Below are 57,671 nucleotides of genomic sequence, written 5' to 3' on the forward strand. Positions count from 1 at the left end.
CCAATTAATAAATTTCCTACTTTCTTTTTTTTGAGTATCTCGGATGTTTCACCATCTACTGCAATAAGTTTTACTAAAGCAGTTGGGTTTGTTGGGTCCCGAAAGCTGACATCTAAATAGGGTAGTATACCTTTCTTTAGAATTTTGGTTCCAAGTAATTGAACGCCATATTTGAAATAGCGGATATTCCCAGTTACATTTTTTTTTAGGGCATCACTTGTATCCCTTATGTTATATCCAGTTGCTGAATGTACTTCATTCTCGAATGAAGATTGTTCTCCGCTTGAACTTTTTACAAGTTCAAGCGTTTGTTGAAGTTTATTTTCTTCCGTAATATCATATCCAATGCTATAAGCTAATCTCGCTTCTCTTAATGGTTCTTGATCCCAACAGCCAGAAAGGAATGCACTAGTACATAATAAAAAAAGTAATTTAACTCTTTTTTTGAACATACTGCTCTCCTTTCTTATTTCTTATCACTGAATAAAGTAGAAATAAAAGAGGAAGGACAACGATGAAAATATAGGTGAACTTATCAGTGAAAGTTGCAATTACTTTTAATTCTTCGGGTGTATCGATAAATACGGCTACACTAAAGGCAATAATACCAACTATTGGAACAGCTTTTTTATGATTAGCAAGATTGAATATATGTCCAATTCCGATTGAAGCAGCACAATAATAACTAGCAATAGAAGCCACAACTGTTATCATCCATATTGGTATGAATAGTAAATCAGTACGGTCTATAATCCCGATATGTAAGGAGCGCAATAAGTAAGCAACTGGCTCTGGAATAAGCTCAATTTGCTTTGGACTAAATACGATAAAGCAAATCCAAACAGTGAAAGTATAAAAAAGGGTTACAAATCCATTAGCGATAGAAATTGCCTTTAGTTTTGCCACAGAACTCCCGTTTACTTTTGGGAAAGCGATAAGAATAATTTCAAAACCATACATAGCTGTAATGGTTTCCCTAGATGCTTGAATAATATTCCACCATCCGGCTTCTGTGATTGGAAAAATATAAGAAAAATCAGCTCGTGAAAACCCTAGTGCAATTAAAAGAGCCATGGGCAAAATGAGAATAGAGGCCATCACATAAAACCTTACAATTACTTTAAATGTATTATAGGCTACATAGCAGCAAGCTATTGTAAATAGTATGAGAATTGCAGACCAAGGGGTTGCTTGCAAAACCCATACTTTAATGACATTACAAGCGTTTAACATAACGGTCATACCAATAAGGGTAAAATAAAAAACATAAGCAAAACCTAATAGTTTTCCAAACTTATTACCAAATAGCATACAAACACTTTCATACATATCCGCATCAGGAAATCGTTTTAAGAAAAGCCACATAAGTAAAATGATAAGTTGAATTGCAAGACCAGCTATGAGAGCAGAAATCCATCCGCCGCCTTTCGCTATCGGATGAAGACGGTTAGGTAGAGAGAGTATACCGACCCCAATTTGGCATTGAATAACGAAAAAGGTAAATTGAACAAGTGAAATTTTACTTTGCGTGTTTGTCACCGTCCTCATCCTCTCTCGTTACATGTTGTCGTTGCATTTTTTTCGGTTTTGGATCATGTGGTCGTTCCCAAAACGACCACATTGGAAGTCTTACAAAAGAATCTTTCATATCTTTTATCCGCATCGGGGCAACAGGAGAAAGATATGGTGTATGAAATGAATGTAGTTGGCATAAGTGAACGAAAGTTATAATTAGACCAAATGAGATGCCTACATATCCGAATATAGCAGCAAGGAGCATTAACGGAAAACGAAGAATCCGAACTGCTGAACTCATATCATTTGATGGAACGAGAAAAGATGAGATTGCAGTTAAAGCTACAACGATAATCATTGTGTAAGAAACGAGTCCGGCTTTTACAATCGCATCACCAATTACTAAACCACCTACAATACCGATTGTTTGTCCAACTCGGCTTGGCAAGCGAATACCAGCTTCCCGTAATAATTCAAAGATTAATTCCATTAAGAGAGCTTCAAAAATAGGAGGAAGAGGCACTTTTTCTAAAGAAGCTTTAATTGTGTAAACGAGTTCAAGTGGCAACACATCAGGATGAAAAGCGACGGTTGCGATATATATAGCTGGTAAGAGAAAGGCAATCAAGAAACTAACTAAGCGAATCATTCGGACGAAAGAACCGACGATCCAGCGGTTATTATAATCGTCTGGTGATTGATAGAAAGCAAATAACGTAACAGGAACGATAAGTGCTGTTGGATCTCCATCAGATAAAATAGCAACTCGTCCTTCCATTAAATTTGCTGCGACTCTATCTGGACGCTCTGTATTTAACTGCTGTGGAAATGGTGAGAAAGACGTATCCTCTATAAATTCTTGTATATATCCTGGAGGCATAAGTGCATCTGTCTTAATCGTTTCTAACCTTCTTTTTACTTCTGTAACTAAATCGTCATTAGCTATGTTTTGCATATAAGCAATAGCTACTTTCGTGTGCATTTCTTCACCGAGTGTAAAATATTTAACAACTACATTTGGACTCTTAATGAGTTTACGAATAGAGGCTAAATTCGTTGCTAAATCTTCTACAAAACCAGTATGCGGTCCACGTACAATACCTTCATTATCAGGCTCTGTTATATCTCTCTTTAAAGATAGAGCCGTTTCAAAAATGCAAAAGCTTTCGACATGTTCATGAAAATATAAAGATTTACCTTGTAATAAAAGCTGCACACCATAATTTAAATTCGTTTCTTTTTTCATATTTAATGTAGAAAAAGCTTTATCTAAAGATAAATCCGACCGCGTTAATAATGGTTCAAGAACTAATTGATGAATTAGATTTGGATCTGCTAAAGATTCGATATATAAGATTATCCCTTTTCCGTTTTGAAAAGGGATATCTAATTTTTTTATATCATCAGAATGAGAAAGTTTATTTTCAATGTAATTAATGTTCTCAGGAAGTGATGGAAACATATGTTTTTGTTTTTTACTCTCTTGTTGTTCTTTTCTCTCTGTCATAATTTCCACCTCTTTTAAAGTGCAACTGTTTCTGTTAATTTTTGTCGTTTGTGAGAAATTTATGCTTGAATTATTTTTTTAAAAGAGAATTGAAAGTTACGTTATATTGTCTTTTGTGCATTATTCAATTTCATAGCAGTACTTCTCACATTTGTGTCGAATTAAGAAGATATATAGGAGGGATACATATGGAAATAGCTGTAGAACGTGTTTTTACGAAAGAGATCTTAAGAAGAGCGGCAAAGGCATTTCATGTAACAGTGGAAGAGAAGCCGCTTGGAGATTTTGAAAATTATATTTTTAAGGCGAAGGGAGATAATGATGAGGACTATGTATTACGTTTAACGCATTCTTCGCATCGCTCTAAAAAAGAAGTTGAAGCTGAACTAGATTTTTTACGATATGTTGCGGAGCATGGGGCAAAGGTAGCAGGACCTCTTAACTCAACTTCTCAAAATCTTGTAGAAGAAATTGGAGCGGAAGATAGCACTTTCTTTTTTGCTTCTTTATTTACATATGCAAAAGGTGAGCAAGTAAAAGGGGAAGGATCGCCTTATTGGGGAGATGATTATTTTGAAGCATGGGGAAAAGCGATTGGACAACTGCATCGCCTAACAATGAGCTATCCTAAAACAGACTATCGTGATACGTGGGAAGAAGACGAAAGTGGAATTGTTAATGAATTAGAAGATGATCAAGTGAAAAAGATTGCAGCGGTATTAATGGATGAGATTAAGGCCCTTCCAGTTGAAAGAGAAACGTTCGGTCTTATGCACGGTGATATCCATCCCGGTAATTTTCATTATGATGGTAAAGAGCTAACAATCTTTGATTTTGATGATGCGGCTTATAATTACTTTATACATGATTTAGCGATGGTTCTCTATTACTCTATTCTATTTACACCATGGACAGCGGAAGAGAAGACAGACTTTGCTCGTAAACAGCTACAAGTGTTACGAAAAGGCTATGAGCATGAGCACAGACTGGCGGATAGTTGGTATGAATCGTTACCGTTGTTTTTACGTCTACGTGATGTTGGTTTATACGGTACACTTCAAAAGAAGTTTAAGGGGAAAGGTATGCCAGATAACTTCCGAGAATTATCAGAAGAGCTATATGAAAGAATTATAAAAAGAGAAGCAATTGTGAATATATAATACATTTAGTTCGAAACAAAGTATATAAAACAAATATATACTTTGTTTTTTTATACAAAAATATGTTTACTTTATTAAAATAATATTGTCCTAGATTCAGTATACACTTATAATTTTATATATATTCTGAATATTCTTTATAAAGAAGGAGGGGGAATGTTGGAAGCTTTCGTGAATTGGTTAAATAATATTGTTTGGAGTCCAGCACTTGTTTATTTATGTTTAGGAGTAGGTTTATATTTTTCCATTCGAACGAGGTTTTTACAAGTAAGGCATGTAGGAGAAATGGTGAAGCTGACATTTCAAGGTGAAAAATCAGAGGCTGGTGTTTCTTCATTTCAAGCGTTAGCACTTTCGTTATCAGGACGCGTTGGGACGGGGAATATAGCTGGGGTAGCAACAGCGGTTGCCTTCGGTGGACCAGGAGCTGTATTTTGGATGTGGGCAGTGGCCTTTTTAGGAGCAGGATCAGCTTATATAGAATCTACATTAGCGCAAATATATAAGACGAAACATCAAGGACAGTTTCGTGGTGGACCTGCTTATTACATTGAAAAAGGTTTAGGTGTGAAATGGTATGCATTAGTATTCGTTGCAGCGACAATTCTTGCAACGGGGCTTTTACTGCCAGGTGTGCAGGCAAATAGTATTGCTGTAAGTTTAGAAACAGCTTTTGGAATTAACACCACCGTATCAGGGGCTTTATTAGTTGTTGTACTAGCTATTATCATCTTCGGTGGAGTAAAGCGAATTGTTAACGTTGCACAAGTTGTCGTACCGTTTATGGCAGTTGGTTATATTTTAGTAGCTTGCGTTATTGTTGCTATGAATATTGAAAAGTTGCCAGAAGCATTTATGCTAATTATAAGAAGTGCTTTTGCATTAGAAGCGGCTTTCGGTGGTATTATCGGTTTAGCAATTTCTTGGGGAGTAAAACGAGGTATTTATTCCAATGAAGCAGGGCAAGGAACTGGACCACATGCAGCAGCAGCAGCTGAAGTATCACATCCAGCTAAGCAAGGTTTAGTGCAAGCATTTTCCGTTTACATTGATACATTATTTGTTTGTTCAGCAACAGCATTTATGATGATTATTACAGGCATGTATAACGTATTTGATGCAAGCGGAAAAAACTTTATCGTTAATAAATTAAATGGCGCTCAGCCAGGACCAGGATATACACAGGCGGCGGTAGAATCTGTTTTTCCTGGATTTGGAAACGGTTTCGTTGCAATCTCGTTATTATTCTTCGCGTTTACAACAATTATGGCGTATTACTACATTGCAGAAACGAATATCGCGTACTTAAATCGTGATAAAGACCGTCCTTGGTTGTCTATTGTACTAAAATTTGTTTTTTTAGGAGCTGTATTCTACGGTTGTATTAAAACAGCAGCAACGGCGTGGGCTTTAGGTGATATCGGTGTAGGAATTATGGCATGGGTAAATATCATTGCGATTTTATTATTACAAAAACCTGCATTAGTCGCATTAAAGGATTATGAAAAACAGAAAAAAGAAGGAAAAGATCCAGTATTCGATCCGCAGCCATTAGGAATTAAAAATGCTGATTTTTGGGAGCATGAATACGGGAAAGATAAGAAAGAAGAAGTATCTTAATAGAATAGAAATGAAGAAGCAAAGGGGAAACCCTTTGCTTTTTTATGGACAAATTGAAGCTGAAAGTTATTTTTGGGACTATTTTTGAATATAAAAAGAATGTACATGCGTTGTTAGGGGAAGGGGGAGTATGTTGATAGAATTTCGTAATGTAAATAAATATTATGGTAATTTTCAAGTTTTGAAAAATATTAATGTGCAAGTGAAAAAAGGAGAAGTGGTAGTAGTTGTCGGGCCTTCAGGATCAGGAAAAAGTACATTGCTTCGATGTATAAATCAATTAGAGGCAATTACAGATGGAGGATTAATTGTACAAAATACAGAGGTACACAATAAAAAGACGGACATGAATGAATTGCGGCGAAATATTGGGATGGTCTTTCAACATTTTTATTTATACCCACATAAAACAGTTCTGCAAAATATTACACTAGCACCGATTAAAGTAAATAAAGTTTCCAAAGAAGAAGCAGAGAAAACAGCAATGTTTTATTTAGAGAAAGTAGGAATCCCGGAGAAGGCTAATGTATATCCACATCAATTATCCGGAGGACAACAGCAAAGAGTAGCAATTGCTAGAGGACTTGCGATGCAGCCGGAAATTATGCTGTTCGATGAGCCTACGTCTGCTCTTGATCCGGAGATGATCGGGGAAGTACTTGATGTTATGAAAACGCTAGCTAAAGAAGGGATGACAATGGTCGTTGTCACGCATGAAATGGGATTTGCGCGAGAAGTAGCAGATCGGATTTTATTTATGGATGATGGTCAAATTATTGAAGATACGACACCGGCGCAATTTTTTGCAAATCCTGAACAAGAAAGAGCTCGTTTATTTTTAAGTCGGGTGCTAAATCATTAGAGGAGGAATTCCATGCTTAAAATGAAAAAGTTATTTACTTTAATCGTATTTTCATGTTTATTCGTGCTTGTTGTTGCTGGATGCGGAAGTAAGAAAGATGAGGCAAAGGAAACAAATACGAAGCAAGGCGGGGCTGTTGAGCAAATTAAGAAACGAGGAAAATTAGTAGTCGGGGTGAAGAATGATACGAATTTATTTGGATTAAAAAATCCTTCAACAGGGCAAGTAGAAGGATTCGATGTTGATGTTGCGAAGGCACTTGCGAAAAAAATTCTTGGAGATGAAAAGAAGCTAGAGCTGAAAGAAGTAACGTCTAAAACACGTATTCCAATGCTGAAAAATGGTGATATTGATGCAATTATTGCGACAATGACAATTACGGAAGAGCGCAAAAAAGAAGTGGATTTCTCAGATGTATATTTTAAAGCCGGACAATCGTTACTTGTGAAAAAAGGAAGCAATATTAAGAGCATCGATGATATAAAACAAGGCGTTAAAGTATTAGCTGTAAAAGGATCAACATCTACAAATAACATTCGTCAAAAGTCACCAGAAGCGACTGTATTAGAATTTGAAAATTATAGTGAGGCATTTACAGCGTTAAAGGCAGGTAAAGGTGATGTGTTAACGACAGATAATGCAATCCTTTACGGAATGGCAAAACAAGATTCTAATTATGAAGTAGTAGGAAAAATTTTTACAGATGAACCGTACGGAATTGCAGTGCAAAAAGGTGCAGACGATTTAACGAAAGAGATTAATAACTTACTAAAAGATATGAAGGCGAGCGGGGAATACGATAAATTGTATGAAAAATGGATCGGTCAAAAACAAGAGAAGTAAAGTGAAACTTTATTTTTCTTGATAAATAGTAAAAGTGAGAGGATGAGAGTGCTCATCCTCTTCTTGTAAAGAAAGAGGGGAGAATATGTGCCTGATTTTTCTATATTAACGAATAACATTGATATGTATTTAGAAGGATTTAAATATACAGTTATGTCTAGTGTAATTGCATTGATAGGCAGTTTTATTTTAGGAGTAATTTTGGCAGTAATGCGCATCGCACCGATTCGTATTTTAAATTGGGTAGGTTCAGCTTTTGTAGAGTTTGTAAGAAATATTCCACTCGTATTAATTGCATTTATATTTTATTTCGCGTTACCTGTAATAGGAATTACTTTAAATGGTTTTGTAGCAGGAACAGTTACGCTTACCGTATATACAGCAGCGTTTATTGCGGAAGTTATTCGCGCTGGTATTCTATCAGTCGAGAAAGGTCAGATGGAAGCAGCACGTTCCTCAGGATTGACTTATACGCAAGCAATGTACCATGTCGTTTTACCTCAAGCTATGAAAATTGTAATTCCCCCTTTAGGAAACCAGTTTCTCAATTTAGTTAAAAACTCCTCAATACTTGGAATTATTGCTGGTGCTGATTTAATGTATCAAGGAGATTTAATTTCAACGAAGACGTTTGTTACGTTTGATGTATATATATTTGTCGGGATGTTTTATTTAATATTAACAATTCCGCTCAGTATGCTAGTGCGTTATTTAGAAAAACGCTTAGCAAAGGAGGCGGTGTAAATGGATTTTAAGGGAGCAATTACAGGGGATCATATTCTATTTTTATTAAAAGGATTACTTATAACGTTAGAGGTAGCGCTCGTAGCAATTGTACTTAGCTTTATTATTGGTAGTGTAATAGGGATATTGCGCTACATGAAAATACCTGTCGTCTCACAAGTATTAGGAATTATCGTTGAAGTAATTCGAAATTTACCACTACTTTTGATTATATTTTTCACGTATTTTGCACTACCAGAAGCAGGCTTGAAATTAGAAATTATAACAGCTGTAATTGTTGCTTTAACAATATTTGAAGCAGCAATGATATCTGAAATTGTTCGAAGTGGTCTATTATCGATTGAAAAAGGACAAATTGAGGCTGCAAGATCTTCAGGATTAACGTATGTGCAAGCGCTTTGGCATATCATTTTACCACAAGCATTAAGGAGAATGGTTCCACCGCTTGTCAGTCAATTTATTTCATTGCTGAAAGATACAGCATTAGCAGTTGTTATATCACTGCCAGAGCTTATGCATAATGCTCAAATTATTAGCGGACAAAATGTGAATTATATGATTCCAACGTTTATGGTAGTAGCTTGTATGTACTTTATCGTAAATTATAGTTTATCAATTTTATCCAGAAGATTAGAACTTCGTTAACCCTTACAATATATGTAAGGGTTTTTCCTTGTTTCTCCTTATTTTCCTCTAAATAGAATCTAAATCTAGCTATAATTAGATTTTTTATATTATTTTATCAGAAAAGTTTTAATTTTATATAGAAAATGTAATCGCTTTCGTGTATATTTTTATTATCAGAAAATTTTAACAAGATATAGGGGTATTTGTAGGGGGAGGATTTAGATGCAGCAACCAACGAATGAGAAATTACATCGTACGATGAAGAGTAGACATTTATTTATGATCGCACTTGGTGGTGTAATTGGAACTGGTTTTTTCTTAGGTTCGGGTTACACCATTAATCAGGCTGGACCAGGGGGGGCCATCCTTTCATATTTAGTAGGCGGATTTATTATGTATTTAACAATGCTTTGTCTTGGAGAGTTAACGGTAGCAATGCCGGTTTCGGGATCTTTCCAAAAGTATGCAACGAAGTTTATTGGACCAGGAACAGGCTTTATGATTGGTTGGTTATACTGGCTCGGCTGGGCAGTAACAGTGGGTCTAGAATTAACGTCAATAGGTTTAATGATGAAAAGATGGTTTCCAAATGTTGATGTTTGGGTATGGTGCCTTGTATTCGGCGTTATTCTATATGCGTCAAATGCTATCTCAGCGAAAAGCTACGCTGAATTAGAATTTTGGTTTTCTAGTATTAAAGTAATTACAATCCTTGCATTTGTTGTTCTTGGTGGTAGTGCATTATTAGGATTTATATCATATGACGGAAAAGAAGCAGCACCTCTTTTCTCTAACTTTGTAAGCGATGGTGGACTTTTCCCGAATGGACTAGCTGCCGTATTACTTACAATGATTACAGTTAACTTCTCGTTCCAAGGAACAGAGTTAATCGGGATTGCAGCGGGAGAAAGTGAAAATCCAGAAAAAACAATTCCACGTGCGATCCGTAATACAGTATGGCGCATTATGTTATTCTTCATTTTAACAATGACAATTTTAGTAGGATTAATTTCTTGGAAGGAAGCAGGCGTAATTGAAAGTCCATTCGTAGTTGTATTTGATAAAATCGGTATTCCATATGCAGCTGATATTATGAACTTTGTTATTATTACTGCGTTATTATCTGTAGCGAACTCTGGATTATATGCAGCGACACGTATATTATGGTCACTTGCAAATGAAGGAATGGCACCAACTTCTTTCAAGAAAGTAAATAAACGTGGTATTCCAATTACAGCGCTAGTCGTAACGATTGCGGTAGCTGGATTATCCCTATTCACAAGTTTCCTTGCAGAAGATACAGTATACATGTACTTATTATCGATAGCTGGTTTATCGGCTGTTTCAAGTTGGATCATTATTGCTCTATCGCAACTTCGCTTTAGAAGTCAGTATATAAAAGGCGGAGGAAAGTTAGAGGACTTAAAGTATAGAACACCACTATATCCGATTGTTCCAATTTTAGCTTTAATTACAAATAGCATCGTTGTTATTAGTTTAGCGTTTATTCCTGAACAAAGAATGGCGTTATACTGCGGTATTCCATTTATCATTTTCTGCTATATATATTATTATTATATGAGTAAGAAACAGCAGAAACCGATGAAAGTGGAGATGGACAAAACAAATGAAACTAACAATCAAACACGATGATATAAAGGCAGATTTATCGTACGCTCAATTAGCGATTGGAAAAGAAAACGGGTATTCACCGTTACAATTACTCGTTTCTTCTATCGCAGGATGTAGTGCAATTGTCTTTCGAACAATTTTAGAAAAGAAACGTATTACATACGATACGTTTACGATCGAAACTGAAATTGGTAGAAGTGAAGCTTTATCCAAACCAGTTGAAAGTGTTCATTTGCAATATAAAATTAAAGCGGAAAACATTACAGAAGAGCAGTTGGACAAAGCATTGCAGCTTGCAGTGAAAAATTGTACGATTGTTCAATCTGTAAAAGATAGTATAAAGGTTACGGAAACAATTGAACTAATAAAATGAAACATAAAAACGTGAGAGCCGTATTCTCACGTTTTTATGTTTTTAGAAAGAGGGGAAAGTGTAGTGGACTGTTTAGGTTGTAAATTAGCAAACGAAGAGGAAAAAATATATAAAGTATATGAAGATGATTATGTAACTTGCTTTTTAGATCATGCGCCTTTCTACCCAGGATATACTTTAATTGTGCCAAAGCAACATGTTGTAGAAGTAGAAGAATTAGATGACGTTGTAGCAAGATCAATTATGGATGCTTCTAAGCTGATTGCAAAAGCGATTAAGGCATTATATAAACCAGATGGAATTACAGTTTGTCAAAATGGTGGAGTATTTAACGAGTTAACACATTACCATATGCATGTCGTACCAAGATATAAAGAGCGTTCGTTTGCTGAGTTTTATACGGTGCAACCGGAGGAAAAGAAGAATCATAACTTTGAAGAGACAAAGAATTTGTTAAAAGAAGCGATAGAGCAAATACTGCATATTGAAAAGGTGTAAAAGAATTTTTCTTAGAGATACAGTCAGGAAAATTCTAATATTAAAAAGCCCAATTTCTCAGTTACAATAGAGAAATTGGGCTTTTGTTTATTCTATTATTAAATTTTATCTATAAAAAGATTTTGCAGTGTCACAAAGTACAGTGCTCATTCGTTATATAGAGTGAGAGGAGGAATTATATGAAAGTTACAAATAACGATTATGAAAAGATGGAAGAGCTATACGAGTTGTACGAACAAAAAATTTATTATGTAGCGTATTCTATTTTAAATAATATTCAACAGGCTGAAGATGCGGTTCAAGAGACGTTTATTACTCTTTATAAGAACTTGGAAAAGCTCCATAGCTTGAGCACTGAAGAGCTTAAACGCTATATTTTGAGGATCGCGAAAAACAAGGCGATTGATAGTTACCGGAAAAATAAACGACATGAAACATTTTTAGAAGAATATGAAAGAGAATCAATAGAAGCAGTAGATGAAAATATTGAAGAGTGGGAAAAACGTAAAATGTCTGAGGTTCAAATTGATACATTGCTAAAAGAGTTAAATGAATCTAACAGACAGGTGTTTAAGTACAAAGTCTTCTATAACTTAACGTATCAAGAAATTTCAAGTGTAATGGGGATTACGGAGGCTAATGTCCGCAAGCAGTTTGAACGCGCTCGAAAACGAGTCCAAAATATGATAGGAGGTATACAACATGACGAATTCAAAGAACTCCAAAGAAATATATGAACTTGCTGAAAAAATTGCTTTAGATGATTTTGATAAATCCGAAGAACAACATGAATTTTCACATACATATACGCGCAAAAAGAAACTGTTTATGGAGGAAATGAAGCTGAAGGACGAGCGACCACAGAAAAAGAGTAAAAGACATCGTATGTTAATCGCTGCTGCCTGCTTATTGATTGGTATGCCGACAACCGTTTTTGGTGCAGTAAAAGTCTATAATATGATTGTTCAAAAACAAAATTATGAAGTAAATGTGTCGGTAACAAATAAGGACACGAAAAAGGCTGATAAGTGGTATAAGCTGAAAATTGATAAATTACCAGAAAATATGGAAGCAATTGATGACTCTGCTATGAAATATTCATTTAAAGATAACGACGCAAATGGAGGCTTTTCATTTAGTCTTTGGAGAGTAGGGGAAAATGCGGACTTTCAAACTTTATATTCAAAAAGCTACGAAGAAAAAGAGATAGGTGGCAAGAAAGCAGTAATTGTTCATAAAGAAACTGGAAACAACAATGTAATGTTTGATAGGAAGGTCTTTCTCTTTTTTGAGAAAGAAGGGATTATGTTAGAAAGTTTTATTGGATCAGATATAAATGAAGAACAAATGATAGATGTCTTAGGGAATATTTCACTTGAGCCCACGTCAAAAGAAAAGGCATCACATATATCAAATTATGATAAAAAGTATTTTAGCCAAGCAGATGAACCTAAAAAATCTAAAGTGATTCCTTTGAAAAAAGATAGCAAACGACTATTTCATATAGGGCAAAAGGTTCCAGTAACGATATCTATGGATAACAGCCAAATTGAATATGTGATAGAAAAAGTTGAAGTTTTTGATTCGATTAAAGATTTTAAACAAGAGAACTTTAATGAACTTGGCCTAGGGATATTAAGCAAGAAGAAGGCTTTAGATCAGACGGGAAAACTGCTATCGTACAGACGGGATGTATATAAATTAGGGAATGGTAAAGATTCAATTGATACATTAGTAGATTCGCAATTAGTTAATGTTAAATTTGTCTACTTGACAACAACAGTGAGAAATATTGGTAAACAGGCGACAGAAGAAATCTATATGCATCCATCCATAAAGCAGCTTAAATTTGAAGGGAATGCATGGAAATACGCTAAAGAAGAGGGAATGGATGCAACGCGTATTATGACGGGAGAAGTTGATTATTTAGAGCCTCACGGAGATGGGAAAAGCTTCTACAATATTGGCAGTATCCTACCTGGCCAAACGATGAAAGTTAATTTAGGTTATTTTGTGGATGAGGATAAACTAGATTCAATTTTCCTTGATGCTTTCCGTTACAGTGGTTTTAGTGGAACTGAGAATATGAATTCGAAAAATCGTTGGTGGTTTGACATTCGTCAATAATAAAACAATAGGAACAACGGGACGAAAAAAGCTGCTTATATTTAGCAGCTTTTTTCGTCTTCATACATATGTAAAACTTCTTTCGCACGCATAAGTAAACCATCTATCAATTCTTTCGGTTCTAAAATTCGTGCATCTTTTCCAAGTCTATAAAATAAAGGGGTAATAAAGTTGATTTCGCCTTTATCAATTGTTGAATGTATATATCCTGTCCCGTCTTCGTTTATTACCACGAATTCTTCAAGGTAAGGAACACTTTTACATTGGCGCACGCCTTCTGTCGTTAGTAAAACATGTAATTGGGTAGGAATGTGCACTACGTTAGAGCTAGAGGTAAACCATTCTTCTAAATTCATGAACGTACTTTCATTTTTTTCTGTTGATAATATAGAAAGAATACGATCAACACGATACAGTAATACTTTTTTTCTCCTGAAGTCATAGGATGGTAAGTACCATAGCCCATCATGAGCGTATACACCGATAGGATGAACATGTTTTGTTTTTATCCCCGATTTAGATTCGTATTGAAAGTGTAAATTTTTATTTTCAATAGCCGCACTTAACACTGCGTTTAATAGAGGTGTATCAATTGTTCTCTTCGGATTCCAAAAAGCGATATAAGAACGTATTTTATTAACTTTCACTTTCGCATCATGTTGTAGAGAGCTATACAGTTTATGCGTAACGGAATTGATTTCTGTGTTAAAAGGTAAGTCTCGATAGTAACTTAAAGATTGAAAAGCAAAAAAGATGGATACCGCTTCTTCTTCAGTAAATAAAATAGGGGGAATGACTTTATTCGTTAATACTTTATATCCTCCATTACGACCTTGTTCTGCATAAATAGGTAATCCCATATCACTTAAATCTAAAATGTATCTGTGGACAGTACGAACGGAAATATTAAATTCATCAGCTATTTCTTGAGCTGTAAATGCTTTTTTTGCAGAAGCAAATATAAGAATATCTAATAAGCGTTTAGCTTTTGACAAATGTATCACCTTTTTTCTTTTTAAACATGACATAAATTGTCGTGTTTTATTGTTAGTATATTGTTTACAGCATAATGTTATCAAGATGAGATGTAAGGAGGAAAAAATATGTCACGTGAAATAGTTTTATTTATAGCCGCTAGCTTGGATGGATATATTGCGAAAGAAGATGATGATTTACAGTGGTTAATGGAAACCGAAGGAGAGGGAGATAACGGTTATACAGAAATGTACGAAACGATTGATACAATAATTATGGGAAAAAGAACGTACGATTATGTAGTAGAGCATATGGAAACATTCCCGTATTTAGATAAAAAATGTTATGTTTTTTCTAACTCACAAAAAGGTTCAAATGAACACGTGGATTTTGTAAATGAAGAGGTAGTGGAGTTTACGAAAAGGTTGAAAGAGCAAGAAGGATCTAAAATATGGATGGTCGGTGGAGGGAGTCTACTGAGAGAGTTCTTTAAGAATAATTTAATTGATGAATATGTTGTTACAATTACACCGCATATATTAGGTTCTGGAGTTCCGTTATTTCAAGACAAGAATCCAGAAATTAATTTAACTTTAACGGATACGAAACGTTTTGGGCAATTTGTAAATTTATATTATAAAGTAAAATGATAAAGTGAAACTTTAATCAGTGGGGGTTTTGTTCATCTCCCACTGATTATTAGTTGAACCAATCGGGCTTTTACGGGCAGTTGATCCCCCACCTAACTTCTTTGCTTCCGCTGAATTTTGATGTAGGGGTCTTACTGCCCGTTAATGCGGGATAAAAAAACACGACTATTGATGATAGTCGTGTTTCTTTATGGATGGTAATGAAACTATAAAGCAAGACCCGTAATCGACTTCGCTCGTTACAGTAATATTTCCGCCGTGTAGTTCTACAATTTCCTTCACGATAGAGAGTCCTAAACCAGTTCCGCCTGTAGATCGTGATCTTGCTTTATCGACACGGTAAAAGCGGTCAAAAATGTGAGGGAGGTCTTCAGGTGGAATACCTTCGCCTTCATCTTCAATTGTAATGGAGATACGTTTATGTTCGTCTGTAATAGAAATGTTTATATGAGAATGTTCTTTTGAATGTCTATAAGCGTTATTTAAAATGTTCACTATCACTTGTTCGAATCGCTGTTCATCTAAGTTTACTAGCAATGTAGGAGAACAAGAGAAAGAAACTTTAATGTATCTTTCTTTATACATGGCGTTTACTTTTTCAGCTATGCGAGTAAGGAAGGTGTGTAAATGCACTTCCTTTACTTGAATAGAAAAGCTATGTTGTTCTATTTGTGCAAGTGAAAATAAATCTTGAACTAAGTTTGTAATGTAATCAGACTCGTCTTTTATAATTGATAAATATCGCAAACGTTGTTCAGGAGGGGTGCTTTCTTTTAAAGCAATGTCAGCATAACCTCGTACGTATGTTAACGGTGTTCGTAATTCGTGAGCAACACTTGCTAGAAATTCACTTCGCTCTGTTTTCATATAATGTAAATCATTTGCGAGCGTTTGAATAGATGATGCTAGTTCACCAATTTCATCATTTCGAGTAGTCGTTAATGAAACGGACAAATCGCCTTTACTCATTTTTTCAGTTGCATGTTTCATGTGTAACAATGGCTTTGTTAATAAACGTGATAATAGGAAAATTGTGATGACTGTGAGTAGAAACGTGATGGCACCAGCAATAATGAATTGTTTCGTTAATCCATTAACCAACTTTTCAATTGATTCTGTTCCAAGAAACATGTACACATAGCCTTCATGTTTTCCATCGACTACAATAGGGCTAACTGTACATATATAATTAGATGTTTTCCAATGATTTTCTATAATCGCTCCATTATGGTCTGTTCGAGTTTGCATTTTACTAATATGATCGTTTATAGTCGTGTTTATTTCGTTAGATTTAGCTAGTATTTCTTTATTTGTATTTGTAATAACGACAGTTGTTTCAGCTTCAGATTCCATTAGTGCTACGTGAGAGATTGTTTGCTTATCATAATATTTTTCAAGTACATCACGATGACTGTTTCCACGTTTTAATAAAGCAGTCATTTCTTCATTTACTCTAGTGTTTACGAGACTATAATAGAGCAATACAAATAGAACACTTTCAATTAAAAGTGTGACAATTAAAAAATAAAATCCGAATTGAATAGAGATTCGTTTCATCACTTTGCTCCTTAATGTTCGGTATCAATCCATCGATAACCTACTCCATACACGGTTTTTAAATGATGATCAATAGGGAAATTTGCTTTTCGCAATTTATCACGCAAATTACGAATATGTGAATCGACTGTGCGATCTTCTGTATTTGTGTTTAATCCCCAAATTCGTTCAATGAGCTGATCACGGCTTAATACATAATTCACATGGCGTAAAAATAACCCGAGTAAAGAGAATTCGATCGGTGTGAGAAGAAGTTCTTCATTATGTACAGAAGCGAAGTGTTTTGTTTCATCCCATACAATACCGTGATATTGGATTTGTTTATGTTCATTTGTACGTCTTAAAACGGCTTCGATTCTTGCGAAAAGTTCTTCTTCATGGAAAGGTTTCGTTACGTAATCATCCGCTCCGAGTTTTAATCCTTGGATGACATCTACTGTTTGATCACGAGCGGTAACCATAATAATAGGAACGTTACTAAATGAACGGATTCTTTTGCACGTTTCCCATCCGTCCATCTTTGGCATCATAATATCGAGTAAAACAAATTTAAAGTTTCGATTTTCTATATGTAAAATAGCTTCTTCTCCGGAAGTCGCACATACGCAGTTATATCCAATTGGAGTAAGATAAAGCGTTAATAATTCAAGCATTCTCGGTTCATCGTCTACGAGCAGTATATCAATCATAGAGAGCCCTCCATATTTATAATCGTTACTTAAAGTGTAATGCAAAATCATGAAGAAATGGTGCAGATTATGATGTGTCTGCATAATTTCTTCAGAATTGCTTGTTATTGTGGAGTTGAAATTACATTTTAGGTAATCATATTGGCTCAAAAATGATTAATACGGAGGCGGTATAGTGAAAAAAATGACCCGAATTTTTGGGATAACAATAATTACAGCAGTTGGTCTTGCTGCATGTGGGCAAACGAATACAGACCATAAAAATCATGAATCTACAAAAGAGAAGAAAACAGAGCAAAAGGAAATGAAAATGAATCAGGAAGTAACCGCGCCAAAAGAAATGAACGAAGGGGCATCGAATGATTTATTAACGACAAGTCTAAAAAATGTAACGAGGTTAAATACAAATGACCCCCTAAAAATGGCAGTGTTAACTTCGCAAACGATATGGCCAGCAACCCATAAAGAGAACCAGCCAGGTGCTGTTATTTTAGTACCAGCAAGCGAGTGGCAATTAGGTATTGCGAGTGCAGACCTTATTCATCATCCGAATAACGGGCCGATTTTATTTATAGAAAAAGAAAAGATACCGGAAATGACGTTAAAAGAAATAAAACGATTAAATCCAATCGGAACGAAAGATGGAACACAAATTATGGTGATGGGAGATGTAGGTACTAGCGCGCTTGAACAATTGAAAGGTTATAAAGTAAAACAAATAAAAGAAACGGACCCAGCTATATTTGCGAAGGATGTTGATAAGGAGTATGCCGATATAACAGGAAGCTACCCAAATAGTGTTATTATCGGTTCGTCTGCAGAAGAAGGACGTTTATATACAACACCCGCTGTAAATTGGATTTCTCATATGCCGGAACCACTACTCTATACAGAAAAGAATAAAGTGCCAGAAGCGACAATAGAGGCATTAAAAATGAGAAAAGATAAAGCAAATATATATGTATTAGGGCCAGAAAAAATTGTTTCAAAAGAAGTAGAAAAAGAGTTAAGCAAATACGGGAAAGTAACGCGTATTAGTGGAGAGACCCCTACAGAAAACTCGATTGCGTTCGCTAAATTTAAAGATGAAAAAACAAAATTTGGCTGGGGATTCACAAAACCTGGTCACGGTTTATCATTTGTTTCAAGCAAAACACCAGATTTAGCAGTTGCTGGAGCACCTTTTTCACATATGGGTAAACACGCACCTGTTGTCTTGTTAGAAGAAGGGAAAGCTTCACAACCAGTGTATGACTTCCTTGCTACTATTCAGCCGAAGTTTAAAGATGATCCAACACTTGGACCATATAATCATGGCTTCTTATTAGGAAGTACGAGTGATATTTCATTTGAAACACAAGGAATACTAGATGAGAGGTTAGAAATTGTTCAGGAAAGTGGTCAAGGACACGGTGGACATTAATAAAATGAGAAAAGACGCTACTGATATAGCGTCTTTTTTTATTTCCCTCGACAAAATATGACAAAAAAGTTGTAACTGTTTCTGTTATGATAGTTTCGGAAATCTTACATTTTACATAATCGGAGGAAAAGAAATGTATAAAAAATTGGGTACTATCGCTTTAACAGGTGCACTTGCTTTTAGTTTAGCTGCTTGTGGTGAAACTGAAGTTAAAGAAGTGAGTAAAAACGATGCTCCTAAACAGGCTGAAAAGAAAGATAAAAAGGAAAAAGCTGAAAGCAAGATTTATAAAATTGGAGATACGGTAGAAGTTAATGGCCTACAACTTACTTTCAGTTCAGCTAAATTCGTTGAGCCTAACGAATACGTAAAAGCTGAAAAAGGGAAAGTACTAGAAATCGCTTTTAATGCTAAAAATAATGGCAAAAAAGATATATATTTTGGAACTTCTGAATTAAAAATTGCTGATACTAACGGCAACCAATTCAAAGAGTACTTTGGTGGGGAAAATACGTTTATAAACGAAAATATTGCGCCAGGTAACCAAATTACAAACAAAATGTTATTTGATGTACCAGAAGGCGATAAGTTTGTTGGTACATTTAAACCTACATTTACATTTAACGAGAAATCAGTGAAATTTGAATTTGAAGTTGCTAAATAAGGAGAGATTAAGATGAAAAGAACAGCTGAATTTGTATTAGGTCTTATTGGAGGTATTTTTGGTATTATTTGTGCATTTGTTGCTTTATTAATCGGCGGTATGGGAGCTGCTTTTGAAGCTGATGGAGCAAATACTGTTATTGGCTTAGGTTGGGGAGCTGTGGCTCTATCAATCTTAGGAATTGTTGGATCTGTTATGGTAAGAAGTAAAGCGAAGGTTGGCGGTATTATGATGACTGTGGCTGCTATCGGTGGATTTATTTGTATTTCTATAATTTACTTATTACCAGGCGTATTATTATTAATCGGTGGATTAATGGGCATATTCCGTAAGGATAAAGCAACTGTATCTGCATAAAATGAGCACTCGAAAGAGTGCTTTTACTAATTTCATTAAATTAGCATAAACTCCTCTAATCCTAAACCTCATATATGAAGTGGAAATATCCATAGAAATGTAAATGAATTCCTTGAGTAGCTAATATCTTGATCCTTGGACTACTCAATTAAATGAGCTGAATTACATGTGCATTTTTCATCCATCCAAACAAAGTTCTCTTCATTTGACATACGGTAGAATCCGAAATCGTTGTACGTTAAATCAACAATAGGTGATAGTATATTTAAAGTCTTCCTGATATTCTAGGAAAAGAAGCTACGAAGGTAACATCTTTTTTAGGAAACTTTTACATAGCAAAAAATCTTCTACTCGTTATATAATAGCTTTCGTGCAGTCGGCTAGATTTTCTTATGGAGAAAATCAAATTATAAAGGAGTAGAGGAGTGGTATTTTGTTTCAAACGATAAAAAATGACTGGTTTTCTAATGTGAGAGGGGACGTGTTATCAGGAATTGTCGTTGCTTTAGCATTAATCCCTGAAGCGATAGCCTTCTCTGTTATTGCAGGCGTGGATCCGACAGTTGGACTATACGCAGCCTTTTGTATTGCGGTTACCATTTCATTTGTTGGCGGAAGAACTGGAATGATTTCAGCTGCAACAGGTGCAATGGCATTATTAATGGTAACGCTTGTTAAAGATCATGGTTTGCAATATTTATTTGCTACAACAATATTAACAGGTATCGTCCAAATTATTTTTGGCGTGTTCAAACTGAGCTCATTTATGAAGTTTGTTCCGAAATCTGTTATGAGTGGTTTTTTAAATTCACTTGGAATTTTAGTTTTTACAGCGCAATTACCGCATTTTAAAAATGCAACTTGGCAAATGTATGCACTCGTTGTATTAGGACTTGCAATTATATATGTATTTCCACGTATTACAACGGCTGTACCTTCTACGCTTATTTCAATTATTATTGTGACGAGTATTGCACTTATGAGCGGATTACAGTTGAAAACAGTAGGGGATATGGGAAGCCTACCGAAAGAATTACCGTTCTTTAGTATTCCTGATGTGCCATTTACATTAGAAACATTAGGGATTATTTTACCTTATGCAGTTATGCTTGCAATCATTGGTTTACTAGAGTCTTTATTAACAGCTTCAGTTTTAGATGATATGACGCATACAGAAAGTAATAAGCATAAAGAGGCACGCGGACAAGGGATCGCAAACATCGTTGCTGGATTTTTCGGAGGAATGGCAGGATGTGCAATGATCGGTCAATCTGTTATTAATATTAAATCAGGTGGACGAGGTCGCCTATCAACATTTGTAGCGGGCGGATTTTTAATCGTATTACTATTCGTTTTAGGGAATTATGTCGTTCATATTCCGATGGCAGCTTTAGTTGCGGTTATGATTATGGTTTCAATCGGAACGTTTGATTGGAACTCTGTAACAACGATTCATAAAGTACCAAAAGGAAACGCATTTGTTATGATTGTAACAGTTGTGATTGTCTTAATTACACATAATTTAGCATTAGGTGTAATTATCGGAACAGTAATTAGTGCGGTGTTATTTGCATTCAATATGGCAAAGATTCACGTGAAACATTTATATATTGAAAATAAGAAAATATACGAAATTCACGGTCAACTTTTCTTTGCATCTACAGCCGATTTCATAAATAATTTTTCATTTAATGAAGATGTAAAAGAAATTGAAATGAATTTTACTCATGCGCACGTATGGGATGATTCAGCAGTGGCATCAATTGATAAAGTTATCATGAAGTATGAGCAAAGTGGTGTGAAAGTAAGTATAACAGGATTAAATGAACGTAGCTCAAAACTTGTTGCAAATTTGGCTACTTATAATAAAAGAATTGCTAGTTAAAAGCCTCCTTTTTAGGGGGCTTTATTATATAATACGAGTAGGATAACGAAAAGGGGATTCAGCATATGTACAAACAAATTATATTAGCATGTGACGGTTCTGAACATGCACTTCGAGCAGCGGAACATGCAACATATATTGCGAAATGTAGCGAAGAAACAAATGTTGAAGTTGTGTACGTAGTAGATAATAGAACGGCAAAATCAGATATTATACAAGGTCAAACAGACTTAGAAACAATATCAGCTAGTCGAAAAGATAAATTAAAAGAGATTGAAGGTCTATTAAAGAAAGAGAACATTTCTTATACAATTACGATATTACATGGTGATCCTGGAGATACAATTGTTCAATATGTAAATACAGGAGATATAGATCTTGTTATCGCTGGAAGCAGAGGGCTAAATACACTGCAAGAAATGGTGCTTGGTAGTGTCAGTCATAAAATAGCAAAACGAGTGAAATGTCCGGTGATGATTATAAAATAAAATAGAATGTAATGAAGACCTTAGTATAACTGAGGTCTTTTTTATGTATAAATAACTCTTATTTGTGGAAATACTAGATATATAAGTTGAAAAGATGTTAACTTACAAATTTGTAAGTTAGTTGTTAGAGAAATCGATGTTATGAAATTTTTCCCATTGGTAAAATAAAAGTATCACAGGGGAGATAGGGAGGATGGAAGCAATGAAATCATTTCAAAATTTGTCATATAGTCAAGGGGTAAGCTTAATTTGTCTAGGGGGATTTGCTGCATCTGTTACGTTAGCTGTTTTAATAAAGGTGTTTCATCAAATTTTTTAATATTAGAGTAGGGAAGGAATTGGTTGTTATCATTAGTAGGAACAGCAATGAAAATAAAAAATAGCTCTTAGCATGTATGTAGATGCTAAGAGCTATTTTTATGATTTTTATATGTTATTTAAGCTTGTTTTGATTTTACTGACCCTGTATTTAAAGTAAGGGCAAGGAAGAACATTGCAAGTATGCAAGATGCAAGTAATAAGATGAATCCGCCATCCCACCCGAATGCATCTACGATAAAGCCCATAGCGGCACTAGCGAAAGCAGCTCCGCCTAAGTAACCGAAGAATCCAGTTAAGCCTGCTGCAGTTCCAGCAGCTTTCTTTGGTGCTAAGTCAAGAGCGTGTAGACCAATTAACATAACCGGTCCGTAAATTAAAAATCCAATTGCGACAAGAGCGATACTATCAACCATTGGATTACCAGGAGGATTTAACCAGTAAACAAGAACTGCGATAAATACACCAATCATAAATAAAATACCAGCAGGTGCACGACGTCCTTTAAATAGTTTATCACTCATCCATCCGCAAAGAAGTGTACCTGGAATACCAGCCCATTCATATAGAGCGTAAGCAGTACGTGAGCTACTATGAGTAAAGCTTTTTTCTTCTACTAAATAAGTAGGAGCCCAGTCTACAACGCCGTAACGTACGAAATACACGAAAACGTTCGCAATAGCGATGTACCATAAAAATTTATTGTTTAGTACGTATTTAAATAAAATTTCCTTTGCCGAAAGTTCGCGTTCGCGATCTTTTATTTTCTCATCTGGTGGATATTCTCCAGTATGCTCTTCAATAGAAGGTAGTCCACAAGATTGAGGTGTATCTTTCATTGTAATTAGTACATAAATACCAACTAAAATTGAAAGAATACCTGGGAAGTAAAAAATACTATGCCAGTCATTTGCAAAGAAGTATAAGCCTAATGTTACAAGAGACGGCATCAGCGCGCCGCCGACATTATGAGCGACGTTCCAAATAGACATTTTTGTACCACGTTCGCTAATAGAGAACCAGTGAACCATCGTACGACCACAAGGAGGCCATCCCATGCCTTGTACCCATCCATTTAAAAACTGAAGTACAAACATAAGTATAATGCTCGTTGTAATGAAAGAAAATGAGCCGAAAATAATATTAATGATACCTGATAAAAATAGCCCAGCTGCTAAAAAGTAGCGAGGATTACAACGGTCGGATACGATACCCATAAGAAATTTACTTAATCCGTAAGCGATAGATACTGCTGAAAGGATAACCCCAAGTTCCCCTTTACTAAATCCTTGCTCGATTAAGTATGGCATTGCTAGTGAAAAGTTTTTTCGAACAAAGTAGTAACCTGCATAACCAATGAAGATACCTAAGAATACTTGTAAACGTAATTTACGGTATTCGCTATCAACGCGATCAGCTGGTAAGCGTTCCGCGTGGGGCGCAGGTTTAAATAATTGTGTGAAAAACATAAAATGAAAATCCTCCCCTAATTAATTCGAAGCGTTTTAAGACAGAGAATATAAAAAGGCCATGAAATATAAAAAAGTTTCCTTTTTTATGATTCATAGCCGTGTACTCCGTTTCTCCGTGACTGTCAATATTAACTTCGTCGAAAATTATACAACTTTGTGACAAAAATGTAAACGTTTTTATGAATAAAAGTATTGACGGATTTTGTTCGTGGGATTAATATTTAAATACGTTAAATATTTTATTGTTTAAATAAGAGGTGGATAACATGCCAAATGATATGACGCATATCGATAAAATTCAAGCTCTAGCCTTTTCGATTGGAAAGAAAATGCAGACGGAGTTATTAGAACAAATGCAAGCAACAGGACTTACACCACCGCAGTTTTATATTTTAAAGATTCTAGATCATTATGGGGCTTCAAGAGCGACAACATTAGCAAAAAAGATGTACGTGAAGCCTAGCGCAATTACAGTGATGATTGATCGTCTAATCGATCAAGAACTTGTAGAACGCTATCACGACAAAGATGACCGTCGTGTTGTCATCATCGAGTTAACGAAAAAGGGGAAATCTAGAGTAGAAGAGGCAATGACAGCTCGCAACGAGCATATTGCAAAATACTTTTCACATTTAGAGTTGCAAGAAAGAGAAGATTTATTACGTCTCTTTGAGAAGTTAGAAACCATTATTTGCGGGACACAAGAGAAAAAAGAGAATAACTAAGAGGAATTGAGGAGATTACATGGAACAACAAGAAAATCAAAATAGAAAGTTGTTGTTAATCGGTTTAGTAATCGCGATGCTATTTGCTGCATTAGATGGAACAATTGTTGGTACAGCAATGCCACGTATCGTCGGTGACCTAGGCGGATTAAGTTTAATGACATGGTTAACAACAGCATATATGTTAACATCAACGACAGTTGTACCAATTGCAGGTAAGTTAGCGGATTTACTTGGTCGTCGTAACGTATATATAACAGGGCTAGTTATTTTCATGATTGGTTCGGCGTTATGTGGTATGGCAAATGGTATGACAGAATTAATTATTTTCCGTGGTATTCAAGGTCTTGGTGGCGGTATTATGATGCCAATGGCTATGATTATTATTGGAGATATGTTCACGGGAAAAGAACGTGCGAAATGGCAAGGTATTTTTGGTGCGTTATACGGTCTTGCTTCTGTAATTGGACCACAAGTTGGTGGGTGGATTGTAGATGCAGTGAACTGGAGATGGGTATTCTACATTAACTTACCGGTTGGTATTTTAGCAACAATCTTTATTGCAATGGGATTAAAATCACATAAACAAACAGGACCAATTAAAATTGATATCGCTGGAATCTTTACGATGATTCTAGGTGTTGTAAGTTTATTACTTGCGCTAACGTTTGGCGGAAAAGATTATGCATGGGACTCTTGGCAAATTATCGGTTTATTTGCACTAGCTGTAATTGGTATCGTTAGCTTTGTTATTGTTGAAACGAAAGCTGAAGAGCCGATTTTACCAATGCATTTCTTTAAAAATCGCACATTTACAATACTGAATGCGATTGGATTCTTTATGAGTATTGGAATGTTCGGCGCGATTATGTTCGTACCATTCTTCATGCAAGGTATTGTAGGAGTAAGTGCTGCTGAATCAGGAACAATTATGACTCCAATGATGATTACAATGATTGTAATGAGTATTATCGGTGGGCAACTTGTATTAAAAGTTGGTGTAAAACCACAAATTATCGCAGGTATGCTTATTATGGCGGGTGGTTTCTGGTTATTAACAACGATGGATATGCACACAACGAAGCTTACAGCTACTTCTTATATGATGGTTATCGGTTTAGGAATGGGTCTTGTAATGCCGACATTAACATTAGCGTTACAAGAAAGCTTCCCGAAAAAAGACCTTGGTGTCGTAACGTCATCAAGTCAGTTCTTCCGTCAAATTGGTGGAACATTTGGTATTACAATTTTAGGATCAATTATGAATAACACTTCAGGTACAACGTTAACAAATAAATTAGTACCTGTATTAGATACATTCCCGAAAGAAGCGGGACAAATGGTAACGAAATTTAAAGATATGATTCACACAGATCCACAAGGTTTATATTCGATGCTATTTAGCCCAGAGGCATTAAAACAAATGCCAGAAGCGTTCGCTAACAGCATTGTACCTATTTTGAAAAACTCTTTAGTAGACTCGCTTCATACTGTATTCTTAACAGGATTAGTATTTATCGTAGTAGGTGCCATCTTTACGATTTTCTTACAAAAAATTAAATTATCAGATCGTAAAAAAGATGCTAAAGAGCCTGCTGTAGAAGAAAAAGAAAAAACTGTATCATACTCGTAATGAAGAAGCATCGCCTTATGGCGGTGCTTTTTTGAGTATAACCTTAAAAGCTTTTTAGTGAGAAATGATTGACGTATTTTTAGAAATACGTTATATTATTTTCTGTAAACGGTTACATGAAATGAGGAGAAAAGAGAATGAGTACGATTAAAGACGTTGCGAAATTAGCGGGAGTATCTGTTGCGACCGTTTCCAGAGTTTTAAATAAAAATGGATATGTTCACGAAGATACATTAAAAAAGGTAGAGCGTGCAATTGAGATGTTAGATTATAAGCCTAGTACAGTAGCGCGTTCACTGTATAATAAAAAGTCTCGTTTAATTGGCTTAGTTGTTCCAAATATCGTGAATCCGTTCTTTCCAGAAGTTGCACGTGCCGTAGAAGATGTAGCACATAAACAAGGTTACACAGTTGTCCTTTGTAACTCTGATGAAAGTTTAGAAAAAGAGAAACAATACATTGATGTACTTAGACAAAATAATGTAGATGGATTTATTGTAGCAACGAATCCACAAAATAGTGTTAATTACATGAATTTATCTGTCCCGGTTGTTGCGATTGACCGTATGTTTAATGAGCGTATTCCTACTGTATATGCAGATAACTATGCAGGAAGTCAGGCTGCGACAAAGTTGTTACTAGATAAAGGATGTAAACATATTGCACATATTCGCGGTCCACGTGATGTGAGTACTGCAAATGAACGTTTTGAAGGTTTTGTAGACGTTATTACGCAAAATAATCTTTCGTATATGATTGCAGAGAGTACGTTTGATCCAGCAAATAGTGAGCGTGTAGCGATGGAATTATTAGAAGAATACCCGCATATTGATGGTATTGTTGCTGGGAATGATTTAATTGCGATTGGTATTGTAAAGGCTGCACTTCAAAAGGGGATTGCCATTCCAGATGATTTACAAATTATTGGATTTGATGGAATTTCTTTAACAGAAATGATGTATCCATCTATTACAACAGTTGCACAACCGATATATGAAATGGGGAAAATTGCAACAGAGTTGTTGTTAGAGCAAATGGAAGGAAATACATTAGAAGAGAAACACTATCGTTTGCCGATTGAAATTATAGAACGAAATACAACGAAGTAAGGAGATGAAACAGATGCCAAATATTGCAGTAGTAGGAAGCATTTCAATGGACTTAGTGGCTGTTTCAAAAAAACGGCCGAAAGCAGGAGAAACAGTAATTGGTGAAGCGTTTCATACAATCCCAGGAGGGAAAGGGGCAAACCAAGCAGTTGCTGCAGCTAGGTTAGGAGCAAATGTAGCGATGGTTGGAGCGGTAGGAAATGATGATTATGGAACAGTAGTTAGAAAAAATTTAGAGAACGAACGCATTTTTATCGATTATGTGGTACCGGTTACAGATAGAACGACAGGAATTGCTCATATCGTTTTAGCAGAAGAAGATAACAGTATTGTTGTCGTACAAGGGGCAAATGCTCTTGTAAATAAGTCAGTTGTAGATCGCTCCAAAGACCTTCTTGTAAAAGCGGATATGGTTGTTCTTCAACTAGAAATTCCACTTGAAACAGTAAAATATGTATTGGCTATTTGTGAGGAACATAATATTCCTGTTATGTTGAATCCAGCGCCAGCACAAGTTTTATCAGAAGAAATTTTAGAAAAAGCAACTTATATTACGCCAAATGAACATGAGTGCCGCATTGTATTAGATGATTTTACATCACCAATTGAAGATTTATTGGCGAAGTATCCAAATAAATTATTGATGACAGAAGGTTCTAACGGTGTTCGTTTCCATAATGGCACAGAGATTGTACATGTTCCTAGCATTGCTGTTGATGTAGTGGATACAACTGGAGCTGGTGATACATTTAATGGTGCGTTAGCAGTTGCACTTTCTGAAGGAGAGACACTTCAAAAAGCAATTCGTTTCGCGAATATTGCCGGTGGTCTTTCTGTAACGAAACTTGGAGCACAGGGCGGTATGCCAACGAGAGATCGAGTACGTGAAGTGCAGGTGATTGTTGGATGAAAAAGCATGGTGTATTAAACAGTGAAATCGCGGCAGTCCTTGCTTCACTTGGGCATACAGATACGGTTGTAATTGCTGATTGCGGGTTACCGATTCCGGATGGAGTAAAACGAATTGATTTAGCTGTTGAGATTGGAAAACCGAGTTTTTTAGAGGTGTTACAAGTTGTAGCTGATGATATGGCAATCGAAAAAGTGACGTTAGCAGAAGAAGTCATTATAAATAATGCGGAAGTAAATAAAGAGATCGAGCAAAAATTAATAGAGCCAGCATTTGAGTATGTATCTCATGAACAATTTAAAGAGCATACAAAGAAAGCGAAGGCGATTATTCGTACAGGCGAGGCTACGCCTTATGCAAATGTAATTTTACATGCAGGCGTGATTTTTTAATAAAGGGAAGTGATGGGAATGCATATTGAAATGAAAAACATTTCAAAGGCGTTCAATGGCAATCCTGTTTTGAAGAATGCACAGTTTATGATTGAAACAGGAGAAGTCCATGCATTGATGGGGGAAAATGGAGCGGGTAAATCAACGCTCATGAAGATTTTAACAGGTGTATACAAAAAAGATGATGGGACAATCACGATTGATGGGCAAGAGCGCACCTTTAAAAATGCGAAAGAAGCTGAAGAGTACGGCATCGCATTTATACATCAAGAACTAAACATATTGCCGAATTTAACAGTAGCTGAAAATATGTTTCTTGGTAAAGAGTTAATGTATGGGAAAACAGGTATTTTACGCACTCGACAAATGAACGCGATTGCGCAGCAGCAACTAGCAGAGCTAGGATTGCATGTAAGAGGTGCTATGTTAGCAGAGGAACTATCGGTTGGACAACAGCAAATTATCGAAATTGCGAAAGCGTTAATGACAAACGCGAGCGTTATTATTATGGATGAACCTACTGCGGCACTGACGGATCGTGAAATCGAAACGCTCTTTATAGTAATCAATAAGTTACGTAAAGAAGGTGTTTCATTCGTGTACATTTCGCATCGTATGGAAGAGATTTTCTCGATATGTGATGCCATTACGATTTTGCGTGATGGAGAATACGTTGGAAAGAGATTAATTCCAGAAACATCATTTGATGAAGTAGTGAGTATGATGGTGGGGCGCAGCATTGGTGAACGTTACCCAGAGCGAAATAGTCAAATTGGTGATGTCATTTTTGAAATGCGTAACGGAACGAAGAAAGGGAAATTTGAAAATGTTTCGTTTCAAGTAAGGAAAGGTGAAATCCTTGGTGTAGCTGGTTTAATGGGAGCTGGTCGCACTGATATTATGAAAGCGATATTTGGTTATGAACCTTTAGATTCTGGACAAATTTTTATAAATGGACAAGAAGTAAAGATTGATAGTCCGATAGATGCAATTAGACAAAGAATTGCTTTCATTACAGAAGATAGAAAGTCTGAAGGATTAGTGTTAGATTTTTCAATTCGAGAAAATTTAGCTTTACCGAATTTAGAAAGTCTTTCAAAGGGAAGTGTTCTAAGCAACGAGCTAGAACAACAGTTTACAGAGGATATGATGAAGCTTCTTAATGTGAAAGCATCTAGCGGAGAGCAGGCAGTGAAATCTCTTTCTGGTGGAAATCAGCAAAAGATTGTAATCGCAAAATGGCTAGGCATTCATCCGCAATTACTCATTTTAGATGAGCCAACAAGAGGTGTCGATGTTGGAGCGAAAAAAGAAATTTACTCTATCATGAATAAGCTTACTGAGCAAGGCGATGCCGTTATTATGGTATCATCTGAGCTTCCGGAAGTTTTAGGAATGAGTGATCGAGTTCTTGTTATTCATGAAGGAAAAGTCGGCGGCATTTTAGGGAAAGATGAGGCATCACAAGAGTCTATTATGGCACTAGCTACAGGGGGAGAGTAAGGATGGCTAAGAAGGGGAATGTATTACAACAACTCGGTTCTTTAATCGGTTTAGTATTAATTATCGTCGTAATTACAGTTTTAAATCCAGCGTTCATTGAAATTCCAAATTTATTTAATATACTGCGTCAAGTATCGATTAATGCGCTTATTGCATTCGGAATGACCTTCGTAATTTTAACAGGGGGTATTGACTTATCGGTAGGTTCTATTTTAGCATTATCAAGTGCACTTGTTGCTGGAATGATGGCAAGTGGCATGGATCCGTTCCTTGCAATGGCAGTTGGACTATTAGCAGGTCTTGTAATGGGGGTTGTAAACGGTATCATCATTGCGAAAGGAAAAGTAGCTCCATTTATTGCAACTTTAGCAACAATGACTATTTTTCGTGGGTTGACGCTTGTTTATATGGACGGACGTCCGATCACTGGTCTTGGTGATCATTTAATGTTCCAAATGTTTGGCCGCGGTTATTTTCTTGGTATTCCGGTACCAGCTGTTACAATGATGATCGCTTTCGCAGTACTGTACTTCATTTTGAAGAAAACGACATTTGGCCGTCGTACATTTGCAATTGGTGGAAATGAAGAAGCAGCAGCACTATCAGGTATTAATGTTACGAGAATTAAAGTAATGATTTACGGTCTTTCCGGAATTTTGGCAGCGCTTGCAGGTATTGTCTTAACATCACGACTAGATTCTGCACAGCCGACTGCAGGTACTTCTTACGAATTAGATGCAATTGCAGCAGTTGTATTAGGTGGAACAAGTCTTTCTGGGGGAAGAGGATGGATTGTTGGTACATTCATCGGTGTACTAATTATCGGTGTACTAAATAACGGTTTAAATTTATTAGGTGTATCTTCTTTCTTCCAACAAGTTGTAAAAGGACTTGTAATCTTACTAGCTGTATTAATTGATCGCCGAAAAGAAGCGTAATGGAGGGACAGTTCATGAAGAAATGGTTACTTATACTCGTTGCATGTATTATGGTCATTACTGCTGGTTGTTCAATGGAACCACCAGAATGGGCAAAGGATTCTAGCGATAAAGGTCGAAATAAAACTATTAAAGTTGGATTCTCTGTTTCAACTTTAAATAATCCCTTCTTTGTAACTTTGAAAAAGGGTGCAGAAAAGAAAGCGAAAGATAGCGGCATCGAATTGATTGCTGTTGATGCGCAAAATGATGCAGCGAAGCAAACGAACGATGTTGAAGATTTAATTCAAAAGGGTGTCGATGTAGTTGTTATTAATCCGACCGATTCAGATGCTGTTGCTTCAGCGGTAAGTGCGGCAAATGCAGCAAATGTTCCTGTTATTACAGTAGACCGCGTTGCGAATTCAGGTAAGGTTGTTTCTCACATTGCATCTAATAATATCGAAGGTGGTCAAATGGCTAGTGATTACATTCGTGAATTAGTCGGCGAAGGAGCAAACGTTGCTGAGTTAGAAGGAATCCCTGGATCGTCTGCTGCTCGTGAACGTGGGAAAGGATTCCATAACGTAGCCGATAAGTCTTTAAAAGTAGTTGCCAAACAAGCGGCTGATTTTGATAGAGCGAAAGGATTATCTGTTATGGAAAACATTTTGCAAGCAAATAGCGATATTAAAGCCGTGTTTGCGCATAACGACGAGATGGCATTAGGTGCACTTGAAGCATTGAAGTCTGCTGGAAAAACAGATGTAGTCGTTGTTGGATTTGATGCAACTGAAGATGCTGTGAAAGCGGTTAACGATGGGCGTATGGCTGCAACAGTCGCTCAAAAACCGGAATTAATCGGAGAGAAGGCGATGCAAACAGCAAAAGAGATAACACAAGGTAAAAAAGTGGACAAATCTATTCCGATTGAATTAGAGCTTATTAAGAAAAATAAATAAATATAAAATGAAAATTAGGAAGGAAGAATAACAAATGAAATTCTTTATTGATACAGCAAACATTAACGAAATTAAAGAGGCAAATGCATTAGGCGTAGTAGCTGGAGTAACGACAAACCCATCACTTGTAGCAAAAGAAGGCGTAGATTTCCATGAGCGTATTCGTGAAATTTGCAGCTTTATAGAAGGACCTGTAAGTGCAGAAGTAATTAGCTTAGAAGCTGATAAAATGATTGAAGAAGGAAAAGAATTAGCGAAGATTGCTCCAAACGTTGTTGTAAAAGTTCCAATGACAACAGAAGGTTTAAAAGCAGTAAAAGCGTTCTCTGATTTAGGAATTCGTACAAACGTTACATTAGTATTCTCAGCAGTTCAAGCATTACTTGCAGCTCGCGCTGGTGCAACATATGTTTCACCATTCTTAGGTCGTTTAGATGATATCGGTCATAACGGTATGGATTTAATTCGTCAAATCGCAGAAATCTTTGCAATTCATGGCATCGAAACAGAAATCATTGCAGCATCTGTACGTCACAGCGTTCACGTAACTGATGCAGCATTAAACGGTTCACATATTGCAACAATCCCAGCAAACGTAATTGCTTCATTAGTGAAGCACCCATTAACAGATCAAGGAATTGAGAAATTCTTAGCTGATTGGGAAAAAACACAAGAGAAATAATAGAAAATCAAGAATCCTAGTTTAATTGACTAGGATTCTTTTTTATTTAAAAGAATTTTCATGCAATTTTGCATATTGTCTTTTAAATTTGTTATATAAGATATTTAATATATATCACATAACTCTTTATTTTTCATATTTCGATATAAAGTGAAACTTTAATCAGTGGGGGCTTTGTTCATCAGCACACTGATTATTAGTTGAACCAAGGGATAAACAGATAGAGGGTCTGACCAGAAAACTGGAGGGCATGATTCTATAACAGAAAGTTCAATGTTTATAGAATTATGTCTTTTTATATAGGGAGGGTAGTAAACAGAGATTTCGACAAAAATGCACCGATTTATCTGAATTTTAAGTTTTATAAAAGGAGAGAAATGGAATGAGAAGAAAAGCCCCATTTAAAGTGTTGTCATCATTAGCAATTGCAGCAATTATCGGATGCACATCTGTAATGAGTGCGCCGTTAGCATATGCAGAAACGCCAGCAAAAGAGAAAGAGAATGTGTCTACAACGCCAATTGATTACAATTTAATTCAAGAAGATCGTTTAGCGGAAGCTTTGAAAGAAAGAGGAACAATTAATCCAGCATCTTCTAAAGAAGAGACGAAAAAGGCTGTCGAGCAATATATTGAAAAGAAACAAGGAGATCAGGCGAACAAAGAAATTCTTCCAGATGCTCCCTCACAAGAAACGTCTGATTTCACAAAAAAAGTAAAAGAGAAAAAGATGGAAGAAAAGGAAAATGTAAAAAAGACTGAAAAAAATATTAATCTTGAGCAAAAGCCAGAACCAAATAAAAAGCAATTGAATGGGCAAGTTCCAACTTCAAAAGCAAAGCAAGCTCCATATAAAGGATCTGTTCGATCAGATAAAGTATTAGTGCTACTCGTTGAATTTAGTGATTATAAACATAATAATATTGATCAAACACCAGGTTATATGTATTCGAAAGACTTTAGTAGAGAACATTATCAAAAGATGTTGTTTGGTAAGGAGCCTTATACATTATTTGATGGTTCAAAAGTAAAAACATTTAAACAATACTATGAAGAGCAGTCTGGTGGTAGTTATACGACAGACGGATATGTAACGGAGTGGCTAACAGTTCCAGGAAAAGCATCTGATTATGGAGCTGATGGTAGCAGTGGTCACGATAATAAAGGTCCGAAAGGTGCACGTGATTTAGTGAAAGAAGCTTTGCATGCAGCTGCTGAGAAAGGACTAGATTTATCTCAGTTTGATCAGTTTGATAGATATGATACAAACGGGGATGGGAATCAAAACGAACCTGACGGTGTAATTGATCATTTAATGGTAATCCATGCTGGTGTTGGTCAAGAAGCTGGTGGCGGTAAATTAGGTGATGATGCGATCTGGTCACATCGTTCAAAATTAGCAGTAGATCCAGTAGCGATTGAAGGTACAAAATCAAAGGTAGATTACTTTGGTGGAAAAGTAGCAGCACATGATTACACAATTGAACCAGAAGATGGAGCTGTAGGTGTGTTTGCGCATGAATTTGGACATGATCTTGGATTACCAGATGAATATGACACGAAATATACTGGAAATGGTTCACCTGTCGAAGCTTGGTCATTAATGAGTGGAGGTAGTTGGACAGGAAAAATCGCAGGAACGGAGCCGACAAGTTTTTCACCACAAAATAAAGACTTCTTACAAAAGAATATGGGTGGCAACTGGGCAAAAATATTAGAAGTAGATTACGATAAAATTAAGAGTGGTGTGGGAGTTCCTACATATATTGATCAAAGTGTTACGAAATCAAATCGTCCAGGCGTTGTACGTGTTAACTTACCAGGTAAAAGTGTTGAAACGATTAAACCGGCGTTTGGAAAGCATGCATATTATAGTACAAGAGGCGATGATATGCATACAACGTTAGAGACACCATTCTTTGACTTAACAAAAGGAACAAATACAAAATTCGATTATAAAGCAAATTATGAGTTAGAAGCAGAGTGCGATTTCGTCGAAGTACATGCAGTAACAGAAGATGGAACGAAAACATTAATTGATAGACTTGGAGAAAAAGTAGTCCAAGGAGATAAAGATACAACAGATGGGAAATGGATTGATAAATCATATGATTTAAGTCAATTTAAAGGCAAAAAAGTGAAACTACAATTCGACTATATTACAGATCCGGCTGTAACATATAAAGGTTTTGCGATGGACGATGTAAATGTAACTGTTGATGGACAAGTTGTATTTTCTGATGATGCAGAAGGACAGTCTAAAATGAATTTAAATGGTTTTGTTGTTTCTGATGGGACAGAGAAGAAAGCTCATTATTACTACTTAGAATGGAGAAACTATGCGGGATCAGATAATGGATTAAAAGCAGGAAAAGGTCCAGTGTATAATACAGGTCTTGTCGTTTGGTATGCAGATGATAGCTTTAAAGATAACTGGGTTGGGGTGCATCCAGGTGAAGGATTCCTTGGGGTTGTAGATTCTCATCCAGAAGCACTTGTTGGTAATCTGAACGGGAAACCAGCGTACGGTAATACGGGCATGCAAATTGCAGACGCTGCATTTTCATTTGATAAAACACCAGCATGGAGTGTAAATTCATTAACACGTGGCCAGTTTAACTATTCTGGATTACAAGGTGTTACAACTTTTGATGATTCAAAAGTATATAGTAACAAGCAAATTGTAGATGCAGGAAGAAAAGTTCCAAACCTTGGACTTAAATTCCAAGTTGTTGGACAGGCAGAAGATAAATCGGCAGGCGCTGTTTGGATTAAACGTTAATAACATAAAAGCACATTCTTCATATGAAGAGTGTGCTTTTTAATTTGTACAGTAAGTTATTATTTTAGTTTATGTAATACAAATGTTTATTCATGTGTAGTGTATCAAATTATGTGGAGAAAGGAAATATTTCCGAGGAAATTGTCGAAGTATCGTCGTTATTTATAAACTTTCTTTTTAAAAGAAGTAATGTATTATTGCCTTTACGGCTCAATTTATTTACATTGTTATTTGGTTATACACAAAAGTAATATATTGGGCAAAAAAGAGTTCTATTCAATATGGCTCTTTTTATAGATAGAAAGGAGTAAGCGATAAATGAAAGAAGTTATTGGATGTCCACAGTGTGAAGGGGATATTACTGTACAACATATTATTGATCTCCCACATCCTTTTTCATTAAGGTGTCCACATTGTAAGGTGAAGTTGAAAGAAATAAGGGTAACGTCATGTTTAATATTAGCGATGATTTGTATAATTCCATTGTTTATTATTATTGGAGAGAGTATTAAGGAATTACTAGTAAAATATTTTTCTATTGTAGACAATGTACCAACTGTACTTATTTTCTTTTTATTTTGTTATCCATTGTATTATTTCTATGAAAAATATAATGCTATATTGTTTATTAAATATGGTTTGCTGAAAGTTAAAAGTTGAATTGAATAGGAGATTATCATTATGCTTTGGAAAATATATTTAGTTATTGTAGCAATGTTAGCTATTATTTCGTTAGTAAGGGGTATGTTTCAAACACCAATTCAAAAGTTTGACTTTGTAGTATCTATTATTACGTGGATAGGGCTCTTTGGTTTTGTATTTGATATACAAATATTAACCTCGATTGTTTGGAAATGTATCTTCTTGTTTAGCGTCATTTGGACTTTAACTGCAGTTTTTGTTTTTCGTTTATATGAAGAGCGAGATGAGCCATTACCTTTTATATTTAAATTAATTGGAATTATTCCAACGCTTCCATTATATTACGGATTATATCAATATGCATTTTAAAAAAGACAACGATGGATTATCCCATCATTGTCTTTTTTACTTTGCTTCTTACATAAATCATCCCAGCAAATGTTAATAAAAATGCTGTCCCGATAATGAAGCTGATGCTAGGTGATGCTCCGATTGCGCCGACTGTAAAGGAGCCAGCAACAACTCCTAATGAGAAGAAGGCATAAAATAATCCGAATGCCTTTCCGCGATTATCGTCTGTAGTATTTTCAACGAGTAAAGCGTTAATAGACGGAAAGAGGATTGCGAATCCAATTCCATAAATCATCATTACAATAAAGAGCATACCTTTTGTAGCAAATAATCCGAGTAAAGATAATGCGAATGCCATAACTGCAATTCCGATTAGCATTAGTTTCGAACGATTAAATCGATCGTAAATACGATTTGTTGGAAGCAAGAAGAAGAGGATAGCAGTAATACCAAATACACTTAACATCATGCCTGTTGTAGATGCTTTAAGCGCTAATGCCTCAACTTTTACTGGTAACATATAAGTGACAATTCCTTGTGAAAACATTAATGTGAAAGCACCAATATATGCTTGTAATAACGGTTCTGATTTTAACAGTTCAATCATATCTTCTTTGTTCATCATTTGCGTTCTTGATGTATCTTTTCTTGATACGTTATTTGGTAAGAAGAATAGAGATACGATTGTACCAAGAGCCATTAAAATAGAAATAGTAATGAAGACCCATTCTACGCCAGCTGTTGCTTTCATAATACCGCTGAAAGCAGGTCCTACGATTGCCGCTGTTCCAACAGCAGCACCAGATAGAGCCATTGCTTTTCCTTGTCTTTTTGCATTTGTTTGTTTTGATAAAAATGTAAAGGCAGCAGGAATTAAAAAGCCATCACTAAATCCATGCATAAAGCGCACAACTAATAGTTGTTCACCACTTTGAACAACGGTGTATAACAAGACTATGAAACTCGTAATTCCCATGCTTATATAAAGGATTTTTTTTGCACCAAATTTATCGACAGCGGCTCCAGCAATAATATTACCAATCATATTAGCGAATGAGTACATACCGACAACTAGCCCGATAATAAGAGGAGTTCCTCCAAGGCTTTGAGCGAAAGTACTCATAATAGGTAATTGTGAAAATGTATCTAAAAATGCCACGATAACGATAAAGTAAATAAAATATTTCAAGCGATATTCACCTCTCCAATGCTATTATGGCACAATGCTAATTTCACCTGCAATGAAATTGAATTAACAGATGTGGAAAAAAGTACAAAGTGACAAAATATTGAACGTTATTTGTAAAAAATTAGTAGGGATGTGATTGTTTTTTTGAAATATATGGATAGAAGTATTATAATAGATTTGTAAACTTCACCAGGTTAAGTATATACATAGAGAGGGATGTATAAAATGAAAGCACTACTTTGGCATAATCAACGTGATGTACGAGTAGAAGAAGTACCAGAACCAACAGTAAAACCAGGAACAGTGAAAATCAAAGTTAAATGGTGTGGTATTTGTGGGACAGACTTGCATGAATATTTAGCAGGGCCTATTTTTATTCCAACAGAAGAACATCCATTAACACATGTGAAAGCACCTGTTATTTTAGGTCATGAGTTTAGTGGTGAGGTAATAGAGATTGGTGAAGGAGTTACATCTCATAAAGTGGGAGACCGTGTTGTTGTAGAACCAATTTATTCTTGTGGTAAATGTGAAGCTTGTAAACATGGACATTACAATGTTTGTGAACAACTTGTTTTCCACGGTCTTGGCGGAGAAGGCGGCGGTTTCTCTGAATATACAGTAGTACCAGAAGATATGGTTCATCACATTCCAGATGAAATGACGTATGAACAAGGTGCGCTTGTAGAACCAGCAGCAGTAGCAGTTCATGCAGTACGTCAAAGTAAATTAAAAGAAGGGGAAGCTGTAGCAGTATTTGGTTGCGGTCCAATTGGACTTCTTGTTATCCAAGCAGCTAAAGCAGCAGGAGCAACTCCTGTTATTGCAGTTGAGCTTTCTAAAGAACGTCAAGAGTTAGCGAAATTAGCAGGTGCAGATTATGTATTAAATCCAGCAACTCAAGATGTGCTAGCTGAAATTCGTAACTTAACAAATGGTTTAGGTGTAAATGTTAGCTTTGAAGTAACAGGTGTTGAAGTTGTATTACGCCAAGCGATTGAAAGTACAAGCTTCGAAGGACAAACTGTAATTGTTAGTGTATGGGAAAAAGACGCAACAATTACTCCGAATAATTTAGTATTAAAAGAAAAAGAAGTTATTGGTATTTTAGGATACCGTCACATCTTCCCAGCTGTTATTAAATTAATTAGCTCTGGTCAAATTCAAGCAGAGAAATTAATTACGAAAAAAATTACAGTGGATCAAGTTGTTGAAGAAGGATTTGAAGCACTTGTAAAAGATAAAACACAAGTGAAAATTCTTGTTTCACCTAAATAAGATAGAATCGAAAAGAGTAGCCCTTTTCTAGAAATAGAAGAGGGCTACTTTTTTTCTATACTGAAAGGTGATAGACTTTCCTGTAACTAAAGGTATTTTGTTTGGAAGGGGAAGTCTAATGCTTTCATTTATATTGACATTGAAACGGATGCTAAAAGCTTGTTTGCGAGCATGGAAAGATAAAGAATTTCAAGTGTTATTCGTATTAACAATTTTGACATTAATATCTGGTACAATCTTTTATAGTACAGTGGAGGGGTTACGTCCTCTGGATGCTTTATATTTTAGCGTTGTGACGCTGACTACTGTCGGTGATGGGCAATTTAGTCCCCAAACTGACTTCGGAAAGATATTTACGATATTATACATATTTATAGGGATCGGATTAGTGTTTGGATTTATACATAAGTTGGCAGTTAATGTACAATTGCCAAGTATATTATCGAATAGAAAAAAAGAGTAAAGCATGTGGGTGCTTTACTCTTTTTTTACATTAGTTTAGACAAGCCTTAATAATAGTTTATTAAAATGAAAGTGTATTCATTCATTATATTCACTGTGTATAAAGTTATAATGATATGAACATTTGCATATTTTGATTTAGTGATAGAATTTTCATGAAAGGTGGGATATTCTAGTCATAGGTTAACCAGATGACATCATAGGATCCTAACAAAATGTTTACAATAATTCAATTATAAAATGGAGGATTTTATATGAAAAAGAAAGTACTTGCTTTAGCGGCAGCTATTACATTAGTTGCTCCATTACAAAGTGTTGCATTTGCTCATGAAAATGATGGGGGACAGAGATTTGGAGTTATTCCGCGCTGGTCTGCTGAAGATAAACATAAAGAAGGCGTGAATTCTCATTTATGGATTGTAAATCGTGCAATTGATATTATGTCTCGTAATACAACACTTGTAAAACAAGATCGAGTTGCACTATTAAATGAATGGCGTACTGAGTTAGAGAACGGTATTTATGCTGCTGACTATGAAAATCCTTATTATGATAATAGCACATTTGCTTCACATTTCTATGACCCTGACAATGGGAAAACTTATATTCCGTATGCAAAGCAGGCAAAGGAAACTGGAGCTAAATATTTTAAATTAGCTGGTGAGTCTTACAAAAATAAAGATATGAAACAAGCATTCTTCTATTTAGGATTATCTCTTCATTATTTAGGTGATGTAAACCAACCGATGCATGCGGCAAACTTTACGAATCTTTCGTATCCACAAGGATTCCATTCTAAATATGAAAACTTTGTAGATACGATAAAAGATAATTATAAAGTAACGGATGGAAATGGGTATTGGAACTGGAAAGGTACGAATCCAGAAGATTGGATTCATGGAGCGGCAGTAGTTGCGAAGCAAGATTATGCTGGCATTGTAAATGATAATACGAAAGATTGGTTCGTAAGAGCAGCTGTATCACAAGAATATGCAGATAAATGGCGCGCTGAAGTTACACCAATGACAGGTAAGCGTTTAATGGATGCACAACGTGTTACTGCTGGATATATTCAGCTTTGGTTTGATACGTACGGAAATCGTTAAGTATTTGAAGAAGGTCAAATCTCAGAATAGAGTATTTGGCCTTTTTATCACTATACAATACATGGAGGTATGAAACGTGAAAGGTAAATTGCTAAAAGGTGTACTTAGCTTAGGTGTTGGTTTAGGAGCTTTATATAGCGGAACGTCAGCTCAAGCAGAAGCATCTACAAATCAAAATGATACATTAAAAGTGATGACGCATAATGTATATATGCTATCAACAAACTTATATCCAAACTGGGGACAAACTGAGCGTGCTGATTTAATTGGGGCGGCAGATTATATAAAGAATCAAGATGTTGTTATATTAAATGAAGTGTTTGATAATAGCGCATCAGATCGTTTATTAGGTAATTTGAAGAAAGAATATCCAAATCAAACAGCAGTATTAGGTCGTAGTAGTGGAAGCGAATGGGATAAAACGTTAGGGAACTATTCATCTTCAACTCCTGAAGATGGTGGCGTTGCGATTGTCAGCAAATGGCCAATCGCTGAAAAGATTCAATATGTATTTGCAAAAGGATGCGGGCCAGATAATTTATCGAATAAAGGATTTGTATATACGAAAATTAAGAAAAATGATCGTTTCATTCACGTAATTGGGACGCATTTGCAGGCTGAAGATAGTATGTGCGGAAAAACTTCACCTGCATCTGTACGTACGAACCAATTAAAAGAAATTCAAGATTTTATTAAAAATAAAAATATACCAAATAATGAGTATGTGTTAATTGGTGGTGATATGAACGTAAATAAAATAAATGCAGAGAACAAGAATGATTCAGAGTATACATCTATGTTTAAAACATTGAACGCTTCTGTACCATCTTATACTGGACATACAGCGACTTGGGATGCAACGACAAACAGTATTGCAAAATATAATTTCCCTGATAGTCCTGCCGAGTATTTAGATTATATTATTGCAAGCAAAGACCATGCGAACCCATCGTATATAGAGAATAAGGTGTTACAGCCGAAATCTCCACAATGGACTGTTACATCATGGTTCCAAAAATATACGTATAATGATTACTCTGATCATTATCCAGTAGAGGCGACTATTTCTATGAAGTAGTTTCAAAAAGTTTCTTCGTAAAGAAGAAACTTTTTTTATTTGCAAACAGGAAAATCACACTTTCTTTCCAATATGTATAAGACATATTGAGAAGAGGAGAGAAAAATGTGGATCGAGGAATTTTTAAAGAAGTTCCATTACCGTGTGCATTTTTGGATGAAGTGGCTTTAGATAGAAATATTCAATCAATTATAGAGTTAAGTGGAAATAAGAAGATTCGTATAGCGAGTAAATCGTTACGTTCTGTTCCGATTATGCAAAAGATTTTAGCTGCAAATGATCGATTTCAAGGTATTATGTGCTTTTCACCTAGAGAGACTTTATTTTTAATAGAACAAGGATTTAATGATTTATTGCTTGGATATCCTGCTTATGATGAAAGAGCTTTGTATGAAATTAGTTTGCTAACAAAGAAAGGTTTCATTATAACTTGTATGGTGGATTGTGAAGAGCATATTGTGTATTTAGAAAAAATTGCTGAGAAATCTAAAGGATGTTTTCGTGTTTGTTTGGATATTGATATGAGTAGTCGTTTCTTTCAATTTCATTTTGGTGTACAAAGATCCCCAGTAAAAAATGTGCAGGATGCGTTGAAAGTAGTAGAAAAGGTGAGAAGGTCATCATATTTAATGTTAGATGGTGTGATGGGTTATGAAGCTCAAATTGCTGGGGTGGGAGACCATATACCGAATCAATGGCTGAAAAGTAAAGTGATTTCGTATTTAAAGCAGAAATCAGTGCTAGAAGTTAAAGAAAGAAGAGAATATATTGTAAAAGCAATACAAAAACTTGGTATTGAGCTAAGGTTTGTAAATGGAGGCGGAACAGGAAGCATAAAAACAACTGAGAAAGATAATTCAGTTTCAGAGATTACAATAGGTTCTGCTTTTTATTCTCCGAAGCTGTTTGATTATTATAAAGAGGTGAAATTTCATCCAGCGGTCGGATTTGCCTTACCAGTTGTGCGTAAACCAGTCCCGTTTATTTACACTTGCCTAGGTGGTGGATATATTGCTTCAGGAGCAGTTGGAAAAGATAAAGAGCCTGAAGTTTGGAGACCAAAGGGTGCAAAACTATTAGCTTTAGAAGGTGCTGGCGAGGTACAAACGCCAATATTTTATAACGGCGAGGAAAGAGTGGACATAGGAGAGTCCATTTTGTTTCGTCATAGTAAGGCTGGTGAATTATGTGAACGCTTTCCTTTTTTGTATCGTGTTAAACAAGGAGAGATTGTTGGGGAGTATTCAACATATCGGGGGGATGGCCAATGCTTTCTATAAAGGGACAAAGGTGGAGGAATTGGACAGGGAATGTAGAAGGGACGCCGCATTATACGATGTATCCAGAAAGTATACAAGATGTAGTAGAAGTAGTGGGGGTTGCACGAAAAAAGGGGCAGAAAATTCGTGTTGTTGGTTCAGGACACTCGTTTACACCCCTTGTGCAAACGGAAGAAGTTTTAGTTTCTTTAGATGAATTGAAGGGCATTGTGAATATTGATGAAGAGAAGATGGTCGCTGAAGTGTGGGCAGGAACAAAGTTATATGATTTAGGGAAGTTACTTGAGGAAAAAGGTTATGCGCAAGAAAATTTAGGAGATATTGATTCGCAATCTATTGCAGGAGCGATTAGTACGGGGACTCATGGAACGGGTATTACCTTTGGGAGCTTATCAACACAAGTTATAGAGATTACGGCAGTTTTATCTAATGGTGAGAGTATAGTTTGTTCGGAAGCTGAGAACGTAGAATATTGGAGAGCGTTTCAGTTGTCACTTGGAATGTTAGGTATCATTGTAAAGATAAAATTGAAGGTTATTCCAGCGTATTCACTCGTTTATGAAAGTGAAAAACAGTCATTATCTACTGTAATGAACAAACTAGAAGAGTATAAGAAGCATCGTCACTTTGAATTTTTCGTTTTTCCTTATTCTGATGAAGTACAAGTAAAACTTACGAACGAAACAACGAATACAGGCAGTGATTTGAAATGGCATAAACTAAAGGTGGAGTTACTTGAAAATAGGATGTTCTCTTTACTATCTAAAGGGTGTAAATGGTTTCCTTCTATAAGTAAAGGAGTGAGTCGATTATCAGCTAAGGCTGTACCAAACACAAAAATAATTGGCCCGAGCTATGAAGTATTTGCTACATCACGTACGGTACTATTTTATGAAATGGAGTATAGCATTCCTTCAAAGTATATGAGGACTGTGGTAGAAGAAATCTCAAATCTTATTGAAAAGAAAAAGTATAAGGTGCACTTCCCGATCGAATGCCGCTATGTGAAAGGTGATGATATATGGCTTAGTCCAGCCTATGGAAGAGATTCAGCGTATATCGCTGTTCATATGTATAAAGGTATGAAATATGCTGCTTACTTTGGCGAAGTGGAAAAAATTTTTATGAAGTATGAAGGGCGTCCGCATTGGGGGAAAATGCATACATTATCGTATGAGCAATTACAAGATATATATCCAGAGTTTCATTCGTTTTTACAGGCGAGGAAGTCTCTAGATGAACTTGGAATGTTTTTTAATCCTTATGCAGAAAAGTTATTTATCCCGCATTAACGGGCAGTAATACTCCCATCTCAAAATTCGGTGGGAGATAACCGCTCGTTTTGGGAGGGTTGATTAAAGTTTCACATTATGTATATGAAAAAGCTGACAAATAATTATTTGTCAGCTTTTTTTAGTGTAATTGCATTTCTTGTATGACTAATATGCTCATAAAATAGTAGTTTATCACGGCTAAATACATGCAGTAAAACATGAATAATAAACAGGCCGTTAATGATGAATAGGAATAACAATGTAACGAGTAATACTAAAGGTTCTGTATGATTTAACATAGAACTACTAGAAAGAATATAATTGATTCCGCCTAACGCAAAATAAAATATACCGTATCGAATAAATAGTTCTTTTAATGTAATACGATCTGATTTTCCTTTCAGGTGAATGCGAAGCAATGCTTTCCCAATTGTTTTTCCATTCGTAAAGTATGGAATAATAATAAAGTAAATAAGGATTGAACACGTAATGAAAATGAGTTCATACATATTGGTGTAAGATTGCATATTAGAAACGAAGAAAGAATTTCCTTTGTTTTTAATGACAGGTACAACGATAGATAAGAAAATCCAATCAATTTGCATCGCGATAAGGCGACGAATGAATCCGACTGGTTTCGTTTCTAAATTAATATGACTATCTAACTCGTTTGTTTTTGGAAGGAAGTACGTAAATATTGGTGCAATGATAAAACCAATTACGCCACCTAATGTATTTAAAAACAAATCATCGATATCAAATAATCGGTATGCACAATTGTATATACCGTATAATCCAGTCACTTGTGTTAGCTCGAAAAATAGTGAAAGGAAAAAGGAAATGTAAATTGTTTGTAGGAAACTACGTCGGAAATAATAACGTAAGTAAATACCGAATGGAACAGTTAATAGAACATTAAATGCAACTTGTAAAAAAGCAGACTCTTTTAATAAGTAGAAATAAGTAGCCGGTTTCGTTAAAACTGCCGATGTATGACTACTAATCTCTTGTATGAAATAAAATGGTGAGAGTTGCATGTGTTGTGTATTAGCCGATTGTAGGCTACAAGTATCAAACGTTTGTGGCAACGGCAAAATAACAAGAAAATAGGCATTTAATAAGTAAAGTAATAATGAGTATAAAATAAATGAGCGCCATTTATTTAAATAACCGTATTTTCGATAATTAAATATTAGAAAAGGGATTAAAAGAAACATTGCTAAAAAAGGAAATAAAATAAATGCTGTTTTTACTGGAAATAAATATGCAGTCAAAGTGAAACTCCTTTCAATAAAAATTCGTTTATCATTATAGCGCTAAAAATATTTAAATACAAAGTTAAAATCTTTCGAAATAGAAATAATTACTAATTTTATAGGAATTAAGTTATAATAAATTTAATATAAGGATATTATGATTATGTAAGTTGAGAGAGGGTACAAGAGATGCGATATGAACTTTTTTCTGTAAGTGGGGATCATATTACGACTTTTGAAAGTGCATGGCGTTTTCAGGAGGGAGAACAGATTTTTGTTCATGATGATCAAACAAAACGAAACTTTATTATTATTCGTCTGACGCATGATGTATTTCAACAAAATAAACATGTTATTCGTTTGTATTGTCAAGAAAAGAAAGTGTATGCATAAGAGAAGCCCTCTTACAGTATGAAAAGTAAGAGGGCTCTTTATCCCGCTATTTGTGGGAAGCACGATTGGTGAGGATTAAAGTTTCACTTTATCATTTTTCTCCTCGCAAGGAATAAAAAGAGAAGAGTTAATGCACATAGGTAGCATTTGATTTGGAAGAAAGGATATAGCCTTGTATTTTGTACTTCAAAGTTTCATGGCCTTTTCTTTGAGAAAGCCATGTATGGTAATCTTGTTGTGTTTTCCATAACATACGAAACATATATTCTGTCTTATCATTTGTACGATGAACATGTGAAAACTCTATGTTAATAAAACCGTTCGTTCCAGGGGAAGGATAATATTGTTTAAGCTCACAAAGTAGCTCACTTTCATATCCGTACTTAATGTGAATGAGTTTAGTAACTATAAGTATATAAACACCTCTTTTACGATAATAGTAGGAAAGATAGCTTTACTATAATAGTGAACTTAATAATTATTATAATATTCTGAAAATTATAAGTGAATGATAGGTTTTAACTTAATAAAGGTATAAAAAAGCGAGTCATCTAGTGTAATAGAATGACTCGCTTTCGATTTGTAAGTTTCACTTTATAAGAAAATAAGAGTAAGTACACCTACGATAATACAATAGAAAGAGAAATACTTTAAATTTCCTTTTGCCATAATGTTCATAAACCATTTTAGTGAAATATACGTCATGATAAATGTTGCGATGAATGCAACGACATATGGTACGAATAATGTGTCTAGATTTGGATCATTTGCAATGTCTGTAATGCTTAACAATAAGCCACCTAAGCTAACAGGAATGTATAGTAAGAATGAGAAGCGAAGAGCTGTTTCTTGCTTCATACCAAGTAACATTGCTGCTACGATTGTGGCACCAGATCGGCTTATTCCAGGAATCAGTGCGCAAGCTTGTGCTAATCCGACGATGATTGCATCTTTCATAGAAAGGTCGCCATCATTTTTACGACCGCGTAAATTTCTAATAATCCAAAGGCCGACAGCAGTAATAAGAAGGGAAATCCCAACTATCTTCACACCTTTTAAGTACTGATCGATGTAATCTTTAAATAAAACACCAATAACACCTGCTGGAATGGTTGCAATAACAAGATAAATAATAAAGAAGAAATCTGATTTCGCGTCTTCTGCTCTTGTAAATATATAAGAGAGACCATTCTTCGTCAGACGAATTAAATCATTTCTATAAATAAGTAATACAGCTAATAATGAAGCTGAATTAACAAGTAGTTCGAAGCTAAATCCTTCTATTTTTAGTCCTAGCAAATGTTGTGCTAAAACGAGGTGACCACTTGAAGAAATCGGAATTGGTTCTGTTAGTCCTTGGAACAGACCGAGAATTAAATATTTTAAAACGTAGTAAAATTGTTCCATAATAACCTCCTTGTTTATTAGTTGAAAGAAACAACTTTTCCATTATAACAAAGATATGGATGAATATTGAAAAGAAATAAATATTCGAAATAAAATAAAAATCCCTTATAGCAGTATAAGGGATTTTTATTTTTAATTAAGAAGTTACTGTTCCTTGAAGACTTTTAGACAATTGAACATCGACTTTTTCAGCATCATGAATATGATTCATAATAGTAGTATTTAATTTTTGGAACATTTGTTGTGTATTAGCGAATTCTCGTAATATGTCATCATTACAAGACTTTTGGTTTTCAATAGCCTTAATAACATTTGTAGCGCCATTTTGTAACGTTTGAATCATAACTAAAATATTTTCAATTCTAGCGTTTGTATCGGCGCTCATTTCTACACCTTCATCGACTAAATGTAAATTATCTTTTGTATTATCGTATGCTTTTTCAATTTCTTCTTGAATTTTTTTCGTTAAGTTGCCGATGTTTTTTGTGCTTTCTGCTGTACTTTCCGCTAGTTTTCTTACTTCATTGGCAACGACAGCGAATCCTTTACCGTGCTCTCCAGCACGTGCGGCTTCAATACTCGCATTTAAGGCAAGTAAATTTGTTTGTGCTGCAATGTTTTGAATGACTTCTACAATTTGCTCGATTTCCTTTGAGCGTTCGCTTAGATGATTCATACTATTAGACGTGCGTTGAGATTGTTCACCTAATTTATTAATTACAATAAGTAAGCGGTGAACGGATTCTTTTCCTTCATTAGAGCAGTCAATAATTTCTGCAATAGACTGAATTAAGCTTTGTTCCTTTTGCAACATTTCATTATTTAACTCATTGGAATGTGTCGTACGTGTTGAAACATTTTCGAAACATGAACTTAATTGTTGAACTAAATTTTGGAGTGTATTGTGTTGGTTATTTACAAGTTGATGCTCGTGTACAACGCTTTGTACACGATCGTGGATAGTCGAAATAGTCTCTTGTTTTTCAATATCTTTTTGTTTCAATTCTGCTTCTAATTCTTGTATACGCTCTTCTAATTGAGCAATTGTATGTTGGAGTGATTTCTTTTGAGTAAACATGTATTTATTTCAACCGCCTTCGAAAGTTATATTTTCTCTATATTTGGATTTTAGCATCTTTTGTATTTTTTAAATATAGGAATTGTTAAATATTTAAGAATCTATTACATTTTATTCATAATTCTCTTTTTTTTGTCACGAAAAATAAACTGTATTTAATCGTTTTGTAAACAAACTGTAAAATAAATCATGTATAACTGTATAAGAAGGGAGTCGGATTATGAACTATTTTAAGCGAATCAGCTGTCTAGTATTAGCAGGAATTATCGGTCTTTCTAGTACAGTCGCTGTTAAAGCAGAGTCAAACGACGAGAAACTTAACAACATGCAACAGCAATTGCAACAAAACGATGCAGAAATGCAAAAGAAAGAGCAAGAGAAGCAAGCTGTTAGTAAAGAAATTAAAGGTATCGAAAACGAACTACATAATTTAAATAATACAATTGCAAAAAATAAAGAGGATCAAGCTGCTATTCAACGTAAAATCGATGAAACACATAAGCAGATTGAACAAAAAAAGGAAGAAATTGTCGTTTTAGAGGATAAAGTCCTTGCTCGTAAAGACATTATGAGAAAACGTATGGTTTCTGTTCAAAACAGTTCAAATACAAGTTTAGTAGTAGAAGTTGTAGTAGAGTCAAAAAACTTTGCAGACTTCTTACAACGTATGAACGCAGTTTCTACTATTCTAGAAGCTGATAAAGAAATTTTACGTCTACAAGAACAAGATCTTCGTCAAATTGAAGAAGATAAGAAAACAATTGACGAAAAAGAAGCATCTTTAGTAGTAGACAAACAAAAATTAGCAAAAGCGCAAGCTGAACTGCAAGATAACTTGAAAAAACGTCAAGATAACTTACAAACAGTTCAAGCTAAATATAATGAGGTTGCAAGTCAGCTTAATTTAGCAGCGGAAGAGAAAGCTAAAATTGAATCAAATATGAAGGCAGTACAAGAAACAATTGCTCGTGAACAAGAAGCAGCAAGAATCGCAGCGGAAGAGCGTGCAAAAGCAGAAGCGGCTGCAAAGGCTGAGCAAGAAGCTTTAGCGAAAGCACAAGCGGAAATTGCTGAAAAGCAAAAGCAAGAAAAAGCTAGTAAACCGGCAGAACCAGTTGCTAATAATAATTCGAAGGTAGAACCTGCACAACCTTCTAAGCCAACTGCTGGTGGGAAAGAAATTTATGTAGAAGCTACAGCTTATACAGCTGATCCAGCGGAAAATGGTTATGCGTCAGGTCAACAAGTATTTTCTGCATGGGGACCAGGTGGTAAAGGTTATAATCTAACTGCAAACCCAGGAATGAAATTAATTGCTGTAGATCCAAGTGTTATTCCATTAGGCAAAACTGTAAATGTTGAAGGTTATGGAGTCGCAATTGCAGCAGATACTGGTGGAGCGATTAAAGGTAACAGAATTGATGTGTTAATGCCTGATAAAGGGTCTTCTAGTCAATGGGGAAGAAAAATCGTTAAAGTTACAATTTTAAACTAAAACGTAATCCAACTTTACAATACGTAGAGTTGGATTTTTTACAATATTAATGTTAAGTTAAGTTTACATTTTGTTAAGGATAGCATACAATAATGGTGAGAGGTGGTAAATTTGACCATTTTAAACAAAGTAAAAGAATTAAGAGCTCGTTTTAATTTTTCACAAAGTGTATTAGCAGAAAAGGTTGGAGTGACGAGACAAACAGTTGCTGCAATTGAAAAAGGGGATTACGTTCCTTCATTGTTACTAGCATTGATGATTTGTGATGTATTCCAGTTAAAGATGGAAGACGTGTTTGTTTTAAATAAGGAGGGGGAAGAGGATGAGTAGAATTGGTTTTTCTTATATTATAAATGTACTCTATACTGCACTAGCATGCTGGATATTTGTTGAATTTTATAGTGTTATTACAGAGTTAGCAGACATATTTAAAAACGAGAAATTCCCGTTTGAAGTAGCGGTTAATGGAGTACCATTTATTTTATTATTTATTGGAGCTATTATAGTTACAATTTTTTATAGAATTCAAAAGAAAAAATATAAGAATTTATCTTTTTGGATGTATCCATTATTATTTCCACTAGAAGATGAACGTGAAAAAGCGATTACGGATAAAGCTTGTCGAACAACATTTGTATCGTTATGGTTTGTGTTACCTTGTGCAGTTGGATTTTTAACTTTTTCGCCTATTATTAATGAATATCTTCCTGGATACCCATTATATATTCTATTTTCTATTTTCTTTATTCAAATGACAGTATTTCACGTATCATTATACAGAAATAAATTAGCTTAAAAAGAAACCTTCTTGCACCGGCAAGAAGGTTTCTTTTCAGCTAATACTTGTACATATGGCGATATTATTTTATCATTTTATATAGAGTAAGATTTTGTAAGGGAAAGGAATTGTATATGAATAAGCAAAGAATTTATAGTATAGTAGCAATCCTGCTATTTGTTGTAGGTGGGGTGTTAATTGGAAAGCCATTTTATGATGGATATCAGGCTGAAAAGAAACAGACTGAAAATGTGCAGGCTGTTCAAAAGATGGATTATGAAAAGCATGAGACGGAATTTGTAGATGCTTCCAAAATTAATCAACCAGACTTGGCGGAAGTAGCGAATGCATCATTAGATAAGAAACAAGTAATTGGTCGTATTTCGATTCCAAGTGTTTCAGTAGAACTGCCTGTTTTGAAAGCTTCTACTGAAAAAAACTTATTAACAGGTGCAGCGACAGTAAAAGAAAATCAAGTTATGGGAAAAGGAAATTACGCACTAGCAGGACATAACATGTCTAAAAAAGGTGTTTTATTTAGTGATATAGCTTCTTTGAAAAAAGGCGATAAAATTTATTTGTATGACAATGAAAATGAATATGAGTATGCGGTTACTGGTGTATCTGAAGTAACTCCTGATAAGTGGGAAGTTGTGGAGGATCATGGGAAAGATGAGATAACGCTTATTACATGTGTATCTGTAAAGGATAATTCTAAGCGTTATGTTGTTGCTGGTGATTTAGTAGGAACGAAGGCGAAGAAGTAAAAAAGAAGGTGAACTCTTTAAAGAGTTCACCTTCTTTTTTACTAATGTTGAGAAAAAATAGAATGTTTTGGTTTGTATTTAAGTATTCTTCTATTTATGTATAATAAAGTTATAATTCTATATTTTGGGAGGAACAAGAGTGAGACAACAGGTGAAGAAACTTCTTTTAACAACGAGTATAGCGTTATTGGTAGCTCCAATTTCAGCTTATGCGCATCCAGGGCGTACAGATGCTAATGGCGGACATACGTGTCGTACAAATTGTGAGAAATGGGGATTACAGTACGGGGAATATCATTATCACAATAAACCAGCTTCTAGTAGTGGTGCAACGAGCCCAGCTCCTAGCCAGAATAATAATAGTGCTGTAGAAGCTGAGAGACAAGCAGAAGCACAGCGTAAAGCTGAAGAAGAGAGACAACGTGTAGCCGAAGAACAAAGAAAAGCTGAAGAGGCACGTAAGCAAGAGGAAGCGCAGCGCCAAGCTGATATGGAAAAAGGTCAACTTGAAGGTCAAAAGAATGGAGAAACTGATTTTAAAGCAGGAAAAAATGATGCAGAAGTGCATGTAGCTGGAAAATCTGATGCATATAAACAAGCGTTTAAAGCGACTTATGCAGCCGCATGGTCTTTAGAAGAGCAGAAGAAAACGCATTTTGAAAAAGGAAAAGAACAAGGTTTAGCACAAGAGACGATGGACGATAGTCAAGTTGCTCCAGAGTTTAAGGTAAACTTTGTAGACGGGTTCAAAGTAGGGAATAAAGAAAGAACAGAAAAAATTGAAAAAGAACAAGCTGAATTAGGAGAAAAGACAGGGAAAGAACTAGCTGAAAAGAATCCTGGAAATAGAGAGAAAGAAGTATACGTGAAGGCATATGAAACAGCGTATGAAAAAGGCTATAAGTCTACAAAAAAGGCAGTAGAAAAGGCTGGCTATAAGTATGCATTTGAAAACTATAATTTAAAAGTTCCTGCTAAGTATGAAAGAAATGAATTGTTAAAGAAATGGTTTACTGAAGGGTTTAAATTGAATAAAAAAGCAGCAGAAATTCGAGAAGAAGGGTATAAAAAGGGAGACAGCTGGTTCTCATTCTTCTATAAGAGTTTCGTACCAAGTGAATATAAAGAACATAAAGAGCTGTACGAACAAGCAATAGAAAAAGGTAAAACGGCATAAAAAAAGATGAGGAGAAATTCCTCATCTTTTTTAATCCATCCATTTCACTAATTTCTTAGAAATTAATAATAAAACACAACCTAATACAATTGCCACAGCGCCAATAACCGTGAATACTTCAGCGTATCCAAGTGAGGTTGTGAAGCTTGCAAGTTGTCCGCCTAAAATGTTGGCGATACCTGAACTTGCTAGCCATACACCCATTAGTAAAGATGCTAATTTTACCGGAGCAAGCGCACTAACCATTGATAGTCCGACAGGTGATAAGAATAGCTCACCTAACGTATGGAAAAGATACGTAAAGACGATAAATAGTAAGTTTGCTTTTTCTGTAATGTTATGTTCATCACTACCTGTTTTTAATGTAGCGATAACGAGAATGATATAACCGATACCAAGCAAGATCATACCAAGTCCCATTTTAGTTGGGATTTTTAAATCACCGCGCTTGCGAGTTGCAAGTTTTGCCCATAATGCAGAAATGACTGGAGCAAGTAAAATAATAAATAATGGATTGACCGATTGGAACCAAGATGTTGGAACTTCCCATCCGAACACAGAGCGGTCTACAAATTTGTTTGTATATAATGTTAACGAGCTACCAGCTTGTTCAAAGCCAGCCCAGAAGAAGACAACGAAGCATGTTAAAATGACGATAACTGCGGTACGTTGTTTTTCTTTTTTTGTTAACGGTGTATCTCCTACTGATGGTTGTCCATCTGTTGTTTGTAAATCGCGAGTTGGTTTTTTACCGATATCACCAAGGAAGCGATTTGATAATGTTGTAAATAAAATTTGTCCAATAATCATTCCGATTGAAGCGGCTAAGAAACCGTAACGGAATCCGTAATGTACAACGCCATCAACTGTTGTTTTGAATAAATTTTCTGATAAAAACCCGCAAACGAGTGGAGCTAAAAATGACCCGACGTTAATACCCATATAGAAAATGGTAAATGCACTATCACGTTTTGGATCGTTCTCTTCGTATAATTCTCCAACCAGTGTAGAGATGTTCGGTTTGAAGAATCCGTTACCGATAATAATAAGCGCTAATCCGAGGTATAGGCCTAATTGGTTTTGCAAGGCAAATAGTGTAAGGTTACCGATTGCCATTGTTATACCACCAATTGTGATTGCTTTTCGTCTACCTAGAAAACGGTCTGTTAAGTATCCACCAATCATTGGTGTGAAATAACAGGCTCCAGTATAAAATCCGTAAATAGAGAGTGCCCATGCGGGACTAAACCCAAGACCACCGCTTACTAAAGCTGTCGTTAAATATAATGTTAATAATCCTCGTAATCCATAGTAACTAAATCTTTCCCACATTTCTGTAAAGAAGAGTAAGTATAAACCTGGAGGATGTTTCTTTTTTCTTTGTTGTTCTCTTTCTAGTTGTATCGCTGATTCCATGTTATTTTCCTCCTGACACAAACAAAAACAAAGTTAATAATTTTGTACATTTAATATTTTACTTTATTAACTATTATAAGTCAATAAAGGTTGATTTTTCAGAAGAGATTGGAAAAAGGGAATAGCTATAGAAGGGGTGTTTCTTTTGTGATAGACTATGGACTATGTTTTCTTTGTAAGGAAGCGGGTTATTGTACTTTTTTTATATGTGGAATTGATTTCATAAAAGATGAAATTAAAGAAGGAGAAAGAAATGAAATTGTTACAGAAAAAAGAAATTTTACTTATTAGTCTTATGTTATTCTCGATGTTCTTTGGAGCAGGGAATCTTATATTCCCACCTTTTCTTGGATATGAAGCAGGAGAACATGTGTGGATTTCGTTAGTAGGATTTATTATATCAGCAACAGGTCTTCCTATATTAGGTGTTATTTCTATTGCAAAAGCAGGAAGTTTTCAAACGTTAGCGGGTAGAGTTCATTCTTCATTTGCAATTATTTTTCCATGTATCGTGTATGTATTTATTGGACCTGGGCTTGGTATACCACGTGCGGGAAGTTTAGCCTTTGAAATGGGGCCAGGTCAGTTATTCCCTGAAGCAGGAAGCGGAGTATTATTGTTTTACACAGTTATTTTCTTTAGTATTGTTTACTGGTTAAGTTTATCACCATCTAAACTAATGGGGTTGTTTGGAAAAGTCTTGACGCCGTTATTATTATGTATGATTGCACTTATTTTTATAAAGAGTATGTTTACAACAGTAGGAGATATGAAAGAACCAATAGGGAACTATGGCCAAGCTCCTATGTTTCAAGGGTTTTTAGATGGATATTTAACAATGGATGCGTTAGCTGCTTTAATCTTTGGAATTGTTATTGCAAATGCATTACGTGCAAAGGGTATTGAAGATGATAAAGGTTTAGCGAAATATATGAGTATTGCTGGAATCGGGGCAGGACTATTATTATCGATTATTTATGTCATCCTTGGATATGTGGGGGCAATTAGTGGCTCATTAGGAACATTTGATAACGGTGCCAAAGTGTTAGCACAAGTTATGACTACATTATTTGGACCTGGCGGAGTCGTTTTATTAGGTCTTATTTTTACTATCTCATGTTTATGTGTTTCAATTGGACTTGTTACGTCTTGTAGTCAATTTTTTTCGAGTGCATTTCCGAAAGTATCTTATAAAGTGTGGGCATTTATAGTAAGCGTTGTTAGTATGATCTTAGCTAATTTAGGATTAACGCAAATTTTAAAAGTATCAGTACCAATTCTTGGATTTATTTATCCAATTGCATTAACGCTTATTATTCTAGGGTTATTCCATAAGTATATTGGGAAGTATGCATACGTATATACAGTAACTGTTTGGATTGTAGCAATATTTAGTGCAATTGATATTTTAAATAAAAATGTAATGATGAATCAGTGGACGTCAGTATTAAAATACATTCCGTTTTATACAGAAGGTGTTGGATGGATTGTTCCAGCTATTGTAGGCATGTGTCTTGGTTTCATCGTTAGCATTGCTTTAAATAAGAATAAATGAGTAAAAAGGTGTTTTCCTATTTTGGGAAGACACCTTTCTTTTTTTGGAAAAATACTATTGAAAATGAATAGACTAAGAGTATGATAAAGGTAATTGGTAATATATAGGTTTAATGAGAGTTACGAATAAGGGGGTAGCATATGAAGAAGGATTTGGATAAGAAAATAGAAGCACTCGAAACGGCAATTGAAACGATTCAAGAAGCACTTGCTGAATTAAAGGTGAAGCAAAGGGAAATAGAAGTAGAAAACGCTCAGCAACATGTTAGTAAGGATAAGAAAGAATATATTGAAACGGTAATGGAGGAAAAGCCAAAAGAAGAAATAGTTAAGATAAAAGAGCCTTTGCAAGAATGTGAGGTAAAACAAGTAGATATATCTGCTTTTAAACCAGAGCCATTTAATATTATTAAGTTTTGTCAAACGTGGTTACCGCGTGTATTTGTCGGTATTATGTTGCTTGGAGTGATCTGGTTATTTAAAGCAGGGGTAGATGCTGGTTTATTAACACCAGCAATACGAATTGTGTTTGGTATCGCATTATCTATCGGTTTGTATTATATAGGAGATATTCAAATTAAAAGAGAGCGGCAGGCGTTAGGATTAGTATTGGTTGGAGGAAGTATTTCGGGGATTGTTTTAACGACGTTTGCGGCACATTATTTGTATGCATTTATTCCGGCAAGTATCGCGTTTCTCTTTAATATTACATGGGTTATTTTAGGGATTTATTTAGCGAAAAGATATAACTCGGAATACCTTACTATCTTCGTAGCGGTAGGAGCGTTCTTCGTGCCATTCTTGTTAAATAGTACGACTCCTAATCCTTATATTTTCTTTGGATATGAGACAGTGTTAACACTTAGTTTATTATGGTATGGATTGAAAAATCGTTATAAATATTTATATATGATTTCTTACGCTGTTGCGGCCATTGTTCTTTTTGTCTTCTTTGCTGTTATGTCAATATTAGTAGAGAACTTGCAAATACAGTTAACGATTGTATATGGTTTGATTCATTTACTATTATTTTGGCATATGTTTACGGAGAGAAGTTTTATACCAGAACCGCGTTTGGCGATATTTAGTGCGAATGCAGTGTTCTTTATACTAGCTATTTCAAAAATACCTGATTTTACAACATGGGGATTAATTATTAGTGCAATTGTGCACGCTGCTATGTTTGTGCTTGAGTATAGGAAGAATAGACATTCTACATTTACAAATCTCTTATTTGGTTTCACAATGGGAGCATTTAGTTTAGCGATTTTATACGAGTATAGTTTAGTAAATGCAGCGATCGTACTATTATTACAAGGTTTCCTTGGAATGGTTACTTCTATTAAAGGAAAACAACAGATAAAATTGTATGTTAGTGCAACGATTTACGCGATTGGAATGATACAAACGATTTTTAGTCCGTTTGATCAATTTATTTCGGCAGGCTTTGTTGCTCATATTATTTTAATAGGAACATTCTATTATTGCATGAGACAAGCGAAAGAAGTGTTAGCGAGTTTTGGTAAGTATGTGTACTCTATAGCGCTCTACTGGTTAATGGTCATTGTATTTATTACAATTACTAGAATTGGTGAAGTTCTTTCTACAGATGGAAGTATAATTAGCGTATCTGTATCGTTATTATGGATGATATATGCGTTATTTGCAGTTTGGTTTGGCCGTTATAGACAGATGAATGAAATATTATATGCTGGATTAATCGTATTAGTAGTAACGGTAGGGAAGTTATTCCTACTTGACTTACCGGAGGTTTCGATGATGATTAGGGCAGTGTTATTCCTAATCGTCGGTAGTATAGGTATCGTTATTTCAAGAATGTTTTTCTCAAAAGAAGAGAAGTGAAAAGAAGGCAATCCATGTATGGATTGCCTTTTTCATTATTTTTTATTAATCGTTACAGTTTCATTATATTTCGCTGTTGTATTTTGACGTAGACGAAGCGTTGCTTGTCCAGTTGTATTTGAATCAATCTGTACATTTACAACTTTTTCAGCAGAGCCTAAGCTGTTTGTTGTGAAAGAGAATGCACTACTATATCCGAAAGCAGATGGCCAAGTGCCGTTTGTAT

At 35.3% G+C, this 57,671-nt stretch carries 57 protein-coding genes and 1 pseudogene (2 of these 58 running past the window's edge); 44 read left to right on the top strand and 14 right to left on the bottom strand.

Annotated elements, in window-relative coordinates; translation table 11 throughout:
• The 3 genes in view from ACLBXA_RS22875 to gerKA are tightly spaced (each overlapping or abutting the next) and all read right to left on the bottom strand, a layout consistent with a single transcriptional unit that may run on beyond the window.
• Positions 1-452, bottom strand: the 5' end (the start) of a protein-coding gene (locus tag ACLBXA_RS22875) for a Ger(x)C family spore germination protein (RefSeq protein WP_044783723.1). 673 nt of this gene lie to the left of the window's left edge; the window shows 452 of its 1,125 coding nt (coding positions 1-452); it begins with the start codon at positions 450-452; its stop codon lies off the left edge, out of view.
• Positions 433-1,539, bottom strand: a complete 1,107-nt coding sequence (locus tag ACLBXA_RS22880; RefSeq protein WP_098832767.1) for a GerAB/ArcD/ProY family transporter — start codon at positions 1,537-1,539, stop codon at positions 433-435. The genes ACLBXA_RS22875 and ACLBXA_RS22880 overlap by 20 nt, the downstream gene beginning before the upstream one ends.
• A complete protein-coding gene (gene gerKA / locus ACLBXA_RS22885; RefSeq protein ID WP_044783725.1) occupies positions 1,520-3,022 on the bottom strand; it encodes a spore germination protein GerKA in 1,503 nt (500 codons plus the stop codon). The genes ACLBXA_RS22880 and gerKA overlap by 20 nt, the downstream gene beginning before the upstream one ends.
• Before the next feature lie 188 nt (positions 3,023-3,210).
• On the opposite strand from gerKA, the gene ACLBXA_RS22890 reads away from it, so the two are divergent.
• From ACLBXA_RS22890 to ACLBXA_RS22940, 11 genes are all read left to right on the top strand, one after another.
• Complete coding sequence (locus ACLBXA_RS22890; RefSeq protein WP_000401662.1) at positions 3,211-4,182, top strand: phosphotransferase enzyme family protein; 972 nt, start codon at positions 3,211-3,213, stop codon at positions 4,180-4,182.
• Positions 4,183-4,341: 159 nt separating this feature from the next.
• Entirely contained in the window at positions 4,342-5,802 is a 1,461-nt protein-coding gene (locus tag ACLBXA_RS22895; protein WP_000387172.1) for an alanine/glycine:cation symporter family protein, read from the top strand.
• A gap of 133 nt (positions 5,803-5,935) precedes the next feature.
• Positions 5,936-6,664, top strand: a complete 729-nt coding sequence (locus ACLBXA_RS22900) for an amino acid ABC transporter ATP-binding protein (RefSeq protein WP_002083770.1) — start codon at positions 5,936-5,938, stop codon at positions 6,662-6,664.
• Positions 6,665-6,676: 12 nt separating this feature from the next.
• On the top strand, positions 6,677-7,507 hold the full coding sequence (gene glnH, locus ACLBXA_RS22905; RefSeq protein ID WP_000916489.1) for a glutamine ABC transporter substrate-binding protein GlnH: 831 nt from the start codon (positions 6,677-6,679) through the stop codon (positions 7,505-7,507).
• 87 nt (positions 7,508-7,594) lie between these two features.
• Positions 7,595-8,251, top strand: a complete 657-nt coding sequence (locus tag ACLBXA_RS22910; RefSeq protein ID WP_001112685.1) for an amino acid ABC transporter permease — start codon at positions 7,595-7,597, stop codon at positions 8,249-8,251.
• Positions 8,252-8,896: an amino acid ABC transporter permease gene (locus ACLBXA_RS22915; RefSeq protein ID WP_000345975.1), complete on the top strand. Its 645-nt coding sequence runs from the start codon at positions 8,252-8,254 to the stop codon at positions 8,894-8,896. It abuts the gene before it with no gap.
• A 204-nt stretch (positions 8,897-9,100) separates the two neighbouring features.
• A complete protein-coding gene (locus ACLBXA_RS22920; protein WP_001187093.1) occupies positions 9,101-10,531 on the top strand; it encodes an amino acid permease in 1,431 nt (476 codons plus the stop codon).
• Positions 10,506-10,883 (top strand): OsmC family protein, encoded by a 378-nt coding sequence (locus ACLBXA_RS22925; RefSeq protein WP_000778854.1) that lies wholly within the window; start codon positions 10,506-10,508, stop codon positions 10,881-10,883. Before ACLBXA_RS22920 ends, ACLBXA_RS22925 begins: the two co-directional genes overlap by 26 nt.
• 63 nt (positions 10,884-10,946) lie before the next feature.
• On the top strand, positions 10,947-11,381 hold the full coding sequence (locus ACLBXA_RS22930; RefSeq protein WP_447617543.1) for an HIT family protein: 435 nt from the start codon (positions 10,947-10,949) through the stop codon (positions 11,379-11,381).
• A gap of 179 nt (positions 11,382-11,560) precedes the next feature.
• The gene (locus ACLBXA_RS22935) at positions 11,561-12,118 is read left to right on the top strand and encodes an RNA polymerase sigma factor (protein ID WP_000869275.1); all 558 of its coding nucleotides are present in this window, start codon (positions 11,561-11,563) and stop codon (positions 12,116-12,118) included.
• Positions 12,084-13,508, top strand: coding sequence for a DUF4367 domain-containing protein (locus tag ACLBXA_RS22940; protein WP_000185125.1), 1,425 nt, complete (start codon positions 12,084-12,086; stop codon positions 13,506-13,508). The genes ACLBXA_RS22935 and ACLBXA_RS22940 overlap by 35 nt, the downstream gene beginning before the upstream one ends.
• A gap of 41 nt (positions 13,509-13,549) precedes the next feature.
• Here the strand turns inward: ACLBXA_RS22940 and ACLBXA_RS22945 are convergent, their stop codons facing one another.
• A complete protein-coding gene (locus tag ACLBXA_RS22945; protein ID WP_114365429.1) occupies positions 13,550-14,536 on the bottom strand; it encodes a helix-turn-helix transcriptional regulator in 987 nt (328 codons plus the stop codon).
• 75 nt (positions 14,537-14,611) lie between these two features.
• On the opposite strand from ACLBXA_RS22945, the gene ACLBXA_RS22950 reads away from it, so the two are divergent.
• Positions 14,612-15,133 carry a dihydrofolate reductase family protein gene (locus tag ACLBXA_RS22950; RefSeq protein ID WP_000085772.1) on the top strand — a complete coding sequence of 174 codons (522 nt, stop codon included), beginning with the start codon at positions 14,612-14,614 and terminating at the stop codon, positions 15,131-15,133.
• A gap of 165 nt (positions 15,134-15,298) precedes the next feature.
• Here ACLBXA_RS22950 and ACLBXA_RS22955 read toward each other — a convergent pair whose 3' ends face one another.
• Together ACLBXA_RS22955 and ACLBXA_RS22960 are read right to left on the bottom strand one after the other, a co-directional pair.
• Positions 15,299-16,690: a sensor histidine kinase gene (locus tag ACLBXA_RS22955; protein ID WP_000822549.1), complete on the bottom strand. Its 1,392-nt coding sequence runs from the start codon at positions 16,688-16,690 to the stop codon at positions 15,299-15,301.
• Between the two features lie 11 nt (positions 16,691-16,701).
• Positions 16,702-17,379, bottom strand: coding sequence for a response regulator transcription factor (locus ACLBXA_RS22960; protein ID WP_000565487.1), 678 nt, complete (start codon positions 17,377-17,379; stop codon positions 16,702-16,704).
• A 175-nt stretch (positions 17,380-17,554) separates the two neighbouring features.
• On the opposite strand from ACLBXA_RS22960, the gene ACLBXA_RS22965 reads away from it, so the two are divergent.
• The 6 genes from ACLBXA_RS22965 (at position 17,555) to ACLBXA_RS22990 (ending at position 22,515) form a co-directional block, all read left to right on the top strand.
• Entirely contained in the window at positions 17,555-18,802 is a 1,248-nt protein-coding gene (locus ACLBXA_RS22965) for a hypothetical protein (protein ID WP_000738865.1), read from the top strand.
• 133 nt (positions 18,803-18,935) lie between these two features.
• Positions 18,936-19,466, top strand: a complete 531-nt coding sequence (locus tag ACLBXA_RS22970; RefSeq protein ID WP_447617544.1) for a DUF4352 domain-containing protein — start codon at positions 18,936-18,938, stop codon at positions 19,464-19,466.
• A gap of 12 nt (positions 19,467-19,478) precedes the next feature.
• The gene (locus ACLBXA_RS22975) at positions 19,479-19,823 is read left to right on the top strand and encodes a DUF4064 domain-containing protein (RefSeq protein ID WP_000831286.1); all 345 of its coding nucleotides are present in this window, start codon (positions 19,479-19,481) and stop codon (positions 19,821-19,823) included.
• Between the two features lie 433 nt (positions 19,824-20,256).
• Positions 20,257-21,708, top strand: a complete 1,452-nt coding sequence (locus ACLBXA_RS22980; RefSeq protein WP_447617545.1) for a SulP family inorganic anion transporter — start codon at positions 20,257-20,259, stop codon at positions 21,706-21,708.
• A 65-nt stretch (positions 21,709-21,773) separates the two neighbouring features.
• Positions 21,774-22,196 carry a universal stress protein gene (locus ACLBXA_RS22985; protein WP_000277998.1) on the top strand — a complete coding sequence of 141 codons (423 nt, stop codon included), beginning with the start codon at positions 21,774-21,776 and terminating at the stop codon, positions 22,194-22,196.
• Positions 22,197-22,398: 202 nt separating this feature from the next.
• Positions 22,399-22,515 carry a DUF4027 family protein gene (locus tag ACLBXA_RS22990; RefSeq protein ID WP_000834733.1) on the top strand — a complete coding sequence of 39 codons (117 nt, stop codon included), beginning with the start codon at positions 22,399-22,401 and terminating at the stop codon, positions 22,513-22,515.
• 118 nt (positions 22,516-22,633) lie between these two features.
• On the opposite strand, the gene glpT is transcribed toward ACLBXA_RS22990, so the two are convergent.
• Positions 22,634-23,983 (bottom strand): glycerol-3-phosphate transporter, encoded by a 1,350-nt coding sequence (gene glpT / locus ACLBXA_RS22995; RefSeq protein ID WP_000466386.1) that lies wholly within the window; start codon positions 23,981-23,983, stop codon positions 22,634-22,636.
• 269 nt (positions 23,984-24,252) lie between these two features.
• Between glpT and ACLBXA_RS23000 the strand changes: the two genes are divergently transcribed.
• The 12 genes from ACLBXA_RS23000 (at position 24,253) to ACLBXA_RS23055 (ending at position 36,612) form a co-directional block, all read left to right on the top strand.
• A complete protein-coding gene (locus tag ACLBXA_RS23000; RefSeq protein ID WP_001132366.1) occupies positions 24,253-24,711 on the top strand; it encodes a MarR family winged helix-turn-helix transcriptional regulator in 459 nt (152 codons plus the stop codon).
• Positions 24,712-24,730: 19 nt separating this feature from the next.
• Positions 24,731-26,344 (top strand): MDR family MFS transporter, encoded by a 1,614-nt coding sequence (locus ACLBXA_RS23005; RefSeq protein ID WP_000437648.1) that lies wholly within the window; start codon positions 24,731-24,733, stop codon positions 26,342-26,344.
• A gap of 137 nt (positions 26,345-26,481) precedes the next feature.
• Positions 26,482-27,453 carry a ribose operon transcriptional repressor RbsR gene (gene rbsR / locus ACLBXA_RS23010; protein ID WP_000104047.1) on the top strand — a complete coding sequence of 324 codons (972 nt, stop codon included), beginning with the start codon at positions 26,482-26,484 and terminating at the stop codon, positions 27,451-27,453.
• A gap of 13 nt (positions 27,454-27,466) precedes the next feature.
• The gene (gene rbsK, locus ACLBXA_RS23015; RefSeq protein ID WP_001132865.1) at positions 27,467-28,363 is read left to right on the top strand and encodes a ribokinase; all 897 of its coding nucleotides are present in this window, start codon (positions 27,467-27,469) and stop codon (positions 28,361-28,363) included.
• Positions 28,360-28,755, top strand: coding sequence for a D-ribose pyranase (rbsD, locus tag ACLBXA_RS23020; protein ID WP_000716151.1), 396 nt, complete (start codon positions 28,360-28,362; stop codon positions 28,753-28,755). The genes rbsK and rbsD overlap by 4 nt, the downstream gene beginning before the upstream one ends.
• An 18-nt stretch (positions 28,756-28,773) precedes the next feature.
• Positions 28,774-30,258, top strand: coding sequence for a ribose ABC transporter ATP-binding protein RbsA (gene rbsA, locus ACLBXA_RS23025; protein WP_002162933.1), 1,485 nt, complete (start codon positions 28,774-28,776; stop codon positions 30,256-30,258).
• 2 nt (positions 30,259-30,260) lie between these two features.
• A complete protein-coding gene (locus ACLBXA_RS23030; RefSeq protein ID WP_001074650.1) occupies positions 30,261-31,196 on the top strand; it encodes an ABC transporter permease subunit in 936 nt (311 codons plus the stop codon).
• Positions 31,197-31,210: 14 nt separating this feature from the next.
• Positions 31,211-32,137 carry a ribose ABC transporter substrate-binding protein RbsB gene (rbsB, locus tag ACLBXA_RS23035; protein WP_000758976.1) on the top strand — a complete coding sequence of 309 codons (927 nt, stop codon included), beginning with the start codon at positions 31,211-31,213 and terminating at the stop codon, positions 32,135-32,137.
• Between the two features lie 34 nt (positions 32,138-32,171).
• Positions 32,172-32,819 (top strand): fructose-6-phosphate aldolase, encoded by a 648-nt coding sequence (gene fsa, locus ACLBXA_RS23040; protein WP_000667667.1) that lies wholly within the window; start codon positions 32,172-32,174, stop codon positions 32,817-32,819.
• A gap of 382 nt (positions 32,820-33,201) precedes the next feature.
• Positions 33,202-35,601: a M6 family metalloprotease immune inhibitor InhA2 gene (inhA2, locus tag ACLBXA_RS23045; protein ID WP_097891592.1), complete on the top strand. Its 2,400-nt coding sequence runs from the start codon at positions 33,202-33,204 to the stop codon at positions 35,599-35,601.
• A gap of 318 nt (positions 35,602-35,919) precedes the next feature.
• Positions 35,920-36,261, top strand: a complete 342-nt coding sequence (locus ACLBXA_RS23050; protein ID WP_000665762.1) for a hypothetical protein — start codon at positions 35,920-35,922, stop codon at positions 36,259-36,261.
• Positions 36,262-36,282: 21 nt separating this feature from the next.
• Positions 36,283-36,612 (top strand): hypothetical protein, encoded by a 330-nt coding sequence (locus ACLBXA_RS23055; protein WP_000964465.1) that lies wholly within the window; start codon positions 36,283-36,285, stop codon positions 36,610-36,612.
• Positions 36,613-36,628: 16 nt separating this feature from the next.
• On the opposite strand, the gene ACLBXA_RS23060 is transcribed toward ACLBXA_RS23055, so the two are convergent.
• On the bottom strand, positions 36,629-37,783 hold the full coding sequence (locus tag ACLBXA_RS23060; RefSeq protein WP_000873268.1) for an MFS transporter: 1,155 nt from the start codon (positions 37,781-37,783) through the stop codon (positions 36,629-36,631).
• Between the two features lie 225 nt (positions 37,784-38,008).
• On the opposite strand from ACLBXA_RS23060, the gene bdhA reads away from it, so the two are divergent.
• The 6 genes from bdhA to ACLBXA_RS23090 all read left to right on the top strand — a co-directional run bounded on the left by bdhA (position 38,009) and on the right by ACLBXA_RS23090 (position 44,279).
• Positions 38,009-39,061: a (R,R)-butanediol dehydrogenase gene (bdhA, locus tag ACLBXA_RS23065; protein WP_000645827.1), complete on the top strand. Its 1,053-nt coding sequence runs from the start codon at positions 38,009-38,011 to the stop codon at positions 39,059-39,061.
• A 118-nt stretch (positions 39,062-39,179) separates the two neighbouring features.
• Positions 39,180-39,524, top strand: coding sequence for a potassium channel family protein (locus ACLBXA_RS23070; protein WP_000948035.1), 345 nt, complete (start codon positions 39,180-39,182; stop codon positions 39,522-39,524).
• Positions 39,525-39,777: 253 nt separating this feature from the next.
• Positions 39,778-40,629 carry a phospholipase CerA gene (gene cerA / locus ACLBXA_RS23075; protein WP_000730997.1) on the top strand — a complete coding sequence of 284 codons (852 nt, stop codon included), beginning with the start codon at positions 39,778-39,780 and terminating at the stop codon, positions 40,627-40,629.
• 76 nt (positions 40,630-40,705) lie between these two features.
• Positions 40,706-41,707 carry a sphingomyelinase C gene (sph, locus tag ACLBXA_RS23080; protein ID WP_000676793.1) on the top strand — a complete coding sequence of 334 codons (1,002 nt, stop codon included), beginning with the start codon at positions 40,706-40,708 and terminating at the stop codon, positions 41,705-41,707.
• Positions 41,708-41,814: 107 nt separating this feature from the next.
• A complete protein-coding gene (locus ACLBXA_RS23085; protein WP_000373749.1) occupies positions 41,815-42,987 on the top strand; it encodes an amino acid deaminase/aldolase in 1,173 nt (390 codons plus the stop codon).
• Positions 42,975-44,279: a D-arabinono-1,4-lactone oxidase gene (locus ACLBXA_RS23090; RefSeq protein ID WP_000948962.1), complete on the top strand. Its 1,305-nt coding sequence runs from the start codon at positions 42,975-42,977 to the stop codon at positions 44,277-44,279. Before ACLBXA_RS23085 ends, ACLBXA_RS23090 begins: the two co-directional genes overlap by 13 nt.
• A gap of 104 nt (positions 44,280-44,383) precedes the next feature.
• On the opposite strand, the gene ACLBXA_RS23095 is transcribed toward ACLBXA_RS23090, so the two are convergent.
• Positions 44,384-45,535, bottom strand: coding sequence for a VanZ family protein (locus tag ACLBXA_RS23095; protein ID WP_000128031.1), 1,152 nt, complete (start codon positions 45,533-45,535; stop codon positions 44,384-44,386).
• Between the two features lie 171 nt (positions 45,536-45,706).
• On the opposite strand from ACLBXA_RS23095, the gene ACLBXA_RS23100 reads away from it, so the two are divergent.
• On the top strand, positions 45,707-45,910 hold the full coding sequence (locus ACLBXA_RS23100) for a hypothetical protein (RefSeq protein ID WP_001268332.1): 204 nt from the start codon (positions 45,707-45,709) through the stop codon (positions 45,908-45,910).
• Between the two features lie 127 nt (positions 45,911-46,037).
• On the opposite strand, the gene ACLBXA_RS23105 is transcribed toward ACLBXA_RS23100, so the two are convergent.
• The 3 genes and pseudogenes from ACLBXA_RS23105 to ACLBXA_RS23115 form a co-directional block, all read right to left on the bottom strand.
• Positions 46,038-46,325, bottom strand: a complete 288-nt coding sequence (locus ACLBXA_RS23105) for a hypothetical protein (protein WP_043333453.1) — start codon at positions 46,323-46,325, stop codon at positions 46,038-46,040.
• A gap of 179 nt (positions 46,326-46,504) precedes the next feature.
• Positions 46,505-47,317 (bottom strand): undecaprenyl-diphosphate phosphatase, encoded by an 813-nt coding sequence (locus tag ACLBXA_RS23110; RefSeq protein ID WP_447617546.1) that lies wholly within the window; start codon positions 47,315-47,317, stop codon positions 46,505-46,507.
• 136 nt (positions 47,318-47,453) lie between these two features.
• A pseudogene (locus ACLBXA_RS23115) lies at positions 47,454-47,984 on the bottom strand (methyl-accepting chemotaxis protein); the annotation flags it as partial.
• A 631-nt stretch (positions 47,985-48,615) separates the two neighbouring features.
• Between ACLBXA_RS23115 and ACLBXA_RS23120 the strand changes: the two are divergent.
• The 5 genes from ACLBXA_RS23120 to ACLBXA_RS23140 all read left to right on the top strand — a co-directional run bounded on the left by ACLBXA_RS23120 (position 48,616) and on the right by ACLBXA_RS23140 (position 52,612).
• On the top strand, positions 48,616-49,890 hold the full coding sequence (locus ACLBXA_RS23120; RefSeq protein WP_001105781.1) for a 3D domain-containing protein: 1,275 nt from the start codon (positions 48,616-48,618) through the stop codon (positions 49,888-49,890).
• Between the two features lie 117 nt (positions 49,891-50,007).
• The gene (locus tag ACLBXA_RS23125; RefSeq protein WP_170952475.1) at positions 50,008-50,220 is read left to right on the top strand and encodes a helix-turn-helix transcriptional regulator; all 213 of its coding nucleotides are present in this window, start codon (positions 50,008-50,010) and stop codon (positions 50,218-50,220) included.
• Complete coding sequence (locus tag ACLBXA_RS23130; protein WP_044783735.1) at positions 50,213-50,686, top strand: hypothetical protein; 474 nt, start codon at positions 50,213-50,215, stop codon at positions 50,684-50,686. Before ACLBXA_RS23125 ends, ACLBXA_RS23130 begins: the two co-directional genes overlap by 8 nt.
• A 116-nt stretch (positions 50,687-50,802) precedes the next feature.
• Positions 50,803-51,435, top strand: a complete 633-nt coding sequence (locus tag ACLBXA_RS23135; RefSeq protein WP_001041729.1) for a class A sortase — start codon at positions 50,803-50,805, stop codon at positions 51,433-51,435.
• A gap of 139 nt (positions 51,436-51,574) precedes the next feature.
• On the top strand, positions 51,575-52,612 hold the full coding sequence (locus ACLBXA_RS23140; protein ID WP_001249807.1) for a YHYH domain-containing protein: 1,038 nt from the start codon (positions 51,575-51,577) through the stop codon (positions 52,610-52,612).
• Between the two features lie 30 nt (positions 52,613-52,642).
• On the opposite strand, the gene ACLBXA_RS23145 is transcribed toward ACLBXA_RS23140, so the two are convergent.
• Positions 52,643-54,028, bottom strand: a complete 1,386-nt coding sequence (locus tag ACLBXA_RS23145; protein ID WP_000443141.1) for a peptide MFS transporter — start codon at positions 54,026-54,028, stop codon at positions 52,643-52,645.
• 253 nt (positions 54,029-54,281) lie between these two features.
• On the opposite strand from ACLBXA_RS23145, the gene brnQ1 reads away from it, so the two are divergent.
• Together brnQ1 and ACLBXA_RS23155 are read left to right on the top strand one after the other, a co-directional pair.
• On the top strand, positions 54,282-55,583 hold the full coding sequence (gene brnQ1 / locus ACLBXA_RS23150; RefSeq protein WP_081143481.1) for a branched-chain amino acid transport system II carrier protein BrnQ1: 1,302 nt from the start codon (positions 54,282-54,284) through the stop codon (positions 55,581-55,583).
• 140 nt (positions 55,584-55,723) lie between these two features.
• Complete coding sequence (locus ACLBXA_RS23155) at positions 55,724-57,445, top strand: DUF2339 domain-containing protein (RefSeq protein ID WP_000710904.1); 1,722 nt, start codon at positions 55,724-55,726, stop codon at positions 57,443-57,445.
• 35 nt (positions 57,446-57,480) lie between these two features.
• Here ACLBXA_RS23155 and ACLBXA_RS23160 read toward each other — a convergent pair whose 3' ends face one another.
• On the bottom strand, positions 57,481-57,671 hold the 3' end of the coding sequence (locus ACLBXA_RS23160; RefSeq protein WP_000791516.1) for a DNA-binding protein. 1,357 nt of this gene lie beyond the right edge of the window; 191 of the gene's 1,548 nt are visible here — the last part of the coding sequence; its start codon lies off the right edge, out of view — the gene reads right to left on this strand; its stop codon occupies positions 57,481-57,483.

It is taken from the genome of Bacillus sp. D48C (assembly GCF_053345735.1).

What these genes read in the sequence shown, in the direction of transcription:
- gerKA (WP_044783725.1), bottom strand. Translation starts at nt 3,022, where the DNA reads ATGACAGAGAGAAAAGAACAACAAGAGAGTAAAAAACAAAAACATATG.
- ACLBXA_RS22890 (WP_000401662.1), top strand. Translation starts at nt 3,211, where the DNA reads ATGGAAATAGCTGTAGAACGTGTTTTTACGAAAGAGATCTTAAGAAGA.
- glnH (WP_000916489.1), top strand. Translation starts at nt 6,677, where the DNA reads ATGCTTAAAATGAAAAAGTTATTTACTTTAATCGTATTTTCATGTTTA.
- ACLBXA_RS22915 (WP_000345975.1), top strand. Translation starts at nt 8,252, where the DNA reads ATGGATTTTAAGGGAGCAATTACAGGGGATCATATTCTATTTTTATTA.
- ACLBXA_RS22920 (WP_001187093.1), top strand. Translation starts at nt 9,101, where the DNA reads ATGCAGCAACCAACGAATGAGAAATTACATCGTACGATGAAGAGTAGA.
- ACLBXA_RS22925 (WP_000778854.1), top strand. Translation starts at nt 10,506, where the DNA reads ATGAAACTAACAATCAAACACGATGATATAAAGGCAGATTTATCGTAC.
- ACLBXA_RS22935 (WP_000869275.1), top strand. Translation starts at nt 11,561, where the DNA reads ATGAAAGTTACAAATAACGATTATGAAAAGATGGAAGAGCTATACGAG.
- ACLBXA_RS22940 (WP_000185125.1), top strand. Translation starts at nt 12,084, where the DNA reads ATGACGAATTCAAAGAACTCCAAAGAAATATATGAACTTGCTGAAAAA.
- ACLBXA_RS22945 (WP_114365429.1), bottom strand. Translation starts at nt 14,536, where the DNA reads ATGTCATGTTTAAAAAGAAAAAAGGTGATACATTTGTCAAAAGCTAAA.
- ACLBXA_RS22950 (WP_000085772.1), top strand. Translation starts at nt 14,612, where the DNA reads ATGTCACGTGAAATAGTTTTATTTATAGCCGCTAGCTTGGATGGATAT.
- ACLBXA_RS22955 (WP_000822549.1), bottom strand. Translation starts at nt 16,690, where the DNA reads ATGAAACGAATCTCTATTCAATTCGGATTTTATTTTTTAATTGTCACA.
- ACLBXA_RS22960 (WP_000565487.1), bottom strand. Translation starts at nt 17,379, where the DNA reads ATGATTGATATACTGCTCGTAGACGATGAACCGAGAATGCTTGAATTA.
- ACLBXA_RS22970 (WP_447617544.1), top strand. Translation starts at nt 18,936, where the DNA reads ATGTATAAAAAATTGGGTACTATCGCTTTAACAGGTGCACTTGCTTTT.
- ACLBXA_RS22975 (WP_000831286.1), top strand. Translation starts at nt 19,479, where the DNA reads ATGAAAAGAACAGCTGAATTTGTATTAGGTCTTATTGGAGGTATTTTT.
- ACLBXA_RS22985 (WP_000277998.1), top strand. Translation starts at nt 21,774, where the DNA reads ATGTACAAACAAATTATATTAGCATGTGACGGTTCTGAACATGCACTT.
- ACLBXA_RS22990 (WP_000834733.1), top strand. Translation starts at nt 22,399, where the DNA reads ATGAAATCATTTCAAAATTTGTCATATAGTCAAGGGGTAAGCTTAATT.
- glpT (WP_000466386.1), bottom strand. Translation starts at nt 23,983, where the DNA reads ATGTTTTTCACACAATTATTTAAACCTGCGCCCCACGCGGAACGCTTA.
- ACLBXA_RS23000 (WP_001132366.1), top strand. Translation starts at nt 24,253, where the DNA reads ATGCCAAATGATATGACGCATATCGATAAAATTCAAGCTCTAGCCTTT.
- ACLBXA_RS23005 (WP_000437648.1), top strand. Translation starts at nt 24,731, where the DNA reads ATGGAACAACAAGAAAATCAAAATAGAAAGTTGTTGTTAATCGGTTTA.
- rbsR (WP_000104047.1), top strand. Translation starts at nt 26,482, where the DNA reads ATGAGTACGATTAAAGACGTTGCGAAATTAGCGGGAGTATCTGTTGCG.
- rbsK (WP_001132865.1), top strand. Translation starts at nt 27,467, where the DNA reads ATGCCAAATATTGCAGTAGTAGGAAGCATTTCAATGGACTTAGTGGCT.
- rbsD (WP_000716151.1), top strand. Translation starts at nt 28,360, where the DNA reads ATGAAAAAGCATGGTGTATTAAACAGTGAAATCGCGGCAGTCCTTGCT.
- rbsA (WP_002162933.1), top strand. Translation starts at nt 28,774, where the DNA reads ATGCATATTGAAATGAAAAACATTTCAAAGGCGTTCAATGGCAATCCT.
- ACLBXA_RS23030 (WP_001074650.1), top strand. Translation starts at nt 30,261, where the DNA reads ATGGCTAAGAAGGGGAATGTATTACAACAACTCGGTTCTTTAATCGGT.
- rbsB (WP_000758976.1), top strand. Translation starts at nt 31,211, where the DNA reads ATGAAGAAATGGTTACTTATACTCGTTGCATGTATTATGGTCATTACT.
- fsa (WP_000667667.1), top strand. Translation starts at nt 32,172, where the DNA reads ATGAAATTCTTTATTGATACAGCAAACATTAACGAAATTAAAGAGGCA.
- inhA2 (WP_097891592.1), top strand. Translation starts at nt 33,202, where the DNA reads ATGAGAAGAAAAGCCCCATTTAAAGTGTTGTCATCATTAGCAATTGCA.
- ACLBXA_RS23050 (WP_000665762.1), top strand. Translation starts at nt 35,920, where the DNA reads ATGAAAGAAGTTATTGGATGTCCACAGTGTGAAGGGGATATTACTGTA.
- ACLBXA_RS23055 (WP_000964465.1), top strand. Translation starts at nt 36,283, where the DNA reads ATGCTTTGGAAAATATATTTAGTTATTGTAGCAATGTTAGCTATTATT.
- bdhA (WP_000645827.1), top strand. Translation starts at nt 38,009, where the DNA reads ATGAAAGCACTACTTTGGCATAATCAACGTGATGTACGAGTAGAAGAA.
- ACLBXA_RS23070 (WP_000948035.1), top strand. Translation starts at nt 39,180, where the DNA reads ATGCTTTCATTTATATTGACATTGAAACGGATGCTAAAAGCTTGTTTG.
- cerA (WP_000730997.1), top strand. Translation starts at nt 39,778, where the DNA reads ATGAAAAAGAAAGTACTTGCTTTAGCGGCAGCTATTACATTAGTTGCT.
- ACLBXA_RS23090 (WP_000948962.1), top strand. Translation starts at nt 42,975, where the DNA reads ATGCTTTCTATAAAGGGACAAAGGTGGAGGAATTGGACAGGGAATGTA.
- ACLBXA_RS23100 (WP_001268332.1), top strand. Translation starts at nt 45,707, where the DNA reads ATGCGATATGAACTTTTTTCTGTAAGTGGGGATCATATTACGACTTTT.
- ACLBXA_RS23110 (WP_447617546.1), bottom strand. Translation starts at nt 47,317, where the DNA reads ATGGAACAATTTTACTACGTTTTAAAATATTTAATTCTCGGTCTGTTC.
- ACLBXA_RS23120 (WP_001105781.1), top strand. Translation starts at nt 48,616, where the DNA reads ATGAACTATTTTAAGCGAATCAGCTGTCTAGTATTAGCAGGAATTATC.
- ACLBXA_RS23130 (WP_044783735.1), top strand. Translation starts at nt 50,213, where the DNA reads ATGAGTAGAATTGGTTTTTCTTATATTATAAATGTACTCTATACTGCA.
- ACLBXA_RS23135 (WP_001041729.1), top strand. Translation starts at nt 50,803, where the DNA reads ATGAATAAGCAAAGAATTTATAGTATAGTAGCAATCCTGCTATTTGTT.
- ACLBXA_RS23145 (WP_000443141.1), bottom strand. Translation starts at nt 54,028, where the DNA reads ATGGAATCAGCGATACAACTAGAAAGAGAACAACAAAGAAAAAAGAAA.
- brnQ1 (WP_081143481.1), top strand. Translation starts at nt 54,282, where the DNA reads ATGAAATTGTTACAGAAAAAAGAAATTTTACTTATTAGTCTTATGTTA.
- ACLBXA_RS23155 (WP_000710904.1), top strand. Translation starts at nt 55,724, where the DNA reads ATGAAGAAGGATTTGGATAAGAAAATAGAAGCACTCGAAACGGCAATT.